Genomic DNA, 52,597 nt, shown 5'->3' with positions numbered 1-52,597 from the left:
TTGGGTTGTTGATTCAGAAGTCGCCGTTTGGGTTGTTGATTCAGAAGTCGCCGTTTGGGTTGTTGATTCAGAAGTCGCCGTTTGGGTTGGGGTTTTGCCTTCGAATAGCCCATCGGTACACCCCGCAGTAGTGGTCGTCAGCAGGAGTCCGCCTACAGTGTGAAGCATCGATCGACGAGATACAGTCATGACTCACTCTCTCGATGATGGCTAACGATGTCAGATTCAGGAACAATACAATGATATCTCATTACGATGATGGTAATATTTCCACGCTAATATATATTGTCACTTGGTACTGTCTAGTTACGCCAGTTTGAGAAGCGAGCAGGTCGTGAGTTCTTGGTCAGAATGCTCGTAGCCCTGCTCAGCAAGTGCCTTGCAGTGGATTTAGAAGAAACTTGGGAGCGTGAGCAGCCGGCGACGTTGACGAGACGCTTCGCTGTCCGGCTCCACACGGCTGGTTGTTCGCTCAGAGTGACAACTTCGATTCTGACTGAATTCGGCGTTGAACGCTCTCACAGACCAGTCTGGAACCGAGTGCATCGGATTTCTGATAGCGTTCCGGACCCGCCGACGGCTTCGCCGTCGCGGGTCGCGGTCGACGAAACCGCTGTGTGAGGGGGGGTGAATCCCTGTTAAACACCAGTGGTCGGCTAGGTGGATTCATCGTATATAGCCCCCTGCGAAATCCACACCACTGATACAGGCTTCGAACCCAGTCATCCATGAGCAATCTATCTGCCTGACTTTAAGTTCACAAGTCAGCATGCCACTCTCTATGTTGTGTGTTTGCCCTGAACGTGGGAGCTGCAATCGTTCTCCGTGCGCTCTTCATCATCAATTTGAAAACGTTCTCCGTCACACCACGGATGATCTCGCTGAAATTCGTTACTGCCACCTATCGTTGTCCCTCTGTACTACTCTGCGGTTCCAGCGGGAGCCGATCTGGATCAACATCCTCATACGCTTTGTCGGACGAGCAAATCGATAGCCCACGCGTTTCGGCAGTGGCCGCATGGAAGGCATCGAACGGTGTCATCCCGTCCTCGAAATAGGTGACCGCCTTCAAGACGATTTGTTGCTCGTGCTCAGCACCGACAGGAACGAGATCGAGGAGGTTGGCAAACAGTCGGACGTAGTCGAACTGGTGGCGCTCAAGAACGATGAGCAACTCTAGGTACGAGATCAGCGACGTGACAATCTCTCGCCCGTCGAGGACTTCTTTGGCCCGTTCTTGGAGCCGGTCGTCATCCGTTGCGAGTGCAATAAGGAAGTCACTCTCGACGAACACCGTCATTCAGTAGTGGCCCCTGTGTCTCGCTTCGCCTGTTCGAGATCCTCTTCAGCCTCCTGTTTCGCCCGTTCGAGCGCTTCTTCCCGGAGTTCGGCTCTGGATGTCCCAGAGAGTGCGTCACCGAGTTCGTCGCGGACTGCTTGAAGTGGGTCCTCGTCAATTGGTATAAGTTCGAGTCGATCCTCGTATTCGACGACGTGGAACTTCTCGCCGTACTTCTGTCTCAAGTCTGCGGACAGGTAGAGTCGGCCATGTGAATCTGCTTCAACTGACATAGTTGGCTATTCGTATGGCACAAACAAAGATGTTTTCCCAAATACTACTTATCTGTCCCATAGAATAACGAGACAGACGGCCTGGCCTCGTCGTTCTCGATATCAAAGTTGGCGGTCAGCTACTGATTTCCGTGAAAGCGACTGAATCGAGACCAGAGATTTTGCGGGGTGTGTGCATATAGATCTGTTTCTGTACCTACTGGGCAAAAGTGCAGTTCTTCATAGAGAATCAGACGGCCAGCGAAGCAATCACTACCTACCACTGACGGAGTATTCGAACCGTCCATACTATTGGGAGAGCTCTGATTGTACTCGCAATTGCGTGAATGTAGAGTTACGTGCGACTCACCACGAACTACCGCTCTGAAACGCCCGATTTCGATATTCTCACAGCATCAATCGATCGGCTGATGGATCGATATTGGGTGATATCCATAAGAGAATCATGCAACATACGAACGGAATAGAATCAGGACGGAACCGACAACGGGTAGCTAAGTCTCAAAGGTACTAGATCCTTCCTTGTGAGGCATATCATCTGGCTCAAAGCTTATCAACACAGAACACGCACGGAACCTCGTCTATATCTTCACCTTATCGCCAGAACCACTTAAAGGAGCAGCGCACCCCTCGCTGCCCAGTCGAACATTCAGTGAGTGACGAGCAACGGTCCCGCGAATGGCCACGATCTCAAACGCCCCTCCGACCGTGCAGAAGGATTTCCTTTTACACATACCGTGCAAAAGGCCCATTCTTTATGTTCTGATGGATGATGTGCACTAGCATTGCTGAGGTGACTTTCTGAACGTGGAACGACGTCCCTCACGTTCCAGGCGAAGAGACAACCTAGCTCCGGGATGGAGTCTCTGTCTGTGTTTTCCCGTAATGGTATCCAAGCGCGAAGATGAGATGGGGGGACGAGTATAGCGAAAATAAAAGAGACAAACAGATCATAGATAATGATGATCTCTCTAAATGTTCCAAATTGTATAACCCATCATGGGAACTGTCCCGAATGCTTTACATCATTAACAAGTTCATCAATCCTCACCCAAATCCGGAGTATCAGGCGTTCGTTAAGGAGGTTCGCGAGTACGCTGACGCCGACCACGACCCCGGAAAGAATATATTTTCGGGCGATTGCGTCGCTGTAGGTTCTCACACGGCAAAAACGAAGGACGAATTCGTGGGTTACACTATCAACACGGCGGTGCGGAAACCTCTCTTTCCGAATCGTTCGATTCGGTGTCGACGCTGTCGGGCTGGCCGGCATCATCACTCTTCGTGACACTATCGCCATTCGATTGTGTCGAATCGTCTGGCGTGCTCTCCGGTGTCATCTGCTCATCGGTTGGAGTGTCCTCCGTTGGTGTCTGTGTGCCTTCGGTCTCCGTTTCCGTGTCCTTCGGTTGCGTATCGGTGTCTTCCGTTGGTGTTTCAGTCTCGTCGTCCGGCGTTTCTTCGGTGTCCGACTCTTCGCCGTTCCCAGCAACCGACACCGAGAGCGTGTAATCGACGGTCTCGAAGAACGAGTAAACCCCGTTCTCCACCGGATAGACGCGAACGTAGTAGGTACCGCTCTCGTTTATGGTGGCGTTGAATCCCTCAACCGTCCATTCGGACACGTCATATTCCCATTCGGATTCTGATTGCAGTGTGTCCGGGGTATCGGGCTCGAGGAGCTCCGTATGGATCCCGAATCCACCACGACGGTCGAGCGTCGCACGCACCCGATCGCCTTTGTCGAGGTCGATCTTGTAGGTGTCCGCATCCGAACCCGTCATGACTCCATCAACAGACCCATTGTCACCGATTGAGCTGGCCATCGATGGTTGTTCGTTCGGTTCGTGATCGTCGAGGGGGCGTGTTTGTACAGACAAATTGTACGCGGTCGAAGAGACTGGCCCGGCGCCACTCACCTTCACGTAGTACGTCCCGGATTGGATGGCGGTGTCTCCACCACCCGTCCCCGGACCCGTTGCGATACGGTCGGTATGATAGGCCGGATTCAGTGCATCGTTCGGATACGCACCGATCTCGTCGCCGTCCGGATTGTACAGGGAGAACACGAGGTCCTCCTCGTTCGCCGTTATCGCAGTCAGTTCCACACCGATCGACTGGCCGGCGGACGCATCGAACGCATACCAGTCTGCGTCGGTGCCGAAAATCGTCCCCGACGTGGTGGCGTTCGCATCCATCGTGGTTGCCTCGCTCCGACTGTCACCCACCTCGTCAGCAGGGATGTTCGATTCGTTCGAGCTGACCGACACCGACAACTCGTACGATGACGAACGCGTAAACCACTCTTTGCTGTTGTTTCCGGGATACACGCGGAGGTAGTGCGTTGCATTCTCCGATGCCATATAACTGAACGCGTCGTTCAGCGCCGGGCCTCCAGAGAGATCGTACTGTTCGTTGTACCCGTTGTGCATGTACTCCGAGGCCGATGGATCGACGAGCTGGATGTTGCCCAACGCGTCGGTTTCGGATTCGATCGACGCCTCGATCGTTTCGCCCTCGGTCAGGTCGATCGCGTACGTATCGACGTCCTGGCCGCTCATCGTTCCCGAGACGGTCGTGTTGCCGTCGATGGAGACAGCGGTCGGGGGCGTGTCTCCGGGTCGGTCAGCGTCCAGGGATTTCGTTTCCACCGCGAGCTCGTACTCGGTTGACGTGGTACCGTCGCTCACCCACGGCTCGATTTTCACGAAGTACGTCCCCGAGGCGGGCGCAATGTCACCGCCCCACGCTGTGGGTCCCCGGTCAACGTCGAGTTTCTGTGGATTGCCGGTCGATTCGCTGACCTCACCGAGCTCCGACCCGTCCGGCGCGTAGAACTCCATCCGGAGCTGGTCGTACTCCTCGGTCAGCGCGGTGAGCTCGACGAACAGTCGATCACCCTTCTCCGCATCGAACGAATACCAGTCGACATCTCCCGCAATGATAGCATCAGTCGCTGTACTTCCCGGCGTGAGCTTCGTAGCAGTAGGTTTATCGTCGCCTGCGTCGTCGCCATCGGTCGCTACCACCGACGGAGAGACACCGATAGCCACGGCTGAGACGAGAAGGACAGCAAGGACCGCAACAGTTGATAGTCGTTTTCGTTTCATAATTCTCGATGTGGCAGAACGGTCGCTAAATGCTGTGTATTATCGTCCTGTGACACATCGTCTAAAAATTGTTATTTTCCTGAATAAGTTTTGTGGCCGACACAGTGGTGGGTTTGAACAAAAGTGCCGGTAACGTTCACTATCAATCTAAATAGGTGAATTGATCGGTGGAGACGGTTCGTCACCTACGTGTCCCTCGAAGGAAGGATACCGTGGCTCAAGTGAGAGTTCTCGTGACGCCTATCTACCACTCGACCTCAAGAGTGAGATCCATCGGGGTTCCACTGCCGTAACGAAATACGTTATCTTGTCCTAACTTCGGAGTGCAAACGCAAATAGATCCTCAGCAACTTTTATTCCCTTAACCATCTCTGAAATAATTGTGCCCGGCTGTACGCTTCAGAAATATCGTTGGGATCCAAGCTGTCTGCTGTGGTACGAGTCAATCTGGGATGTGTTTGTGGAGAGTTGTCGCTCGGCATACCGCCTCATCCGACGAAGGACGGGCTGTTTAGCCAGACCGAGCCGGAGATGAATGGCAATCCAGTCAGCGAGTTCTCCAGCAGTGAGGACTGGCGGAGCGATTGTCAGCTCCCGTGAGACGGTCGCTTTCAGCAGGACACCAATAAAGTTCGACGGATGACCTTACGTTTCGAGTACGTTCACGGTGCCTTCCATCCTGTCGGAATGCAAGATGCACAGATACGGGTACGTCCCAGGTTCCTCGAACGTATGAACAAATGGCTTGTTGGGGAGGACATCACCCTTCCGTGCCGTATTCCAGTCCCGTACCGCAGCCTCCAACGAGTCGAATCCCCCACTGGCAAAATACTCACCATGTTCCGGAAATTTCCTCCTTGCGGCGGAGAATACCACGTCCTCGCTGTCTACGACGCCTTCCCAGTGACAGAGTGGGCAATTCCCGTTCCATTCACCCAGCCCACACTATCACCCGTGTGAATCGTCAGCGATTCTGGGTGGAAAGCCGTCGCACCCATCTGAATGACGTGGTCGGTATTGGGCTGGACCACCTCTCGGGACGACGGAATCTCGCCTGCTTCCGTCCGGACAACGATGGTTCCAGTCATCGTCCTCCCATTCTCGTGTGGGATGCAAAAATAATGATAGTGCCCTGAGACAGTGAATCTGTGTTCGAAGCGGTCGTCCCGTCGAAGTCTCCCGGTTTCGAGTTCCTCGACGCGACCGGCGAGGGGACTGTACTTCTTACGAGCGACAGGTTCGGAGTCGAACCCACCGCTCGCAAAGTAATCCGCCTCGTCGGGAATCCGTTCTTCATAGGCAGTGACAGTATGTACTATGTCTTCGACGTTCCACCACGTGACCGTTTCCCCACGGTCGATGACGAGCCGGTCTGGATCGAAGCTCTGGGACTGGATACTGACGCGGGGCTTTGGTGGCGGGTCGCGAACAAGCGATGTCGAGCATCCTGCGGTCCCGGTGAGTCCTGTCACCGCAGCAGTCAGTAGCAGCATCCGCCGCGTCCACCACCGTGTCATCGGGCATATTCGGGCTCACCAAGCAATAGTCGTTACGAAAAAGCCGAATATCTGCTCTGTTGAAGCAAGATGACGTCCTTCGACTTGGCGTGATCAAGTGTCTGTCTCTGATTGCCCAGAGTGATGTTTCGCCCCTGGAGGTAGCGCTCTCGAAGGCTTCAATGGTGTACGCATTGGTCCGTGTTCCGTTCCAACCCGTTGGTGGATGGATCGCGGATTTCACACCCCTCTCCTTGCCGTGTCATCGCTCGTTACCTTCTTTCTCGTTGGGTTGATTATCATCGATTTCTGGGAAGCTCCAGCCAGTGAGATAACCGAGACAACTACGTAGACTGCTGATTGACTGGACCTGAATTCAGGAAGGTGGATTTCTCATGCACGACAAATGCTGAAACCAATCTCGGCAGGCTAAATCTCTCAGAGGTCTGTGCATGACCAATCTACCTAGTCAAGTTCAGTCAGTTGGATTAGTACAGCTGAAACTAATAAGCAATCCTCTTGCCGTCGTTCCGCTTACGCTCACGGATGACAACTATCGTCGCAGTCCGTCACGGCGAAACAACATGGAATCGTAAAGAGCTGATGCAGGGTTGGGCACCCGCTCCACTCACCGAATTAGGGCGAGAACAAGCCAATCAAGTTGGGGATACACTAGCAGACGAATACGATGTCGATCGCATTCTGTCGTCGGACCTCTATCGGACAAAGGAGACGACAGAACTACTGCTTGAACACGTTGATGCACCAGTCACATTCGAGTCCGCGTGGCGTGGACACGATATCGGGATGTATCAGGGTCTCCCCGCCGACGAGATGTTCGAGCGGTTCCCGGAGTACGGACTCGAAATCGGTCCGGAAGCAGCATACGAACAGCCAGAGAGCGGCGAAAGTCTCGTCGAAGTTCGCGATCGCGTCGTTGAGCGATGGAAAGACCTACTGGGCGAGTGTGATCCGGACGAAACCATTCTCATCGTCGCCCACGGCGGCCCTATCCGTTTGATTCTCGGGCACGTCAAAGAACTCGACATTGCAGAGGCAATCATGGAGCAATCACAGGCAAACTCCTCAATCAACGAATTCCATTACGATCTTGAGACGGATGAGACGGAGGTCATCCGCGAGAACGATACTGAAGCTCTTGATCATCCACCGATTATTGACTAAGGGTTGGACCATCAGGTGAGAACGGCACCCCCGTGCTCTATGGTTATCGTGGCGCACCGCTAGTGGTATCTCAGAAGTCCCTTTTCTGAGCCAGATCTACTCGGCTGTGTAGTACTCGTGGTTCTCCCCCTGTCAGTAGGGAGATGTCTGCTGACAGCCTGTCAGCAACTACCGTTCTTTATATGGCTGGCACCCGGTCAGTAAGTCGTACTCAGATGGCTCGTTATGCGACCTATATTCGCGCCTCAACCGACTCCCAAGAGACTACCCACAACGCAGCGCGATCGATAGCTGGCTCGATGACCACGATGTTGACCAGGTGGACGTCGATCACTACGCCGACCTCAGTCACTCCGGCTCTGATCCTGGTCGTGTACAATTCCGTGAGCTGATCGACGTGATCGAGACCGGCCAGTACGAGTACGTCGTGGTGTGGGAGATCTCACGGCTGGCGTGACTCGGGAGTATTTGCCAGCGCTTTTCGGGACGTGCGAAGATGCTGGGACGATCGTCGCGATTACCGATGGTTGGGTCGAGGAGGTTCGACCAGACGGAACCAGGAAGTTGATTGCTGACATTTCCGTAGCGGTTGCGGAGGAAGAACGACGGCGGCTCATCAAGCGGTTGAGGCTGGCGCGGCGCGAGCTCAGGATCAGGGCAAGTGGCTTAGTGCTGTCCGCTGGGCTTCGAGCGGGATGACGATGGATTCCTTCAGGTGCTACTCGATCCTGATCGGGACGAGGGCGAGGTGGGCTATCTCGATGTACGCCGAGCGATCGAGCGCTGAGAATAAAGTACCGGAGTCTGTGTAGTCAGCAAACAACTGAACTCACCTTCGTGGACCTTTATAAAGTCTGTGTACAGGGGGGGAGTCCACGAAGACAGGACGGATGCTTACTGAATGAGAAACGTTTATAGGCTCTATCGACACATATCTGTCCCCTGAAACCTACCACGATATTGAAACGAGGAGCTCCCAGAACAGAAGTCAGCTAGGTAGATTTCTAATGCACAAGCAATCCCGTAATCCATCTCGATAGTCAACGTTTCGAAGATGACTGTGTACGACGAATCGACGCAGCCGACTTCAGTCAATAGGCGCTTCTCGCGCTGTGTACATCTGTCGAATCGGACACTATGCTGTTGAGTATCGGTAACGAACGCTATTTTCTCAGAGAATGCCATTACGTAGGACGGCGTTCAAGCGCAAGTTTCACCCCGAATCCGACGAGAACGCTTCCGCTTACCGCACGCAGGACGGTTTTCACGAGTTCTTTCTCCGTTATCACTCGTCTCGCGCTCGCTGAGAAGATCGCCAGTAATGCTTGATACACGAATCCAAGCCCGGCGAACAGGATACCCAGCGTGAAAATCTGAACGGGAGCATTAGCTTCCGTCTGAATGAACTGCGGGAGAAACGCAAGGAAAAACAGAGCTACCTTTGGATTCAGTACGTTGATCAGCAGCGCGCTCCGGTATGACTGGGTGGGCGTGTAGCTGTCCGTCTCTGGCGAGATCTCGAATTCTTCAGAACTCCTCAGTGTTTGGACACCAGTGTAAACGAGGTAGGCAGCCCCGGCGAATTTGACGACTGTGAAGGCGAGTGCTGACTGTTGCAGAAGTGCTGAAAGACCAACAACCGCAGCGGTTGTATGGACAATACTTCCGCTCGAAGAACCCAGTGCAGCCATCACACCAGCAGTGCGTCCATCGCTGATACTCCGAGTCAGCGTGTAAATGCTGTCTGGACCCGGTGAGATAATGAGCATGACTGCGGCCGGAATGAATGCAATCAGAACGCTCAGATCAAACATACGTCGAGATCGAAACTAGTTCACTTATCATCTTCGGTTTGCGTAGTGAATCCAAAGACAGTCATTCTCACCAGCCTGGCAATCGTTCTCGGCGTGGCCCTCTGCCTCCATCTCGGGCGTTCGCCGCCCCCACTGGCTTCATCGAGGATCTGTGCAAGAGAACCATTGACATCGACCTTGCAAACCAGCCGGTTGGGACAGTTGGTAAAGACGATTGGATGGCTGAGATGATGATGAACATGATGATGGTGTTTGGCGTATGATAATTCGCTCGCGCGTGCGGGGGGAATCGACGCTGCTATCGCTGATGGGAAGCGTGTTGGGCGACCGCCCTTCGCTATACGGTAGAAGACGGGTTCCTCCAGCAGCTTCCTGCCAAGTACGTTCGCGCCTAGACCTTCATCCACAAAGTACGCAAGGGCCGCGAGAAACATGCAACCGCCGCGTTCTTCGAGATTTCCAAGGCTGCAGTCCAGAGCATCCTCACACGAGCTGAGGCGAACTATGACGTCCCGTTCGACAACAACCAGTGGCGATTCGAACGGGCGACGGTCACAGCTGGTGAGAAGACACTTACACCGCTTGCAGACCGGATCACCGAGTCGATCACACTGATCAGCAGCTACTCGCTGGAATATTCGGCTCAGTATCTGAGATCGACTAGCATACCGAGAGAAGCCGTCTCGTGGCACGAATGTACAAATTCCATCTCAACCTGCGTGAGCAAAAGCCGTTTACAGAAACCCGCTCTCCGAAGTAAGGGCGTTGACTCTGAGTGAGTACGAAAAAGACAGCACAGCTGTGATGAGAGTGAAGAATGGACCGGGTGTGACCGAGACGAAGTGATACAATGGCTGAAGACTTACCGTGCGGATCACGGTCTAGCTGTCATCGGTAATTGTCCCGAGAAAGCGCCAGTGAACGGTTTCATCGCCAGTTGGGTGTGGTTCATACTCGATGCGGTAGAGCATCTTCCGTGTGTCACCGTCATCTTGGCGTTCTTTTACTTTAGTGAGAAAATGCTTTGGTGACGATTCCACAATCTCGTACTATAGAACGCTCTCACGACTCGATTCGTTGCGAGCTTTCATTTCAACGTCTGATATCGCTTCGAGTCCTTGCTTCCACTGGTAGTAGAGCGATCGCATCGTCCGGTTGGAGTCACGCGTCATAAGGACGGTTTACATCATCCCGTTCTGACGGCGTTTCCTGTACTGGGTCGAACACGAGCCGCTCTAATCGAGATCTCCGCTCTGGGGCTCCGATCGTCGTGACGTCGTGGTTTTGGCCGCCTGAACGATGCCGTCTCTAATGTTCGACCCCTCCCTGATTACCGCTTCAGCCGCCACGTCCGGCCCAAGGACATGTTCAGCGAATTGCAACACGTCTTCGGCATCAGCTCTTTCCTGTGCTGACGCGTCAGGGGGGACGACGTGTAGCACGGTGACGGAGCATCGACAGCGAGGAGCATCGAGTTGATTGTTGCCGCGTCCGAGTCGGCGAGCGGAGCGACCGTATGGTTGGTAATGTCAGAACTCAATATCGACGTACAGCTCAGAGATGCTTATATGCCTGGTCAGGATGATTGGATGATTGAGATAGAGACAGAACGCTCTGCGTATCAAACTACCAATCCTCAATCGCGGTACTCCTCAACGTCGATGATCTGTTTCGTTTCCTCATGCGTGAGATCGCTGTCTGCGGAGACGACTGGAGCGCCCAGTTTGTGACCGACTGCAGCCACAAGCGAGTCGACGCCGTCAAGGTATGGCCCCTGCGGCCCGATATCGTCCGCGATCCGTGCTGCCGAGATCGACAGTTCGTCGTCGATCGTGTAGATCTCACCCCACGATAACGCCTCAATCGCCTGATCAACATCACCCGCTGGATGGTTTCCAACGCCCACTAATGCCTCGGTGTATGCTGGTGACGGTAGTGTCCAAACTTCGTCATCGGCCCCGTTTGCCTCGTAGAAGGTTTGTGTCGCTGGCACACCGTCGAGATAGTCGATGAGAAAGTTCGCGTCAACAACCTTCATGTATCTTCGTTCGTCACCTGTCCCATCCGCTGCTTCCGCTTGGTCTTTGCCTCTTCGCGATTCTCGCGGATCCAGTCGGCTGTCTCGTCTGAGAGGATTCCGAACCCGTCGTAGAAGTTGCCCTCAGTGCGCTCCTCGAGGACACGCTCAAGGACGTCATTATAACTCTCTCCCTCACGCCTCCGCCGGTCGAGTGCTCGCTTGACTCGGTCACTGACTCGGATTTGCTCGTTAGCGGTCGCCATCTCTATGTCAACGTAGGCGTTGACAGGCCTTAGTCGTTGGGTTTAAAAGCGGCTACCAGTGCTACCGTGTAACCAAAAACACGAAATTTAAATAATCTATTCAAAAAGTACTGCTAAATTATAGCAATAGGCACTGTCCAGTTGAGCCAGTTTAAGAAACGAGCAGGTTTTGAGTAAGTTGGTTCAAATGCTCGCAGACCTGCTCAGTGAGAGCTATGACGCGGATCGAGAAGATTCTTGGGAGAATGGGCGGACGGCGAACGCCCTGACAGGCGTCGCCATTCCCCTGGAAGATGAACAGATCTAGGACGTTGTGTCCGATCTCTACCGACAGTACAGTGACGCAGAGGTGGAAACACGGTTTCAGCGTCGTACGTACGCAGGCACGCAGACATGGGACACGAAGACGTTCCGCGTCGTCGGCGTCCGCAACGAGGACGACGACTACCATCTGTACATCACGAATCTGTCCAGAGAGGAGTTTCTGCCGACCGATCTAGCGACGATCTACCGGTGTCGGTAGGTGATAGAACTGCTGCTTCGTGAGCTGAAGACGCAGTACGAACTGGATGAGTTACCACGAGTAAGAAGCATATCGTTGAAATTCTGCTGTACGCGGCGTTGCTGTCGCTGTTAGTGAGCCGGGATCTGCTGTCCCTTGTGAACGAGTATGCTGCTGATGAGATTGTCTTTCGGCCCAGCTCATCCTCCACGAACTCAGTGAGTACCTTGGCTACTCCCCTCCTTCATTGTTGGAACGACTGACCGAAGATGCACAGAAGATCCACAAGCATCGACTGATTCTGCAAGAGACACTCGCTACCACTATACAACCGAGGGATGAGTGTTAGCTAAAGCCCAGTGCGGGTACAACTTCTCCAATGAAGCGGGAGACCTGCGCCATGGATCCTCGCAGTCACCCGCTTCAGTTCCTTTGATGTAGCGACCTATCCCGCTGCTGTCTAGTGAGTCAACAGAGCCGCTCATGCACGCAACCTGTCGTTCCCAACTTCTGACAATGTGCTCCTCTAGAGGTAACCCCCGCCAAAACGGAGCATCGGGGATAAGAGGCCAGAAGACCTATTCCGATTACCACTAACCAATTCGTATCAATGGAGATTCAAATGGGGCAAATCAGTCGACGATCGTTTCTCTCCGGAACAGTTGGCGCAGTGACTGCCGCTAGTGTCCTCTACAGTAAGAGCACACCCATACAGGCGACATCGGACGCGATTGGCGAAGAGCAGTGGACACACCCGAAGGGGAACACAGCCTACAACGCACATTTCGCAGACGGCGTCGGTCCGACGGGAGAGATCACGAACGCCTGGATAGGTCACTTCGCCGGGTTTCACGAGCGTGATTCAGTTTGCGTCGTTGACGGAACTGTGTACGGCGCTGGCGACAAACTGGCCGCATTCGATGCAGCCGACGGCACCACACAGTGGGAATTCGTAGCTGATGTTCCAGATGGCCTTCATGGAGGTGCGGTCTCTGATGTGAAGAGCCCAACGGTGATGAATGGGGTTGTGTTTGCCCCGGTTCGGATGAGCATTTTCGACGATGACGATCCCCGGCACGCAGCCATGGTCGCTGTGGACGCAGACAGTGGCGAAAAAGTGTGGCGGATCGACGCACCAGTAGGAGCCGGATTCTCCGACGTGACAGCGGTTGACGGAACCATCTATACGACTGGTCCAGATCTCGACGGTAGCTGGGATCGATTCGTGTACGCACTCAACCCCTCTGATGGATCAGTGCGCTGGCGACAACAGAGTACAGTTCCACACAACAGTGATGGACGGCCGGGGCACACACCGGTCGTCGCCGACGGTATCGTAGTTGTCAAAGAGCAAACCGGTGTCAGAGCGCTCGACGCGACGAGTGGCGACGTCGTCTGGGAGGCACTCCCCGACGTGGAAGATCCATCGGTCGCCATGGTGTCCGACGGAACGCTATTTCTGAATAACACAGCCGGACCGTCCATCATCGCGCTTGATGCGGCGACAGGAGAACAGCAGTGGAAACAATCGTATAAATATTCTCGCCTGAGCATCGGAACAACCGACGCAAAGCGGCTGTACATCCAGATCGATTCTGATACGGACGATATCATTGCGCTCGATCGGACAAATGGCAACAAGCGGTGGCGAACATCCCTTCCGCAACCCTCGAAAGACAATACGTCCGGAAAGTACGTTCTGAGAAGGGGCATGGCCCGGGTCGGAGAGCTGTTATACGTCGGCAGTGTTGGACTCAACCCAACCGATGGGTCGATCGTGTGGACACAGAAAATCAAACCGGGGGCGGCCGCTGGAACTGTGTTACGGGCCGTCGCCGGCGGCCAGATGTACTTTAGAGACGTTGGCATGGACAGTCGCCTAATTGTGATGAAAGGCTCTCAAACACAGAAGGGGGCGACGCCGACTCCCAAACCAGACGACACTGATCAACAAAAGGATAATACAGCGGAACCGTCCCAGCCCGACGATACAGACAAACTAACCGTTGAAACCGACAGCCCAACTGAGGAAACTCTCACCGAGCCATCAACAACCAAGGATTCTCCCAGTACGGCCTCCTCAACAGCGACTACCGACAGCCCAACTGAGGAAGCTCCCACCGAGCCATCAATAACCAAGGATTCTCCCAGCACGGACCCCTCGACAACGACTACCGACGGCCCGGGGTTCGGTATTCTGATGACCCTCACTGGCGTCGGCGTAGTGGCGTGGCGTTATCTCGGCAGTTCGTGACATAATCGAAGTTCCTATACTCGCTAGCAGGCCGTTCGGTTATTCGCACCCACTTTTTCAACGCGCTACTCTGTGGGAGTTACTTGACCGTGTATCGGTCTCGGTTTTCCGCGATGTTGCTGCCCATTGATCAAGCGATCCCGACAGAACGGGCCAACTCGCGCTTGCTCGCGCCCTTGTTGGGGTTCATCAAGCACTACAACGGCTTTCTCGAAGTCGTCGTTCGGTGTGAGATACCCTTGGGACCTAATATCGAAGCCGAACGATGGCCGACCATGCCATTTGCCCTATTATACTTTATATTAAAATATATCTATTATTAATATAAATTGGATCGGTCGTATGCATCCAGACACTCTTGGGAAGTCTTATCTTGGTATCGTGGAACAGTAGCATACCGATAGAAGCCATCTCGTGGCATGATAGTACAAATTCCGTCCCGATTAACATGGGACAAAGACGTTTACAGAAATCCATTCTTTGAAGTTGGGGTTGTCTCTTTATCCCATTTAGTATAGCCACATACGGTTTATTCCTTATATGCATAATTGATGGTGTTTAACCGTTGGGTATTCAGACTGCAACCGTCTGGAAACACACAATACATGTATGCAAGGTGTCTGTATCCCGCTCCCAACCGAATATGACCGACTCAGATTACCCCCAACCACAGCACACCGGCTTCTTCTGAGAGAAACCTGAGGTAGGATCGTGAGCAACTCGCGCAAGCCTATTGGGGAGACACCACCATGAAAATCGATGTCGGAACAGCGATTGAAGACGCTCAATAGAGCTGTGTCAGTTCTGATTCGGGGGAATCGATATGGTACAGCGCCGTCTCCCCTTCGGGACATTGTTGGCGGAAATCGTCCGCCGAATCAAACGCCCTCCCGGGGGCTGTTTTCATGGCTAGCCGTATCACTTCTTCATCAGCTTCGATGAGACTCAAATAGTAGCTGTCTGGCGGTTGTTTGCCGTGTACTTTTGCGTACGCCTCCCGAGCTCGCTTGGCATCGGCAGCATCCGTGATACTACCAGAAATCCATGTGTCACCAACGGGAGAATAGTTATTGAAATCTACCGTGAGCCACGTCCGCAGCAATCGCTCCGCAACTCGTTTGGCGTATGGGGTGAGCTCCGTCATAGAGTGATTCGCCTCCGGTGGAAACGCATCGCGGAGTTCACAGGTTAATCTGAAGCCCCAGTCCATGAACTCTCCCTGTACCGACGAATAGAAGATCGAGTCACTACAATCTCCGTCTACATCCGAACTGAGGGCATCAGCTGGATCCACAGTGATCCTGCTGTTCGGTCCCTCCGCATGGAAGTCGCCCATCGATTCGAACTCGTGTCGTACTAACTCAACGACGGCAGCGTCTTCGTCCGACAGATCAGCCATGATGCGTTCATCTTCGCTTGACACTATAAGGATTCCGTCGCCTATAGCAGATACCATCAGCGACAAATGGGACCAGAGATTGCGTCGATCACCGGAGCGATCGCTTCAGAAGAACTGTTCGAGATTCGTGAGATCGTTCACCGTCCACTGGGACGTGGTGGAGACAGGACTCACTGGAAACAGTGGTGGTGGCTCGTCGCGCCTTGGTCGAATTTTCACTGGAAATTCGGTGTGTCTACCAGCGAAATCATATCGAAGGTGAACCCTTGTAAACGATGTTGTCTCCCTGGCTTCAGTCGTTGTGGTCGAGCCGTCGACCACATCCAGCATGGCAGACAGCCGAATTATAAGAGAATAAAGATAGCTCTTTATGAGTGAGAGGGATATATTAATCCTGATTAACTGTGACAGACGCACGTGAGAGCTGGGGCGACTGGTACGAGAAGGTAGAGGGCGATATCGATCCGGACGTCGTGGAGCTACGAGAACAACTTGAAGAAGAGGACAAGGACAGTGTCCTGGATGTCGGCTGTGGCGCAGGGCGTCACTTGCTATACCTGACACAGAACGAGCTCGACGCACATGGGTTCGACTTCTCTGAGTCGGCGGTCGCCAAACTGAGAGGGGAACTGGACGAACTCGGCGCTGAGGCGGACGTGCAAGTGGCGGACATGGCCGAGAAGTTCCCCTACGACGGGGAGCAGTTCGACACCGTGCTGGCGATCAGATCCATCCACCACGCGGACCTGAGCACGATTAACCACTCCGTAGACGAGATATTCAGGGTCCTGCGACCGTCGGGCCTGATCTACGTCCAAGTTCCGACGTACGAGAAACTAGAGAAACTGCGGGGAGGCGGCGAGGAGTTCGAGGAGGTCGAGCCTGGGACGAACATCCCGCTCAAGGGTCCCGAGGAGGGGGTCCCCCACCATAACTTCAAGAGAGAGGAGGTACACGAAATCTTCTCCGACTTCGAGATCGAGGCCCTTGACAAGAGAGACGATCACTATAACCTGCTAGCGCGCAAGGCCCCATGATCTCGTCTCATGCATACTTCAAGGTGGAGCCTCCGACCTCACGGAGTGGTTTGAAAGATCTGGGATCGTTCGTGATCTCACAAGAGCTGCGCTCTTGCGGATCTCTCGGAGGTCCTCTCCGCTTAGTGACGAGAAAGCAAAGCTCTCTCGAGCCACGACCTTTCTGCTTCCATCGAAGACGATACCCAGCTGTGCCGATTCGGTCAGCCACTCCCGTCTCCTCACGTTTGGCTTCCTCGCCGAGCGTCTTTCGTGTATTTCTGGATGGAACGATATTGAGATCGAGCTAGGTGGCCATCAGCTTGCTTGATAGAATCTAGCGATAGAGTCGATATGGCAATACCAGCAAGCTATGATTCTATCTTCTTTCAAGGGGAGAATCCCGCCGTTTACGGCGGGGAGGATGTCACGAGACAGTTGTGCATACATTTAATACAACGGGAAAATAGCCAATAGTATGTCTACTCCGTCACGCCCACAGCACACGAGCAAGCCGCCAGATCAGCCGACCACCTTCCCGCTTGAGACGCTGACGGATAATCAACAACGAATCCTAACTCACTATCTCGACGCCAAATATCGAAGCGTGAATGCAGTGGAATCGATCTCGTTTGTTCGAACTCCCGGATCTAGAATATAGGAATGCTACTCGGTGGAATTGGGGGTCAGATATTCGTACTGGGAATGTTCTGTTACCCCTCTGACGAAGGTGGATATCGCGATTCTATTGAATGCCCCTTAGGATAGATTCTCGATTTTGTCCTTGTCGGCATCGGTGAGCAACTGAGCGTCGTATTCCTCCTCAAGCTCGGCGATATTCTGTAATAGCTGGAGCGCTGTCTCTTCATCTCCGTCTTTCAGATGGTACTTCGCCTGTTTGCGCTCCACTTTGGCGACTCCTTTCCTGCCGTCGTACCAGGACACGATTTCATAGTAGTACTGTTTCGCCTGGCTGAGGTGCGACCACCATGCGTCGGTGTCTCCCTCCTCTTTGTGGATCTCCTTCGATAGCTTCCAGTGAGCGTCTGCTAATTTATTTGCGATCGATTTCTTTCTATTCTCGTCGTCGGTGAGTTCGTACGCCTCCGCTAAGAGCTCGATAGACTCCTCCAGATCAGCCCGCTCGCTGCTGGCCAGAAGTCCGTCGATACGATCTTGATTCTCGAGTTTCTGGCTCTTCCAGACTGTATTACCGTTGAGGTCGATAGCCCGATACCGCTCGTCACCGTCGAAGAGGTACAGAACGAGTTCGCCATCAATTTCTCCGAATTCTTGTGGTGGGCCATTGAGATTCGGCGTCTCGAACTCCGTGATGAGTTCCTCAGACGCGATATCGAAGATATACACCGAGCGGTCGGGATTGTGGGTTGCTGTGGAAGCGTACCGACCGTCCTCAGTGATCGAACACTCCCAAATGTTCGCATCGAACTCGTGCTCGATGCTTGGCTGGCCGTCAGGAGCCACAACATGAAGTGTCCCAGCGAGATCTTGATTATCAGCTTCGCCGATGTCGGTAACGGCGATGTGCCCGGTGTTTGCGACAGCAACGTTTTCTGCACGAGTTACAGCGAAGGCGTGTTGAAGCTTCCCGTCCCCTTTGACTAAGACGATCGGAGCGCCACCGTTCATTCCAGTTCGTCCGTACAAGCAACTCCACTCACCATTTGGCGATGGGACTGATGAGAAGGTGACCCGCTCGCCACGAAATTCCCCATGGATGAACTCCTTGTCTAATGGGCTATCAATCACGATATCTAGTTCCGGTTCGGAGGTGTCCTTCGACCCCGAATCGGTGTTGCCGCCCGAACCGAATAACCGACTAAACAATCCCATAACGCTAGCCACTGACGAGTATGTGATAAAGCCTCTCAATGGATTTCAGCTTTGGAACCCCTGAGTCACAATAGACAGAATCACGCTGGTTTCACACGCATAAATCGCATCCAGAACAGCGTGGGGATTCCGAGCACGAGCCATTCGGTGAAGAGGACCGTATTCGAGATTGCGGCGTTGAGATAGCCGAAGAGGTCGGTAGCCCCTGCGAGGAATGAGGTGGGCGAGAAGCCACTGGAGTGGGTATTCAGGTAGTACTGGGACCGCGACTCGCGCTGGATATCGCCGGCGGAGTGGGCACGGACGAACGTTCCTAAGAGAGGGATTGTCGCTCGTCCGGTCGCATCCATCGTCACGTTTTGTGCGCTGGCTCCATCGAGACTGACTAATCGGTTTGGAACTAGGTTCCCAGCAGCATCGGAGAGGAAGATTTCTGCCGTCCCAGCACTGTAATTCATCGTCACTGTGAGTCACGAGTGCTGATAGCGGACGACGCTCACAGAGGTATCCACAGGAAGCCCCTAAACATCGTGCGTACCACGCCGCCTACAACTCGGATATATTCTCAGTTGTGTTCGAGGCCGATTACGAGAGAGGGGACTGACGATTAGCGTCGAGGAGGAGGACTGCCAGTCGAAAATCGAGAACGTCTAGCCAGCGTCGTCAGTACTTTTTTTGAGCGCCGGCGATGGGTGCCGGCGCATCATATAGTGACACAGTGTGCAGTCGCGTGCGTTGGCAGACGACGGTGAAAAACCGATGCATATGGTCATTTACACCCTGGTAGAGGCATCGACGCGAGACGACGCAGTGGCCACCGCCAAAGCAGTGTTCGATCGGCTGGTTGGAGCCGACCCGCACAGTGGCGCCGTATTCGACTACTTCGTCACGTTCGATCAAGAAGGCACGACGGTGGCAGGCAAGGCTCGTTGGGGCGACTTCCCAGTTGCAGCGCACGTAGACTCTGACGAAGGCCAGAAAATCCTGAGGCGCGGTTGGGAGGCGACGAAGAGCGAGTTCCAGCGTAATCTCAATCGAGTACAGGAGGCGCTCAACGAGCTGAGCTTAGCGATGATGAGATAATGCGTGATGAGAACCTCGCTCGGCATGCCTTCCATCAAGTCGCTGCCTACGACGGTCCCTCGATTTTCCTATACGACGAACACGGTTGTGGGATTCGCCACCGAGACCAACTGGATCGCATCGTCGACGAGAGTGACGACCTCTGGATCGTTCCGGCGGACGTCCACTTCTAAGGAGCCCTAGATATGCCTCGAATCCCAAACTGGGCCCGAGAAAGTCGAGTCCCGAGCCTCAAGTACCGGAATACCGAAACCGACGCCCGTGCAGTCCCCCATCGAGCACCCGACACGTACGTTTACAAGTGGCATGCGACGATCCTTGTCCACGGCTACCCAGTGTAGTCGCGGGGCGTTGCGATAAAGGAGGCCGATGCTCTTCGTGATGAACTCCGAAAACGCCCAAACCCCGCCTCATATGTCCTGAATGCCTGAATGACAACGTCGTCGTCCAGATGAGTACTGACGGCGCCAAGATAAAACGGTGGTTCAAGTACTGAGACTGCGGCTGCGAAAGCCACTCGGCAATCGTCTACGGCGCCGAGCGCTGAGATCATTCCCCGAGCACAGCGTCCACCAAGCACGGATTAACTAACGTCTAATCGGTCTTGGTCGGTGATGTTGGTTAACTCGTTCAAGGGCCACTGCAACTCAGGGACTGCAGCAAGTTTTTCACCCCCTGAGGGGTGCGGGGGTGCTCGAACGAGCACCTTCGAACAGACCTATAAAGTCGATGTCGATTGGCGATCAACCGCGGCCACAGCGGTCTGGCGAGCTGTCACGAAGACAGGACCGTTCTACGTCAGCATGGTCACGATAGTCTGGCTCGTTTGGCTCGCCTTACTCGCCGGAAACGACCCAACCGACTCGGTTCTCCTCGAAAGCGTCCTGGTTGCGATGGTGCTGTTCGGAATACTGTTTAGCGGTGACGTCATTGAATCCATCCTTGCAACCGGGTGGATGACCTATCGCCGCATCGACGACCAGTTCGTCGCCGTCGATCGACTGACGGACGAACCACAGTGGAGTGCGCCCGTCGAAACCCTCCGTAACGTCGCAGTCGTAGACACCGTATTTCCGGATCGGTGGTTCGGAACACGAACGTTCACCGTGACCGTTGGCCGGGACGACGATGAGGAATGAACGCTGGGGCCAGTTGACGACCCCGACCGACTTGTTGAGGCGTTTGATCTCCGTCTCCGCTCGGTTGATCTCCCACCGCTCAATCGTTGGTTCGCCGGAAGTGCGGTCGTTTCAGCCGTCCTGATCCTGGTCAGCATCTTCGGACTGCTGTTCGGGCCATCAGATTCCACAAGGGACGGCGTGTTCCTACTGTTCGGATTCCCGCTTCTCGTGCTTGTTCCGAAGGCATTCTGGTATCTTGCTCGCCATAAGCAGAGCGTTCTCGTGAATACTTCATTGACGAAGATCCGCGACTTCCTTCAGGGACTCCGACGCAGATGAAAGTAGCACGTCTCCCGATCGCAGCTAAGTCACTCTACTCACGTGATAATTGCATCATCACAGGCGAACTGTGACTGATTCTGCAGCCGTCTGGTGATTCAACAGGGCCGCAACAAACCAACACGATGTATGTCGGATAGCATCAATCCCCCTTCTAGTCTAACAAGGAATAGTTTGCATTCTTGACTCGCTAGAAGTCATCATCGGAGCCACCCTCATTAATCTCACTTAAAATATAGAAAATTATATTGCTTTTCTTGATAATTAAATAACGTAGTCAGTCAATGAATGTGTCGGTGCTCCGACTCACCGAGATTGGCTGGCTACACTCATTACGGTGAAATCATGGCCGAACGTAACTATTGCCCGGAATGTGAAATGAAGACGAAGAATAAGATAACGGATCCCCACAGAAACGGAACTCACGAATGCATGGTCTGTGGTACCACTGTCCCAAAATAGGTCAGTTGCGACTATAGTCTGAAATTTGTTGTCCCGCCTTCCAATCGAACTTGATGGTCTGGGTAGAGGTGGATGGCCTCTCACCCTCCTTCAAGACTCTCATCTCATCGTTATAGGCATTATCTGCGAGTGTGTCAAGTTCCGGCAGGTCCCATGTACGGGCAAGTTTGCTGATCTGTCGTCTGTTCTCCCGTCCGACTAAGATATGGTGCTCAAATTTCTCTGGCGTTTTGGGGTACGAATAGCAAACGAACGTCGTATACGCTACCTCTGTTGCGTCGAATTCGCCGGACTGGACAAGATCGATCTTCGTTGATTGAGACTTGTCTTCGTCGATGAAATAGTCAATCGCATCACGAGGATATCCGAACACGACTCCGAGCCGTCGGTGATACGCATCGCAGGGAGTCTTAGTGGTCGGAAGGAGGTCTAACCGCCCGGGTGACGATGAGACGATCCAGCCGGGGAGACCAGTAAACTGCTGATATGGATAATCAATTCGATCGAGAAGGTCAACAAGATACTCTTCCGGAGACGGTTCCGGGCGTGGGGTGACCTCAGGAGGAGTGAGAATGAGAGTTGCCGGTTTGTTATATGCCACTACACGCGCAAGGCGTAACGGTGTCGTCGAACAAGTACCCTCATCTATATGTTGAGCCGCAAACTCCCTCAATGCAAGGTATTGCTCATCAGAGAGATCAGGGACGGAACCATCCTCTGGAGACCCGTGAACCACCATATCCATCCTTTATGTCGAGAGAATATAGGTATTTACCCATGGCGTCTATCTATCTAATATATCTTCGTTTGCTTCCTTGATGAGACGAAATTCCGTGTTAGAACCGCCATTGTTCGGGATGAAGTCTCATTCGTTTCGAACCTGAAATGGTAGTGATGCGGGATCAATCGATTTTCCCGTAGCCCTGAATGATTAACTGACCTGCGTAGATACTCTCCTACTCAATCGTCGCAACCGACAGCTTTGGCACTTGCTGTCCGCACTCCCCCGTTCGGTTCTGGTAGGAGACGGATCTCCTCTCGACCCACAGCCCGACTGTAGACGAGAATCAAAGATCGTGTGTTTGTCTATAAATACATAACTTCGATCTCTTCCGAACCGTTCACTCATGTCAGCACGGCAGTTGCTGCTAACAGAGTACGTTACTTCTCATGACTTTGTTAATGCGATCTGAAGCACCTGCGGAGCTCGTTACGGCACTCGAACCCATTGCTCACGGGAGCGAACTAGAGTCACTTCCGACATCGGGCTACGTGCTTCATACCCTCCAGACGGCACTGTACGATGGACTCCGGGCAGCAGACGGTGAGGAGGCGATCGTGCGGAGTGTGAATCGAGGAGGTGATACAGATACGATCGGCGCTGTCACCGAAGCTATCGCCGGAGCCCGCTTCGGGGCAACTGCGCTTCCCGACCGCTGACTGGCAGCACTCGATGAGGTAACCGAACTGCGAACGCTGGCAGTACAGCTCATGAAACTGTAACCAGAGTACTGCATTATTTGGAATCAGCACAGAAAGGATGAATTGACGGTCATATCGATTTTCTCGGTCGTCATGATAGTATATTCATTGAGTTGGTGTGTATTACCGACATGGTGACTATCGGTATGATATAAACGTCGAATACATTCATCCTCGCGCGTAGAGACGACAACACCGAACCGAGAGGGAATGAGAGAGGCCTCACAAACGGTTTCATCGGGACGTTCTTCATATTGCAGATGGTGTGTCCCGAGCGCAACTGATCGGCTGGCGCACGATCAGGAAACACTGGAAATGGTGGTGTGTGATCCCCGACTCGTCACGTGGTTGTTCACTCCCAATCCGGGGTGTCTGCACCGGTCGATCGGAACACACCGACGCCGACGCTGCCAGACGGAATATGGACAGCTACGGAGCGCTGCCCCCGTCGATCAGACCACAATTCAGGCTCGTTGTGGTGGTTATCCTCATACCCATTCAAGCGCTGCATTGTGCTGTGCCATGTACTCAGAATTCAAGTACGTTGCAGGCAGTTCGACTCGTTCACCAGCTCGTTCGATAATCGTTCGTTGCAACAGATCGCTTTCGGTCTCGAATGACGGATTCACACATAGTCGATAATTACGGTCAATCGTGAACAGGCCCCGGTCGAAGGCAGCATGATGGGTTTTACTCAGTGCCAACACGTTCGCCAAATCCGCTCTATGTTCTGGATAGTCACGCCACGACAGCACATGTGCTACGTCCAACAGTCCCGGCTGATCGACCCCGGAGAGCGGGCACGTCTGGTCGTACCGGGCGAGCACTGTCGCCCGGAACTCGGGATCAACCGCACGGGCATGCACCGTCGTTTCGTACGTGCTAGTACGCAGTTCGTCATCGCTTGGCAAGTAGTCCCCCGTTCGCCACGACGGTAGATTTTTATTGTTGTTCCGGATACAAATAATAGATGGACGATACTGCTCTCCAGTCTCTCGTCGCGGATGACACCAGTGGACAGGCACTGGCATACGTCCTCGCACGTGCAGAAGCTAGTGACGGCACTGTCACCTACGATGCTGTAAGTGATGCTGTAGCCCCAGAAACGTGGGGTCGTCTTCTCAAGACCGGAGCGCTCGTGCCCATTCACGATGCCTTCGTCGTCGATGATCCACCGACTGTTCGGGCCGCTCTTGCTGAGGTGGGCATTGAGGAGACCACTAACCTAGAGCAAGACATCACGGAGACGGATAGTTCTGCGTGGAGTACAGCCGACAAGCTCGCAGGAGTTGGCGCTCTTGGTCTCATGGCTGGCTACCGGATTCCCACAATCAAATCTGCTATTGTCGGTCCGATGGATCTCGTTCTCGGCCCTGTTGCGGGGATACTTCCGTTCCCACTTCTGATCGTTGTTCTCGCAACTGTGACTGCGCTCGTTTCGACGGGTGTTCGCCGTCAGTTGCTCGACGAAGACCGGATGAATGCCCACAAAGAGCGGATGCAACAGGTTCGAGACCAACTTGCTGCCGCAAAACAACGGGACGATGGTGCTGCTGTTGACCGGCTCACCGATCGCCAGCAGGAACTCATGCGTAACCAGCTCGGGATGTTCAAACAGATGTTTCGCCCGATAGTCTGGACAATGCTCGTCACGATTCCAGTATTTCTCTGGCTCTCATGGTTCGTCGTGGACCCCTCTGGTGCGATCGTCTCAGTTGCACCAATAGTGCCGATGGTGGACCGCATCATTTGGAGCGCTCATTTAGTTGGACCAATGCAGGTGTGGATGGTATGGTACTTCGTGAGTTCCTTCACATCGAATCTACTGGTCAAACGCGCGACCAACCGCCTGTTCGACTGTCAGCGACAATCAGTTGCGCAGTAATTTCGTTATTATTAATTGTCGCCACTACGCTGTCGTTGCGGTGCTCATCGCTGTGCTGCTGTTTGTCGTTTTCTTCGTCTTTTAGTCCACCAATGATAATAGTACGCCACAGTAATCATACGATCGGCTGACTCACGACCAACGTAAAAGTAAGAAAGGGAAAAAGTGTAGGACTATGGTGAATTGTAATCGCCGATAATCCATATAGAACTGATGACTGCAACGCGAAGTAGAGGCTCCCGAATCCAAAGCCGACTGCGGCTAGCCCTGTCATCACCCTTGTTGACAACTGATAGACTATTGGCCCGGCGATCGGTGAACTGATTGGCAACGCCCCGTGGACGTGGTATTCCTCGTGAATGCTGAGACGGCAAACAGCCCACGTAAGGATCATACGGCAACTCCAACCGACAAATATACGGTATCTAATCTGCGGGCTTGGCGAACGCTATCGACTGTGGAACCGACGGATTTACTCACAATGGATTCGGGCGAGCCAGTCGCCATCGAGGGGACCCTCACAGTCGAAACTCCGGCTGACGGCGCTGATCTTCTGGCGTCTGATTCTGAACAAGTTATTGGGGGTTCCTCCGGCGTACTGGCGACACCGATGATCAGGTGACCCCGGATGATGCCATGTGGGAACACCAGCGGTGGATGACGTTCGCCTCGGGGGATCAAGTGGGGCGAACTCGCGATTGCGACTGCGAACCACACTGTTCGTCTCGATCCTTCTTGGCTTCGCACCGTTTCGGAATCAACTCCGCTCTCGGAGCTTTCCACCAATCCAATCAAATATTCAAGCTCCAGAACGTATCTCTGGAACGCGCCGCCGCTCTACTGTCGCGCACAGACGATTCAGTCTAGTGTCGGTCAATTGATCGACGGACCGTACGAATTCGATGATCGTGTCGATCCCGACTGGTATCTGTTTGAGGCAAGGTTACTCCAAGACGGGATACCACTCAGTGTGTACGGGGAATTACGCAGATCAGAGAACGAGCTTGTAGTCGGCGGAAGCGACGATCAGCCGCTGTTCATCACTGATCAGGGGTTCGAAAGTCACCGGCAGTGGCTCAAAAGACGGATTTTGAAAAAGGGATTGCTAATGTTGGCAGTGTGTGTTATCACTGTTGGAATTTTTCTGGAGGTTTACTGGCCGTTGCTCATTGCGAGCGTGGCGAATGTACTTAGAGTGTTCTATCACGGCGGCACATACATTATGCAGTGGACGAAATACCGTTGAGCCTCGTCTGCAATGATGAATACGTCTCGCAGTTGTATTCCGATCAACTGATCGATTAGTCATTCTTGAGGAAACATCGGAAGTAGTGGTTCGTGACCTTTATTTCGCCGCTCACCGTTTCACTTGTAACCCGTGTATTCACCACTGGATAGGAACACAACGGTACCGACACCGCTAAACGGGATGTGGACAGCCACTGAGAGCGACTCGATTGTTATGGAATTCTGATTCTGGTGGACTGTCCGCGTGTCAAGCGTTCATTGAGATCGTGAATTACACCATTAAATCAGAGCCAGCAGAAGCAGCCCCAACGGGTTTCCGTCGATCATCCTTATTTTCAACACATGGTTGGGCCACTCGTAGCAGGCAAAAAGGCAGCAGAATTCGGGTACAAACGATACGGTCTCCCCGGAGCTATCGTCGCTGGAGTCAGCGTGGCAATCGGCACAGCCATCGGTATTAGGAAATTCAAATCAGTAGCCACCACGAACGACGAACCAAACGAACATAGCGACTCAGGCAGCCGATAAGAACGGAGGAGTGATTTCGGAATCGGGCAGCGTCAAACAGCAAAGGATAACCAGTGACTGCAGCGCGATTGATCACGTCAATCACGATAGCGAGCACCGATGATGTTGAGTGTGTAGCCCCCCTAGTTCTTCTGCATACTTATGATCACTCAAACACTCTCAACCGTTCGCGCGCGGGCCAAGGGGTTCTGGGACTACTATCTGATCTATGCGCGAACACGAGTCGGAGTACACGCGGCAGCGACAGCCGGCCTGACAGCATTCGGCTTGTTGATGTACTTCAATCGATGGTTCGTAATCCCAGCCATCGCTGTGTATCTGTTTCCGCCAGTCTACCTCTATCTTGCCGGTGACCTGCCTGAACACCCACAGACTAATCAACAAGCTGATGATGGCGATACGGACTCTGATAGCGATGGCACCGACGCCGATGCGGACGCTGATGGTGCTGACGCTGATGCGGACTCTGACGGTGCTGACGCTGATGCGGACTCTGACGGTGCTGACGCTGATGCGGACTCTGACGGTGCTGACGCTGATGCGGACTCTGATGGATGATCGCTTGATCTAACGGGTACGTCTATCCGTGTACAGCACGTTACGGGACGCGTGTGGTGAGCAAACTTCAGTCCGTCTGGAAGCCGACGGGTCCGATCACTGGCTTGGGAATTTCTGGGCGTAACTACTCATAAGAAAATTTCTGACATGAACTTTCGATCGGGAGTAACATCAGCTGCTGCCGCGTCCTTGCCGTCCTGCATCTAATCGTTCAAATTTCAAAATACCATTATACATATTATAATATAATAATTATTAGATACAATTTAATATGTGCAGGTACAGGGCGTACATGAGTACTCTACCGACAAAAATTCATAAATTCTATATATTTCTTGGTCCACGACGAAACCTCGTTCCAAATTATACAACTTTAACTTGCTGAAGTGGTAAGCGTCTGTTGATGAATAGGTCTAATCAAGACTGGTGGCCGAATCGGCTGAATCTAAAGGTTCTCGATCAGAACGCTCGTCAAGCTGGACCGAGAGATGAGGAGTTCGACTACGCCGAGGAGTTCGAAAACCTCGACTTCGAGGCTGTCAAGGAGGACATCGAAGAGGTGATGACAGCATCGAAGGACTGGTGGCCAGCGGACTACGGTCACTACGGGCCGCTCTTTATTCGAATGGCGTGGCACAGTGCTGGCACATATCGCACTAGCGACGGCCGTGGCGGCGCGTCCGGCGGTCGGCAACGCCTTGCGCCGCTCAACAGTTGGCCTGACAACGTGAACCTCGACAAGGCGCGCCGACTGCTCTGGCCGATCAAACAGAAGTACGGCCGCAAACTCTCGTGGGGTGACCTGATCGTCTTAGCCGGAAACGTCGCCCTAGAGTCGATGGGCTTTGAAACGTTTGGCTTCGCTGGCGGCCGGGAGGACGCCTACGAGCCCGACGAGGCCGTCGACTGGGGTCCCGAAGACGAGATGGAGACGACCTCTCCCGACCGCTTCGACGAGGATGGCGCTCTCAGGAATCCGCTCGGCAACACCGTCATGGGACTCATCTATGTGAACCCGGAAGGTCCGAATGGTGAACCGGACCTCGAAGGGTCCGCGAAGAACATCCGAGAGTCGTTCGGCGGCATGGCGATGAACGACGAGGAAACGGTCGCGCTCATCGCTGGCGGACACACCTTCGGGAAAGTTCACGGTGCCGATGATCCCGAAGAGCACGTTGGTCCCGAGCCCGAGGCGGCGCCTATCGAGAAGCAGGGACTGGGCTGGGAGAGCAGCCACGGCTCCGGAAAAGGCGCTGACACAATCACCAGCGGGATTGAGGGTCCGTGGAACACCACGCCAACGCAGTGGGACATGGGCTACATCAGCAATTTGCTTGAGTACAAGTGGTGGCCCGAGAAGGGTCCTGGTGGTGCCTGGCAGTGGACCACGCAGAGCGGCGAACTTGACGACGCCGCACCAGGCACCGAAGAGCCGTCGGAGAAAGAAGACGTGATGATGCTGACGACGGACATCGCCCTGAAGCGTGATCCGGACTACCGGGAAATCCTCGAACGCTTCCAGGCGAACCCACAAGCGTTCCAGGAAGCCTTTGCGAAGGCATGGTACAAGCTGATCCACCGCGACATGGGCCCGCCGGAGCGGTTCCTCGGCCCAGAAGTCCCGGACGAAGAGATGCTGTGGCAAGATCCCGTTCCTGATGTCGACCACGATCTAATCGGGGACGAAGAGATTGCTGACCTCAAAACGGAGATTCTCGACTCGAATCTATCTATCTCTCAACTGACCAAAACTGCTTGGGCGTCGGCGTCAACGTTCCGCGACAGCGACAAGCGTGGTGGAGCGAACGGGGCACGCATCCGTCTCGAACCCCAGAAGAACTGGGAAGTCAACGAGCCGGAGGAACTGGCGACTGTACTGGAGACCTTAGAAGGGATCCAAGAAGAGTTCAACAGCTCCCAGTCCGACGGGACAAAGGTTTCGCTCGCTGATCTGATCGTTCTGGGCGGCTGTGCAGCCGTCGAGCAGGCGGCGACGGATGCCGGGTACGCAGTGGAAGTGCCGTTCGAACCGGGACGAACGGATGCACTGCCAGAACAAACCGACGTTGACTCGTTCGACGCGCTCAAACCGAAAGCGGATGGATTCCGTAACTACCGTGAGGACGAAGTCGATCAACCAGCAGAGGAGCTGTTAGTGAACAAGGCTGAACTGCTGAATCTGACGCCATCCGAGATGACGGTGTTGGTCGGTGGGATGCGAGTGTTGGACGCGAACTACCAGCAGTCCGACCTTGGTGTCCTCACCAACCAACCAGAGACGTTGACCAACGACTTCTTCGTGAACCTACTCGACATGAACACGGAGTGGGAACCGGCCGAAGAGTCCGAGAACGTGTTTGCGGGACGCGACCGTGACACTGAAGAGGTCAAGTGGAGAGGATCCCGTGTCGATCTCATCTTCGGGTCGAATGCGCGGCTTCGAGCCATCTCGGAAGCGTATGGCTCTGCCGACAGCGAGGAGAAGTTCGTACACGACTTCGTGGACGCATGGCACAAAGTGATGCGTCTCGATCGCTTCGACCTCGAGTGATCTGTTGAAGGCTCCCTCTCGATACGAGTCGACAGCCAAAGCGTATTGCCGGACGGTGGCTCGTCCGGAACCAATACTTTTTCGAACAGTTCATTAAGATTCTGAGATGGCTGCAAAGATGAATATCTTTCTAAGAGTATCTTTAATAGAAGACCAACTGAAAACTCACACACTGATCGACCGCTGACAGAGTATCTGTTGGCTGGAATTCACTCTATAACCGACTGTACCGCTTCTACTGTCTGATTTCAGACAGCAGTGATTCAGTTCCAAACTCCCCCGAATGATCCACGTTGCGTGACGACACGCACACCAACAACGATGTGGCACAAGATATAAGCAGCGTGCAGAAACAGTACTCCGTCTGCATGAACGGCGCGACACTGACGCTCAAGCAGGCCGACGACAGCACCCTTCCGTACATTGAAACGCTGTTGGAGCGGAACGATCTGCCCGCTCAAGATGTGCGGGCAACCCCCGAGTGGTTCTATGTTGCGTACACAGACGCTGCTCCTGTCGGTATCGGTGGTGTCGAACGCTACGGACCGCATGGACTGCTCCGATCGGTTGTCATCGAGCGGACAGCACGAGGAAACGGGTTCGGAACAGCACTGTGTGAGGCATTAGAGAACACAGCGGCGGCAGACGGCATAGAGACCCTGTATCTACTGACGACGACGGCGGTTGACTTCTTCACCAACCACGGGTACAGCGAACACGAGCGTGCTACCGTGCCTGCCACCATTCAGCAGACGACTGAGTTCGACAGCCTCTGTCCCACAACAGCAACCTGTTTGAAAAAACCTCTGTAACGTTGACCTCTTTTGAGTTGCTAAATGAGTTATGCTGTGTCTGGAGGTTCAGAGCAGCAAGTCCAACAGCCATCCTACAGACTGGAGCGACGCTGACAGTTTCCCGTAGCTCCCGAGCCTGTCCGCTCTGTCGTACCACAGTTGACTGGTCACACCATCCCAACTCCGTCAAAGTGATTTTAGCAAATATGCAAGTATAGAGTACTATTGAGCCACCCACTGTGTTCAAAATACGCGTACATTAACTACTTGAGATCAGAAATTGCACAATAATCGGAACAGTTACTTGAATGTCTACTCAAATAACGTTCGATGACACAAACACCAGAGCGGCTTCGGCGCTATCTGGACGATGAGCTTGGGGAGTGTCGGAGCGAGGACGTTGAGCGTCGTCTCGCTGAACTCAGCACGCTTGAAGCGACAGTCGGAGAAGCTCAGGTAACCGCTGAACTCGATGTGCTTTCAGCACTCGCCAACGAGACGCGGTATACACTTGTTCGGGTTCTCGTGGCGGCTCAAGAGGAACTGTGCGTCTGTGAGTTGCACGCCGTCGTCGACGTATCAGAAAGCGGTCTCAGTCACGCGCTGTCAGCGCTCGTCGACGCCGGACTCATCACAGGCTGGAAGGACGGGCGCTGGCGGAAATACAAAGCGACCAACAGAGCGATCACCATTGTCACTGTTCTTGAAGGGAGCGTGAGTCATGAGTAGCGCCACACACAACCACGGCCCGAGCTGTGACTGTCCGGACTGTGGCGATCCGCGCTCAATGGGTTTCCTCGATAAGTATCTCACCGTCTGGATCTTCAGCGCGATGGCGATCGGCGTCGGACTGGGATATGTCGCATCATCAGTCACGCAACCGATCCAAGATCTCCATCTCGTGGAGATCGGCCTCGTGGTGATGATGTATCCGCCGCTGGCGAAAGCGGACTACTCACAGCTTCGAGCTGTCTTTAGCAACTGGCGGGTGCTCGGATTGAGCCTCATCCAGAACTGGCTCATCGGGCCGACGCTGATGTTCGGACTGGCAGTCGTCTTCTTCAGTGGGCTGGTTCCTGGCCTGCCCGCCCGCCCCGAATACTTCCTCGGGTTGGTGTTCATCGGGATGGCCCGGTGTATCGCAATGGTGCTGGTTTGGAACGAACTGGCCGAGGGCTCGACCGAATACGTGACGGGACTAGTCGCGTTCAACAGTCTCTTTCAGATCCTCACCTACGGCGTCTACGTCTGGTTCTTCGGGCTGTTCTTGCCGCCACTGCTGGGCATGGAATCGCTCGTCGCTGGCATTGTGGCCTTTGACATCACGCCAGTGCAAGTGTTTGAGGCGATCGTCGTCTTCCTCGGGATTCCCTTCGCCGGTGGCTTCCTCACCCGGTACGTTGGAACCCGAACGAAAGGCAAACAGTGGTACGACAACCAATTCATTCCGAAAATCGATCCGCTGACGCTGGTCGCGCTGCTGTTCACCGTGATCGTGATGTTCGCCACCCAAGGCGACAATATCGTCGCCGCACCAGCAGATGTCCTGTTGATCGCGGTGCCGCTAACGATCTACTTCGTCGTGATGTTCTTCGTTAGCTTCGGGATGGGCCGCGGTATCGGGGCTGATTACTCAACGACGACCGCAATCGGCTTCACCGCAGCGAGCAATAATTTTGAGTTGGCCATCGCAGTCGCTGTCGCGGTGTTCGGTGTCGGCTCCGGCGTCGCCTTTACGACCGTTATCGGCCCGCTTATCGAGGTACCAGTGTTACTCGCGCTAGTCAACGTTGCGTTGTACTTCCAACGAACCGTCGACTGGGATGACGCCGGAACTGGACGCGGTGCCACAGCAACGTCCGAACCGACCACAGACGACGACTGATCAAACGACAAACCAATGTCCACAACATCCGATCCGGCTGTGCAGCTTCGTATTGCGTTCGTGTGCGTGCAGAATGCTGGACGTTCACAGATGGCTACGGCGTTTGCCCAACGCGAACGCGACCGCCGAGCACTCGATAACCGCGTTACCATCCTGACCGGTGGGACCCATCCGGCTGACCACGTTCACCAAGAAGTGGTCACCGTGATGGACGATGTGGGGTTCGACCTTTCAGATCGAACCCCACGAGAAATCACGACCGAGGAACTCCAGTCGTGTGATTACGTTGTGACGATGGGCTGTTCGACGCTCGATCTGAAGGCGGTCGGAGCCGAGGTGGACGTGCGCGACTGGGCGCTCGACGATCCGGCTGGTCTGGAACTGAAGCGCGTCCGCGAACTCCGTGATGAGATCAAAAGACACGTCACAGCACTGTTCGATGAACTCGGAGCAGAACCACCATAACATGTCCGACAGCACCGGAACCTCGGGTTCTTTCGGGGATATCACTCACGTCTATCCCGAGCGATCCTGGCGGTGCTCGCACTCAACGAACGTACCGACGGACCACGACGAAACCACCGCTCGGCTGGCGTTCGCAGAGACACCATGAAACATTACCTCGAATACTTCGGTATTAGGGAGTGGAAAATACTGTGTGTGAATCACGCCCACACTCTGAAGGCGGAGCTGAGAGGGTCGCCTGACCGATACCGGTGATCACTCAAGCCGCGCAGTTGTTCGCACCCGTCTCAAGCATTGTGGCGTCACGACGGCGTCCGACATCCTCTGTGCCGAGGTTGATGCTAATGATCGTCTCGTAGTTGTCTGGCTTCTCAGGAATGTTCTCAGTCATCCACGCAACGAATTCTTCCTCGTCGAGAGTGACGAGGTCAAGGCGATCCCGAACGTCACCCAGGGGTGCACCGACCAATTCGCCTGGCGATGCGTTCTCATAGGTGCCATCGTTGTTCACTGTGACGTGTCCCGGCAGTACGGTCACATCGTTCGGGAGTTCCAGTAGCGTCTCGTGCAGGGTCTCATACTGCATTCGTGCCCCCTTCTCGGCTGCCTCCTCACCGAATTCGAGCTCCGTGCGGCCAACGGAATCGAGAAACAGGCTATCGCCCGTGAGGACAACGTCGTTGATACGATAGACGACCATTTCCGTGGTGTGTCCCGGTGCTGCCTGCACTTCTACCTCCGTCTCACCGACCGAGATCGTCTCCCCGTCTGCCAGGGAGTCGAATTCGTACTGAATATCGCGTTCAGTCGCTCGTTCACCGAGATGGTAGGGCACGTCGAGTGTCGCCGCGAGCTCACGACCACCGGAGATGTGGTCGGCGTGGACGTGCGTATCGAGGACATGGGTGATCGTCAGTCCCTCGATGGCGGCGGTAGTTATGTACTGGTCGGTGTGTCGCGTGGGATCGACAACGATAGCCTCACCCGCCTGCTTCGATCCGATAAGGTAGCTCAAACAGCCTTTCGCGCGGCGCTGGAACTGAATGACGCGGAGGTCGTCGTTTGCGGTGTCGACGCGTGTCGTCTCATACAACGCGTTCCAGCCACGCATACCTCGATTGACTACCGCGACGTCGTCGAATCCGTTAGCGTCCAACTCGGAAGCAAGCCGTGTCGATGTCGCTGCTTTCCCACAGATCGTGATTATCTCGTTGCCGTTCGCTAGTTCATCGATCTCCCGTTGTTGATCGTCAGTCAGCGTCTCAGCAGGTCCAAACGGAACATTCTTCGCCTCTTTGATACGCCACGCTTCGTAACTGTCCTCGGGCCGGGTGTCGATGAGCGTGTAATCATCCCTGTCCGAATCCTGTCGCTCCGCGAGTTCTCTTGGTGTGACCTTTGCGAACATGTGTTAGTGTGTACGGTATTGGAGTAGTTAAACATTTCAACGATTGTTTGAGAACAGGTTTCCAGTTGCGTGTGGGAGCCGACGGCGTCTGCCTTAATCCACCATGGACGCTGTCACCGTTCGATGTACAGCGAATAGATGATGATCCCAAAGCCGATCGCTGTCAGGAGACTGTTGATGAGAACGCCAGTCTGGAGAGCCACATCAAGTAGTTGATGCGCAATCCCAGCGAGGAGCGCACCGATGGTGATGACACCGAACCCGAGCGCAAGAGCACGGAGTGATAGTGCTCCAGTCCGTCGGTAGGCCTTGAAGGCAATGTAGGTGATGCCGCTTCCTAAAAGCAGTATGACGGTTTTGATCGCAATAATTCCGAATGTTACTGTCTGGCTCATAGTTCTTCACCCATCTCTGACCACATATCAGCGAGTCGTTCGTCTGCTGTTCGTTCTGGCCGGTGTATCCTCACATCGAACTGGTCATCGTCTGTTATGGAAACGTTCAAACTCGCCACATCTCGTTGGTAACGTGTGATTCGGCCGCGGTCAGGATGAACACTGTGGAGTTCTCGCACGAGCGTAGCCGTACTCAGGAGATCCAACTTGCGGTAGAGGGTCGAGGTGGATATCTCACAGCGTTCGCCGAGTTCTTTGGCAGTCATAGGTTGTCCGGTCTCTTTGAGGATGGCTCGACAGTCGGGATCATCCAGCGCGTCAAGGACGTTCTGTATCGCCGGTGAGTCGTCAGTCATCACTGGATCGGTCCCCATTGTCGGCTTTTGAAGCGCGGACGGAATAGGCTCCTCGATCCCTCGATATAATGAAATGGATCTGAGCGCCCACAATATTCAGCTATAGATCCCACGAGGGACGGACATTATGCTGTTTCCCAATAGCTGAGAATCCCCCGGCGGTTGACTTCGGAGGGATGTCAACTCCCTATATGCTGAAGCCGCTGGACAACGCGAACGTTCAGACGAATCCAGTTCTCACATTCCGAGAACGACAGCCGTTCGAACGCGGCCACAACGAACCTCCCACTGTCACCACTCCATATCAACTAAGGAAAGTGAACACCAATGGTTGATCCAGTCCTCGCAAGCCGCTTGCAGTTCGCTGTCACGGTTATCGTCCACATTATCTTCCCCGTTATGAGTATGGGTCTTGCCCCGTTTCTCATCTACTTCACGTGGAAAGAAATACGATCGAGCGATGCTATTTACGAGCAGCTCCGCCGATTCTGGACGGAAATCTTTGCAGTGAGTTTCGCTGTCGGCACCGTAACAGGACTCGTGCTTGAATTCGAGTTCGGCACCAATTTCGCCGCCTTCTCGACTGTCGCCGGCGAGTTGTTCGGTGGTCCACTCGCGCTTGAGGGCATGATGGCGTTCATGCTCGAAGCGACCTTTCTCGGTATCTTCGTCTTTGGCCGGGAGCGTGTCTCTGATCGGCTGTACTTCCTATCGAGCGTTGCAGTCGGTCTCGGGACGTGGCTCTCAGCCGTCTGGATCCTGATCGCCAACTCGTGGATGCAGACTCCTCGGGGGTTCGAGATGGTCACGGAGAACGGCCAGCGCGTGGTGCATCTCACCGACGCAGTCGCGGCGTATCTCAACCCACGATTTCCGTGGATGTTCGTCCACATGCAGAACGCCGCAATCGAGTCAGTCGCGCTCTTCATGGCCGGTGTCGCCGCTTACTACGTCTTCCGCCATCACGTCTGGGGCTATCCCATCCAGCAGATCGCCTTCTGGGAGGCAACGCTCAAAATCGCTCTTATAGCTCTCCTCATCACGGCTCCGCTGCAGGCGATCCACGGCGACGCCTACGCCCGGCACGTCTCTGAGACGCAACCACAGAAATTCGCCGCAATGGAAGCAGTCTGGGAGACCGAGTCGTACGTCCCTGAATACATTGTCGCACTCCCGACAAACCTCGATCAGTTGCTTGACCCGCGGGCGAAAGATCTCTTGGGAATCGGTATTCCGGGCGGGGCATCGTGGCTCGCCAGCGGTGGGAACGCACAAGCTACAATCCGTGGGCTGAACTCCTTTTCGACGCAAGCACCGCCCGTCGCAATCGTTTTCTGGGTCTTTCGGGGTATGGTCGCGCTCGGCTTTTGGTTCATCCTGCTGGCAATCTGGGGAACGTATCGGTGGTGGCGCGGTGAACTGTTCGAAGACGACTTACTCCACAAGGCACTGATGATCTCGTCGCTTCTGGGTTTCGTCGCTGTTGAACTCGGATGGATCGTCACTGAGGTCGGACGACAACCGTGGGTTATCCAAGGCGTCATGAAAACCACAGACAGCGTCTCGCCCGGCCTAACCGGCGCTGAAACGACGTTCACGCTCATCGGTTTCGTCACCGGCTATACGCTGCTGTTGGGACTGTACAGCTACGTTGTCGCTCGGATCATCAGAAGCGGACCACCGCCACGTGACGAACTCGACGCGGTCGATCGCCCGCCTCAGGCGGACGCGGAGGTGACTACCAGTGATTAATGTCGAGCAGCTTGGGACCGAACCGCTGTTCGGATTACCCCTCGCTGACCTCTGGTTTATCCTTCTGTTTGTTATCCTTGGGATGTTTCTCTTTCTCGATGGCTTCGATTTCGGTATCGGCATTCTGTTTGCGATTCATAACGACGATGCCGAGAAATCACGACTGCTCGCGGCCATTACTCCGTTTTGGGACGCTAATGAGGTGTGGCTCGTCGTCTTTGGCGGCAGTCTATTCGCGGCGTTCCCAGCCGTGTACGCAAATCTGTTCAGTCGGCACTATCCACTGATGTTTGCGATCCTCGCCGCGTTGGGTCTTCGCGGCCTGTCACCCGAGATGTATGAACAACGTGAGGACGAGAGGTGGCAACTATGGTGGGGACGAGCGTTCGTCCTCGGCAGTCTCACAACGCCGTTCTTACTCGGAATCTTCTTAGCGAACTGGCTGCTCGGGAGAACGGCAATCATCACGCTTCCGGGAATCGTCGTCGGACTTGCGGTCGTCGCTCTCACCGTCGTTGACGGTGTCGCATTCTTGCGATTGAAACTACGCGGGGAGCTCCGGGATCAACTCCGCACAGACGGTCATCGCGCGCTCGCGGCGTATCTTCTCACAATAATGTTGATACTTGGATACGTTTACTTCACAGATCCGGCACGGCGATCAGCTCTGCGTTCGCCCATTGTGGGTAGTCTCGTTGTTCTAACGTTCGTCTTCGCCGGGATGTACGCCGGAGGAATGAGTCAGAATCGGAACCACCTCGCGTTCGGGGCAGCAGCGGGGCTCGTCTTCTCCCTTGTCGGCGTGGTCGCCGGTCTGCTGTTTCCGACTATCGACCCACGATTGGGACTCACCGTGGAGTCGGCCGCTGTCTCAATCCTCCCGCTCAACATTATGTCGATCGGTGCTGCCCTCTTGCTTCCCCTGATCTACACCTACTTCGGCGTCCTCTACTCGGCGTTCAGCGGCCCAATAAAGTCCAATAACAATCAGTAAAAATAACTTGAAAGATAGTGTTATTCCGATTCTTGTTGCATATGTTGAACCATATCCGTCTGTTCGAGGTAACTTGCGAATGCGAGGATCGTCGGAGGCCACAAACCGACGAAGATTCCTCGCCGCTGTCTTCCTTGTATGAAAAATATGTACCACGAGTACAGAACGGACATCGCTGCTGCGACCACCGCCGCACTCGATGCCCTATCTGTGGGCTGTGTATCTTGCTGAGACATCAATTATTAATTTACGCCCATAGTATTAAGCATTATTACCCACACCCAACAATTTATGCACTAATATAGTGCATTGTTGTAAAACAAACGTATTATGATATCTATGTAAAATTGTGACAAGGATAGACTGACAACTCAGACTAAATCGACGGTGATCTATGAGTGAGATTCGTAGTTGAGATGCATGACTCGAATGTGGTGTGTACCGCCGGAGATACTCTGTGATGATCATCTGCGTGGTGAGCACGCAGAACACCATCAGCTTGTTGGGACGATCTTGAACCATCCCCACGGAGAGGCGATTGCCGCTGGCCACGCCGAGGAAGGTAACATCGATACTACCCGAGTGGAGGACCGTCACGACGAACTCGCTGAAGAGATGGAGCGGCGCGGATTCGACCACGAGTCACCACTCGAATACGACGGACCGACATTCGGTCTCGGAGCGATCGATGTCGATCACAACCGTTCGGATCTACTGAATCGGTGTAATAAGTGTCGGGAGAGAGCGACAAAAGCGTAGTAATGAGATCTCTATCGAGCTTCGAGAACGGACGATTGGGGCGCATTGGTAGTCAGCGTGTGTCAGAGATGCTACGAAGATAGTGATATTTTCCGTTGCCATTCACGTATGGAGTAATACATGAGAGTTCGTGTCAATCCCAACGATTCGATCCGTCGAGCCGACGTTTCAACGAGCACCGTTGGACAAGCAGCCGTTCGATAGTCTTCACTGAGTCGGTGACTGAAACCGACGTCCTCGTTTGGCACGTCAGAGAAACCACCCACAGCAAAGTATGCGGCAGTCGCAACGAAGCAGTTGAATCCAGGAAGAATGGGTTTTGAGAGACGGGGGAACAGATGGTTGACCGTCCATTCCGCTATCTTCGCGCGCCGACACCCGACCACACGACAGCGTGAGGTTGCCCCTTCAACACTGGCCGCCGTGACGAATTCGAGCATCGTATCGAGGTAGGTCGGAGAGACAGTGGTGTCGGCATCGATGAACGCGAGCCACTCACCTGCCGCGTGTGTGGCACCAATGTGTCTACTCGGTCCGACATCGGTGCCATCACAGTGATAGACGGTCACACCATGCTTTTGAGCAACGGCACGCGTTGCGTCGGTGCTGCCGCCATCGACGACAAGAACTTCGTACGGAATGGTGGTCGTGAGCGCGTCGATACTTCGGAGCGTTGCTGGCAAGGTAGTCCGCTCGTTGTAGGTGGGAATCACGAAACTCACGGTCGGCGTGGTGGCGTCATCCTTCATCCATGTGACCAAGACACGACTGCTACGCAATCACTTTTTTTTCATTGAGATAACAAACTCATCGGCGCGTAGCGAATGGCTGGGAACAACGCGATAAAACTAACCGGTACACATTACAACGGTACTGATGTAACACTAAGAGACAATAACTAATAGACCCACTTTCAGTAGATCAGCTGTGCACGTCACACGACTCTCGTTCAAATAGATGTAGGAACGTCACGCCTGAGGACGAATCTGATCAGCGATCGGTTCAAGCGTCCTAAGACCGTGTACTTCTCCATCGATCCGCGGAAGTTGTTGGATTGCCAAGTCAGGAAATCGTTCTCGTACTGCTCTGATCGTTTGCTGTTGGGTTTGACGGCGCGTGCGGCATCGATCACAGCTCTCGTTGCTGTTCTCAAGAACTTTATTTACGACGAGCGTCTTGACTGGAATATCGAACGTACGGAGTCGGTCCACGAGGCGTTCTGTCTCCCGGACGGCCATCGTTTCGGGGACGAGTACAACCCGGAATTCGGTCCGTTCATCGTCGTGAAGGATGTCATCAACTCGTTCCATCCGATCTTGTAATGAAGTAATATCCGGAGATTCCTCATCGCCAGTACGGTTTCCTATCGCGTAGTAGGCTGGTCCGAGCATTAGCTGGCGGGCTGAATCCGCTTTGCGCCGTACTTGCTCTCGGACAGAGAGCACAGTGTCGAGTGTCGTGTCCATCACAGCAGGAAGGTCAAGCAGACGAAGTGTGTGCCCGGTTGGAGCGGTGTCGAGGACGATCGTTTCCCACGCATCAGTCTCAACGTAGTTGATAAGCAGATCGAGCGCCGCAACTTCGTCACTGCCGGGCGCGACGCCCGCAGAAAACAGTGCTTCGATCTCCGCCTCATCAAGCCGGATCCCGACATCCCTGAACTCGTCGACCAGCGCGGAGACCATCCCCTGATACACATCTCGTCGCTGTTCTGGATCGATTTCGACTGCTTGGAGATGTTCGCGGATCGAAGTCGGTTCAACAGACACGTCCATCTCGAACGAATCCGACAGCGAGTGAGCGGGATCTGTCGAAATAACGAGCGTTTCGATACCACGCTTGGCGAGTGCGAGTCCGGTGGCGGCTGCACAAGTCGTCTTACCGACACCACCCTTACCGCCATAGAAAATGTAGTTCATTACAGCCTGTCGTTCGGTTTGTAGCAACATAAGCGCGTGGCGAAATCACCATTCGTGAGTGATACGAATCGACTGTTACTGTCAATCAGTGACTCATTGTTGTCACTCCAGTAATCTGTTATAGCCGTCTATCTTCTCCACCATCACAGAACATACAACAATCATCTGTCACAATAACTAGTAAGTTGTTCATACCTAACATATATTTTTAGCCGTTCCCGGACTCATCTCCGGTATGGCACTCGAACAGATGAGGACAACGGACACTTGTCTCACTGACACATCCGTTGTCGTTGTTGGAGGCGGATTCGGTGGACTCTCGGCTGCCTGTTATCTCGCGCAGGCCGGAGCAGATGTCGAACTCGTCGAGAAGAACGCGCAGTTGGGCGGACGCGCATCCAGGTTAGAGACAAACGGCTTTCGTTTCGACATGGGTCCCTCGTGGTATCTCATGCCTGATGTGTTCGAGCGGTTTTTCGGCCATTTCGACCGCGATGTCGGGGAGTACTACGCTCTCAACCGACTCGATCCGCATTACAGGATCTTCTTCAAAGACGGAGACCGGGTCGACATCACGCCGGATCGAGAGCAGGTGATTGAAACGTTCGAATCCTACGAACCGGGAGCGGGTGATGCCCTCCGGGAGTACCTCGCGGCGAGCGAGGAACAGTACTCGATCGCAATGGAGAATTTCGTGTACGAGGACCGTCCACGTCTACGCGACTGGATCGACCGTGACGTGATGAACGCGGCCTCGATCGGGTTTCAGCTACTCGGCACGATGGATGAGTACGTTGCTGAGTACTTCGATCATCCGAAACTCCAGCAGATTATGCAATACACCCTCGTTTTCCTCGGTGGAGCGCCGAAAAACACACCCGCACTGTACAACATGATGTCTCACGTCGATTTCAATATGGGCGTCTGGTATCCGGAGGATGGTATCGGTGGTGTTGTTGATTCTATCGCTGATCTCGCTGTAGAACTCGGGGTTACGACGACGTTGGGAACGGAAATCAACGAAATAACCCGCAGACAGGAGCATTTTCACCTCGAAGCCGTTGGTGGGGATGTCTTCACGCCCGATATCGTCGTCAGCGGCGCTGACTACGCCCACACGGAGCAGGACTTACTCCCCTCCCGCGCCCGCCAGTACGACGCGGAGTACTGGGACGAGCGAACGTACGCACCGTCGGCGTTTCTCATGTACCTGGGCGTCGAGGGAGACATCGATCCGCTTGCCCATCACACCCTTATCGTGCCACCTGATTGGGATCAACACTTCGAGCAGATATTCGACCGGCCGACGTGGCCTGACGATCCAGCCTACTATCTGTGTGCACCCTCGAAGACCGACGAAGAGGTTGCTCCGGACGGGCACAGCGCCCTATTCGTACTCGTTCCTGTCGCAGCGGGGCTGGAGGATACGACCGATATTCGGGAACAGTACCGTGATTTCGTGCTTGGGGATATCGCTGAACACACTGGTGTCGATCTGCACGGCCGCATCGTCTGCGAAGAGCTGTTCTGTATCGAGGACTTCATTTCAGTGTACAACAGTTGGAACGGAACAGCGCTTGGGTTGGCACACACACTCCGTCAAACAGCGCTCTTCCGACCACCACATCGTTCGGATGCGGTCGATGGGCTGTACTTCGCAGGGGGGTACACCACCCCAGGAATCGGAATGCCAATGTGCCTCATCAGCGGCGAACACGCGGCCGATGCGGTTATCAAGGATCGGAGTGAGTAATGCGAGGTCCGAGATCCCGCTCCACGGTCGATATCGGAGGATATCTCCCCTCGGAATCGACACGTTGTGGATACCTCCTTCGGCTGTCGCGGCCCCGGTTTTGGCTGTATCTCGCCGGACCAGTTCTCGTCGGCTGCGTGTACGCCGCAAAGACCGCGAATGATCTGTTCCAACCGATCCCGCTCGCCCTGCTCGGGTATTTCTTGGTGCCTGCCAACGTGTTCCTCTACGGGATCAATGACATCTTCGACGCCGATATCGACGCACACAACGCGAAAAAAACGGAGCGTGAAGTTCGGTATGAAGGTAGCTCGTTCGTCGTCACCGTCGTACTCACGTGCGGACTTCTCGGTTGTGCATTCATACCCATTCTTCCCCCGGAAGCGAGCGTGTCGTTGATCGGCGTCCTCGTGTTAGCCGTCGAATACAGTGCTCCCCCGTTTCGATTCAAAACGACGCCGGTGTTTGATTCGCTGTCCAATGGGCTGTATATCATTCCGGGGATTACCGCATACGCAGCCATAACGGGGGACTATCCACCGACTGGGGCGGTTGCTGGTGGCTGGCTCTGGGCAATGGGGATGCACACCTTCTCAGCGATTCCGGATATCGAACCGGATCGTCAAGCTGGCATCGAAACGACTGCGACTGTTCTCGGTGAACGAGGGACATACACCTACTGTACAGTTTGTTGGCTGGCAGCGTCGCTCGTGTTTGCCGTTGTTCATCCGTTTTTCGCCGTCATACTCCTCGTATATCCGCTCCTCGCTATCAGTATCCGTCGTTCGTCAGTGAGTGTGACCAAAGCATACTGGTGGTTTCCGGTGATCAACACGTTCACCGGACTGGTGTTCACACTCGGTGGAGTGTGGCTACTCGTGTTCGGAGGAATTCATGGCTGAGGCGTCTGTGACGCTCAATCGACAGCGCGTTGAACGAGCGTTCGATTCGATGGTTCGTGAGAACCGCGCTCTCTTCGGTGTCGTCGTTCCCACCGTTGGAGCCGTTATGCTTCTTGCAAGCTTCGAATCAGTACTACCAGTACTGCTGCCGTTCGATTCATCACTCATCCTAATCGGTGTCGTGGCGATGCGATTGCCACTTATCGCTGGTCTCTTGCCACTCATCGATCGGAAGGCAGCGACGGCACTCATCCTACTCACTGTGTATGCATACGGTATCGAGTATGTCGGGATAACCACGGGTGTACCGTACGGCCAGTTCTCATACGATGTCGGTCTCGAACCACTCCTGTTCGGTGAGGTTCCACTTGGACTCCCGATCTTTTTCATACCCATCGTAGCGAATTGCTGTCTGCTGTTGCTGCTATTGCTCGATGGACGCTTCGGTCGGACGCTCATCTTGAGTTCGATCATTGCTGTCATCGGAATGGACCTCGTCCTCGATCCGGCCGCCGTTGCACTCGGTTTCTGGTCGTACAGCGGCGGTCTCTACCACGGCGTTCCGGTCTCAAACTATCTCGGGTGGACCGTGTCAGCAACCATCGCCGTTGTGATATTCAACTGGGGCTTCGAACAGTCGGCTGTCCTCAACCGGTTACACCAGTGTGAGTTTATGCTTGACAGTCTCACGGCATTCATCATTTTTTGGGGAGCAGTCAACGCCTACTTTGGGTATCTGCTCCCTGTCGGAATTACAGGACTGTTCGCACTCGGCCTGGTCACAGCCGATCGTGTCATTCTCCCGTTCGATCCATCGCTGTAATCATACACAGTGAGAACACCCATTCACGGATTGGTCCGAACAACAGCGACGTTCATGCAGTAACACGGTCACGAGACAACGTCTGTCCAATGATGTAACCACTTCTTAGAATAATTTAAATATAGATAAAAATATTATGATATATTGCTATTTTCTAATGAATTTTATCATGCTGTCGTTCTTATTTACTGCATGGCGATCGGACGAGTACAACGCACGACGGGGGAGAAGCAATGAGACGCGGGATGTTGCGTGATCAGGCGCTGACCGCACTGATATCTGAACTGTGGATGGGCGTTAACAAGCATAGATGTGCGGTGTTACAAGAAGAGTCATGATAGATACCACGCAGGTAAGACAGAGCAAGACGATTCAACAGCAAACAGGCACTACGTTTTATCTCGCAACCCGTTTACTCCCGCGGCGTATTCGCCGCGTGACGTACGTGTTGTACGCATTTTTTCGGATCGCTGACGAAATCGTCGACGATCCGGGAGACGCATCCCCTGCCCGTCAGCGAGCACAGTTAGAACACCTTCGTGCAGCGGCACTCGGCAAACGAGAAAGTGACAGTCCAGTGGTGACAGCGTTTGCTGACTTGCGGAAAGAACACGGTATTGCTGCCGCCGATGTGAACACGTTCATTGACGCGATGGCGACGGATATTACGAAATGTCGATACGATACGCACGCAGAGCTTGAAGCGTACATGGATGGATCAGCTGCCGCTGTTGGTCGGATGATGACCACTGTGATGCTCCCGGACGATCCGTCACAAGCACTTCCACACGCAACAGCACTCGGAGAAGCGTTCCAACTCACGAACTTTCTACGAGACGTGCGAGAAGACGTACTCGAATACGGGCGGATATATCTGCCTCGTTCGACACTCGAATCCCACGGTGTGACCACCGAACAGATCGAACGGCTGGAATTCACAGACGGATTCGCGGCGGCAATGCAAAGCGAACTGCAACGGACCGAAGCGCTGTATCGACGCGGTGTTGGTGGGATCGTACTTCTCCCTGAGGAAACCCAATTCGCGGTGTTGCTTGCTGCTGTCCTGTATGCCGATCATCACCGCCTCATTCGAGAGCACAGTTACGACGTGTTATCGGATCAACCAGCATTAAGTATCACCCGCCGGATTGAACTGCTCGTACGGACATGGTGGCAGTGGCGACGAACAAACGACCCGCGCGCGACGTTCGAAACCGTGAGCGCACTGATAACGAGCGATACCAACGGTGATACTAAGTGCGAAACGAGTTCCGCCGCTAATAGCGATGCACGTGAGCAGTGGACTGCTCCAGTGAAACGTTTCGTCAACGCAGTTCGATCGCGGATTTCGCTACTCTGTCTCGAAATGATCCGAAGGATGACTTAATACGTGCAGGTATTTATTAAGAAACAAATACACACAGTCCGCCGTTACAATAACTTCTGATAATCATCACGGTCACATCGATCAGGAGCTGGCGATCAGCATCAGTTGGGTAACCCACAGTAGTTCGGCATACAAACCATGATCCTCGCACTCGTTTTCATGACGGCGATTCTCAGAAATGTTATAAGAGCGCTTGGTGCTGTTATCGACTTCGACATGCCACACGGGGCTCGGATTCAGTCGATAGCGTCATCGAGCAGTAGTATTGTACTACCCATACAAAACTCATAAAAGTGTCCGGTGCATAGATAAGACGATGAGCGACAATCGGTCTATCGAGGAAATCCGCGAACGGAAGCTCGAAGAGTTGCAGACCGGACAAAAGCAGGATAGTCCATCTGAACTCATTCATATCGATGGACAGTCTGACTTGCAGGACACCGTTGAAACACACAGCGTCGTCCTCGTCGACTTTTACGCCGATTGGTGTGGGCCTTGTCAGATGATTGAGCCGATAGTCGAGGAAATCGCCGCCGAAACCGATGCAGTCGTCGCAAAGGTCGACATCGACGCCAATCAGCGCCTCGCGTCCGAATACGGCGTTAGGGGAGTTCCCACGTTACTCCTGTTTGCCGACGGCGAGTCGGTAGAGCGCGTTGTCGGCATGCAGAACAAAGGATCGCTGCTCGATCTCATCGACCAGTACACCCAGTCCTAAGCACTGGCAGAACGATACGAGTTCGAACTACGTCGCGGAACACCGGTAATACAGGCAGTTTCTCAGTTCAGTTGGTGCTGTGACGCTAGTTGGTATCAGCCGCAGTATCGAGATTCGCCATGGCTGTTTCAGCGAGTTCGCCCGTATCTGCAATGATCTCGTCCCATTCCTCCGTATCCGGAGCCATTCCGAGGAGACGAGCGATCCGCATAATACTGACGTGATAGACCTGCTGTACTCCCGGTTCACGCTCCCAGACGACGACATTACAGGGGAACAATCCGCCGATTTGCAGAGTCTCGTCGAGCGCTCGGTCTGCCACCTCCGGGTTGCACGCCCCGAGCACGTAGTACGGATCGCGGTCAGCGTCGACTTTTTCGTTGAGTAGGTCCGAGGGAGAGAATTCGACCGGGACACCAAAGCCCTCTGCGGTAAACGTCTCACGAACGTGCTTGACCGCCTCCTCGTGGTCCATCCGGAGCGTCGCGCTCTTTTCACCAATGGTTTCTGGATCGATCGCTGTCGGATCAATGGGTAGCTTCATAGATGAAGAGTGGTTCCACAACTACTCAAAGATAATGGTTCCACTTACATAATAACATATAGATGGTTGAGAAATGCACAGGGATCATCACCGCTAACAGATCCAGTGTATGAGGAATACTGAAACACGGTAGAGTAATCGAATAAACGGCTCTGATCACACGAAACGCGGTTGTGGGCTGTGAATGGCTGTTGGAGAACCAACGCTATTCACCACTGACCGACAAGCGATCCGTACAATCATAATTGTGCGGAAAAACCCCAATCTGTGGCACCGTTCGTCGATCTCGACGCGATAGACAGCAAGGAACGGGGAGAAGACAACTGAGCGAAGCCTGTTGTGTACAATATTGCACCAGGTCCACAAACCTTTTATTTGTGAACCGATTTTTCTCTACTAAGAATGCCCGATTCGATGAATGAAATGATCCGACAAGACATGGACTGTGAAGGACTGCTCGAATGCTTTCACGGATTCAAAGAACTTGACAAGGAGATCTTTCGCAACCTTATGGCAAGTGCTGAACCGCTGACTGTGGACGAAATCGCTGAACGAGTCGACCGAGAGCGTTCGACAGCTTACCGAGCGGTCCAACGACTGTTGCAAGTCGGCTTTATTCAGAAAGAACAGATCAATTACGATCAGGGCGGCTATTACCACGTGTACCAACCGACGAACCCCGACGAAATCGCTGATGACATGCAGCGGACGCTCAACGAATGGTACGCACAAATTGGTCAGCTCATCCAAGAGTTTCGGGATAAGTACGATCAACAGCCTGAACAGCCAGTGACAACTCAGTCCTAAGGGTTCGTCTGTTAAGATTGGACACCTATTATTCACAGTTCTGTCTTCTGGATAGATCAACAGTGACGGGACAGTCAGCCGACGAGCGTATAGGAAGCACCGCTACAACAAAACGAACCGCCCTCACAGGCTGTACGAACGTTCACAAACGGATTCATCGAGTGCGTTAGCACAGTTTCGGGAGGAGACCGAACAGCGCGAGACGAGAAAATGGATACGGAACGTTTGACAGTGGAAACGTGGAACGACACGCTGTATCTGCACACGAAAATTACCGACTGCTTTGCTGACGGCGGGATCGGGGTCTCGGTCGGGGTCCAGTGGTCCCACAATCGGACGCGCGTGGCCCCGCGTCATTAACACACTCACTCGGATTGATCCGGTACTCCGACCTTAGTCGGTTGGAGCCGTAACTGGATCGCCGTGCTCTATTTCGGTCCCCAACACCTCGATGAATTCCCGTAGCCACTCCGGATGATCGTTGTACAGTCGGCCGGTCACGAGGGTGCCATCGACAGTGACCTCGTCAACCCACTCCCCGCCAGCGGCTTCGATGTCGGGAGCAATCCCCGGATAGGACGTACACGTCCGTCCATCCAGCACGTCCGCAGCGACGAGAATCAGGGGGGCGTGACAGAGCACTGCCGCTGGCTTATCGGCTTCGAAGAAGTGACGAACCGTCTCAAGCACCGCGTCGTGAAGGCGGAGATACTCGGGTGCACGACCGCCCGGAAGAACAAGACCATCGTACTCCGCTGGGTCAATCTCCGCAAACGTCGCGTTCAAGGGCAGTTCGTGGCCCTCTAGCTCACTGTATGTCTGGGCACCGCGTTCGTCGTGAACGGCTGTTTTGACGCGATCACCGGCCTCTTTGTCCGGACAGACCACGTCGACATCGTGGCCGACCACTTGTAATGCTTGAAACGGAACCATCGCCTCGTAATCCTCCACATAATCCCCAACGATCATTACCAATGATTTGCCAGTCATGAATCGATCACCGTATGCGGGTTCGAAAGTGGCAGGCAAAACCGTTCGGCGTGCCAATGCAACGTGGGAGGATACGCAATTAGGTCCGGATGTGGTTGTCGACTGGTAGCAAGGAAAAATGTACGTGGAATCAGCGAGAGAGTACCATCCATGACGACTGTGGAGGCGGACGGGACCTGTGATCTGTGTGGGATGCCCCTCGATGGCTCACCACTCGAAGCGAACGGCAACACGTTCTGTTGTGTTGGCTGTCGTGAGGTTTCCGAAGTCCTGAGTGACCGACCAGATATCGAGGAGCGTGACATCCGATCGGCGGACACGAACAAGGAGGACAGTTCACGCGATGAGCCGCCACCAAACCACGAGCGCGCGTTTCTCCGGATCACGGGGATGCATTGTACGACCTGTGAGACGTTTCTCGAAACCGTTGCCGAAGCGACCGACGGGATTGCCAGCGCAGAGGCAAGCTACGTCAGTGAAACAGTTCGAGTCGACTACGATCCCGAGCGGTTGGCTGGGCAGGATCTCCCGGAGATTCTCAGCACCGCCGGATACACGGCTTACCGGCCGGAGGATACGATCGCGGAGCGAAAGTCTGACGATGAGATCCTCTGGCGGTTGATCCCTGGCGTCTTGCTCGGTATGTGGGTGATGCTTCCGTACATCGTGTACATCTATCCGATGCATTTTAGCCTCTATCCGGATCGGGTGCTCGAATTCACCAGTCAGCTGCTCGCCGACGCGGCGTATTTCTATTACGTGCTCTTTCTGTTCACGAGCATCGTTCTGTTTTACACGGGAATGCCGATTCTCAGGGGTGCGTACGTGAGCCTCAAGGTTCGACACCCGAATATGGACCTCCTCGTCGCGCTCGCGGCGTGCAGCGCGTATCTGTACAGCACGATAGCAGTGATTCTCGGACGTATCGACATCTATTACGACGTAACCACCGCGATCATCGTGGTCGTTACAGCCGGAACCTACTATGAGTCGTCGATCAAGCGAAAGGCGGTTGATCTGCTCTCGGAGCTCAGCACTGCGCGGGTTGATACGGCTCGCCGGTATCAGAACGACGGAACCACGACAGAGACCGAGATCGCTGATCTCACACCGGGCGATCGGATTCTAGTCCGAGCAGGGGAACGAATCCCGGTCGACGGCGTGGTGTGTGACAGTGAGGGTACAGTCGACGAAGCGATTATCACGGGCGAATCCTTGCCGGTCACCAAACGAACGAGCGACACCGTCGTTGGGGGCTCGGTGCTCACAAATGGCGCTCTGGTGATTACTGTCGGAGAGGATGCGAGCAGCAGTCTCGACCGAATCACGGCTCTCATCTGGAACCTCAAGAGCTCGAACCGCGGAATCCAACAGCTCGCTGACAAGATGGCTGTGGTGTTCGTTCCAGTGATCGTGAGCGTAGCGCTCGCTGCCGGTGGCGCGTACGTCGCGTCCGGTGCCACTCTGTCGAATGCAGTGCTCCTCACACTCACCGTCCTCATCGTCTCGTGCCCGTGCGCTCTCGGGCTTGCAACGCCGCTCGCCGTGGCCTCAAGCATCCGCGAAGCCATGGAGCACGGTCTCGTCGTGTTTGACGACACCGTCTTCGAACGCCTACGGGGGATCGACACCGTCGTTTTCGATAAGACGGGGACCCTCACGACGGGTGACCTGACGGTGCACAGCGCCGATGCTCCGGCGGAACTCCTTCAGGCAGTAGTGGCAGTGGAACGCCGATCGTCTCATCCTGCCGCTGCCGCTATCGCTGCTGCGTTCGGTGCCACAGATGAGACCGATCCGAACGAAGCTGAAAAACAGAGAGCTGCTGGGGAGACAGCCAACGGCGTAGCCGACACACAACGGAGCCATAGTGAGAAGTGCGTGTCCGATTTCCAGACGCACACGACCGGCGTTGAGGGGACGGTCGGGGAAACGAACGTGCTCGCCGGGCATCCAAAGCTGTTCGTCGAGCAGGACTGGGAGATCGCAGAAACCCTCACAGAGCAGGCAGCAACAGCCCGTGCTGTGGGTCGATTGCCCGTCATTGTCGGTCGGGATGGGACTGCTGAGGGACTCATCATTCTCGAAGACGAACCGCGTGAAGAATGGGAAGAGACGGTGACAGCGCTGCAGCAGCGCGACGTCGAGATCGTCATCCTCACTGGTGATGAGACAGAAGCGACCGACGCGTTCCGCGATCATCCACACGTCGACACCGTGATTGCCGGTGTTCCACCCGCGGCGAAAGCCGAGACGGTGCAGCGACTCCAGACCGATGGACAGGTCGCAATGGTCGGAGACGGAACGAACGACGGACCCGCCCTCGCCAAAGCGGATCTCGGCATCGCCCTCGGGAGTGGCACTGCGCTCGCCGTTGACGCGGCTGAGATCGCCATTGTCAACGACGATCTCTCGTCCATCGAAACCGTGTTTGATCTCGCAGTCAAGGCGAAACGCCGCGTCAAACAGAACATCGGGTGGGCGTTTCTCTACAACGCGATCGCCATCCCGATCGCGCTCTCGGGGGCGCTAAATCCGTTGTTTGCCGCCACAGCGATGGCGACGAGCAGCCTTCTCGTAGTCACCAACTCGTCCCGACAACTCCTCGACGAATCGGATTCTACAGCCGATTGAGTGACGTACACTACTGCTAGAGAATCGGCAACGCCGGGTCATGGGAGGGCGATCGCCCGTACACTGCTTCTGTCAATCCCTGCTCCTCAAGTTGCTCGGTCAGTACGCGCCGGAGACGATTGAGACTAGTGATATCGAGATCGACAGACTCACAGAGAGCCGTGAACTGTTCGTCGTCGGTGATTGATTGGAACTGGTCGTACAGATCGGCGAGCCGCTCGGGTGACTGGTCGTGAAGCCACTCCTCATCGTGGAGTCCGAGATAGTGTTCCCGATTCCGATCAACGATATGACGGATCACGACCAGCGCCACGGTGGGAATCGCGCGCTGGCTGCCAAAGGCTGTGAGATCCAGATCCACCATGATACCGATCGCGCGATCGCGTTGCCACGGGGTCAGTTCGAGTTTCGTACACAGTGCGTGTGTGATACGGAGTTTGTCGAGGCGGTGAGCCCGCTCGCTGTATCCCGTCATCGCTGGGTGGCGCTCTTCGTGAAGACGGCGCACGTTCTCAGAGAGATCGCGGGCAGGATCGTCCGCCCGCCCGATCCGGGTCGCACTCGGTGAAACCAATCCCCACCGCCGTACCGTCTCATCGCGTTGGCGAGCAGCGCGTGAGACAGCGCCATCACCGGGCTGACGACTCAGAGGAGTCGCTGCAACGGTGTCCGAGTCGGCCCTCGAAAACTGACGCCCGTTATCGGACATACCGATCGGTACTCACTGCACAGCGGTAAATCATGTGGGTCCGATCGATCGGAAGACCAGAGGCCAGAAACAAGAAACTCCGCCTATACCTTTACCTTATCGCCAGAACCACTTAAACGACGACCTCATCCGAACGGCTGAAACTTCGAAAACCATCGGCCACATCGTGGCGTACCGTCGGGACGATCACCACTACGGCCCACTGCGAACGCAGATCACGTACACGGCGATAGTCCCCCTCCACATATCAACACCCACCAATACGAGCACGACCGGTATGCAGCGAAACCGGCAGACACGCAGTCGTCGTTCGCTGTCTTCCGTGGCGACTGGATCGTGTCGGTTTTACGTCCCTCGATGACGAGGCCATCCCCGCTGACAAACAGTCGTTGGAGAGCATCCCTCTACTTGATACATGATCAGCCGTACAGACGAGACATGACCTTATTCCCGTGTATTCATCACCGATTATAAACTATTTTCTCGATCAGGAAAACAGCAATCAATAAATGGATGGGTCAGCCGTTAACAGCCTTCCTCGTCTTCGCGTGATTCAGTTATCGTATCGTCACCCGATCTTGATTCGTCAGTCGGCTGTGAGACGGTTGTTTCCCGGTTCTGGTCCGTTTCTGTCGATGGTTCCGATGTAGGTTGTGTTTCTGTTTCTGATCGTGTTTCTGTTGTTGTTTGATTTCTAATCGATGTCGTCTGACTATCAGTCGGTGTCTGCGTTGTAGTGACTGTCGTGGGTTGTGTTTCCGTCGGTGTCTGTGTTGTGGTGACTGTCGGTGTCTGTGTTGGGACAACTGTCGTGGGTTGTGTTTCCGTCGGTGTCTGTGTTGGGACAACTGTCGTGGGTTG

Annotated in this window: 49 protein-coding genes and 7 pseudogenes; 34 read left to right on the top strand and 22 right to left on the bottom strand. The window is 54.3% G+C overall.

Annotated elements, in window-relative coordinates:
• A pseudogene (locus tag EIK79_RS18350) lies at nt 1-189 on the bottom strand (DUF4397 domain-containing protein); the annotation flags it as partial.
• Nucleotides 190-351: 162 nt separating this feature from the next.
• Between EIK79_RS18350 and EIK79_RS00265 the strand changes: the two are divergent.
• Nucleotides 352-618, top strand: a pseudogene (locus tag EIK79_RS00265) (IS6 family transposase); the annotation flags it as partial.
• A 283-nt stretch (nt 619-901) separates the two neighbouring features.
• Here the strand turns inward: EIK79_RS00265 and EIK79_RS00260 are convergent.
• From EIK79_RS00260 to EIK79_RS00245, 4 genes are all read right to left on the bottom strand, one after another.
• Nucleotides 902-1,300 carry a type II toxin-antitoxin system VapC family toxin gene (locus EIK79_RS00260; protein ID WP_124953160.1) on the bottom strand — a complete coding sequence of 133 codons (399 nt, stop codon included), beginning with the start codon at nt 1,298-1,300 and terminating at the stop codon, nt 902-904.
• Complete coding sequence (locus EIK79_RS00255; RefSeq protein ID WP_124953159.1) at nt 1,297-1,572, bottom strand: AbrB/MazE/SpoVT family DNA-binding domain-containing protein; 276 nt, start codon at nt 1,570-1,572, stop codon at nt 1,297-1,299. The genes EIK79_RS00260 and EIK79_RS00255 overlap by 4 nt, the downstream gene beginning before the upstream one ends.
• Before the next feature lie 1,199 nt (nt 1,573-2,771).
• Nucleotides 2,772-4,682 (bottom strand): pre-peptidase C-terminal domain-containing protein, encoded by a 1,911-nt coding sequence (locus EIK79_RS00250; protein WP_124953158.1) that lies wholly within the window; start codon nt 4,680-4,682, stop codon nt 2,772-2,774.
• An 887-nt stretch (nt 4,683-5,569) separates the two neighbouring features.
• Nucleotides 5,570-6,199: a plastocyanin/azurin family copper-binding protein gene (locus tag EIK79_RS00245; RefSeq protein WP_124953157.1), complete on the bottom strand. Its 630-nt coding sequence runs from the start codon at nt 6,197-6,199 to the stop codon at nt 5,570-5,572.
• A gap of 525 nt (nt 6,200-6,724) precedes the next feature.
• On the opposite strand from EIK79_RS00245, the gene EIK79_RS00240 reads away from it, so the two are divergent.
• The 3 genes from EIK79_RS00240 (at nt 6,725) to EIK79_RS18565 (ending at nt 8,062) form a co-directional block, all read left to right on the top strand.
• Entirely contained in the window at nt 6,725-7,363 is a 639-nt protein-coding gene (locus EIK79_RS00240) for a histidine phosphatase family protein (protein WP_124953156.1), read from the top strand.
• A 319-nt stretch (nt 7,364-7,682) separates the two neighbouring features.
• The gene (locus EIK79_RS18570; RefSeq protein ID WP_233737800.1) at nt 7,683-7,820 is read left to right on the top strand and encodes a recombinase family protein; all 138 of its coding nucleotides are present in this window, start codon (nt 7,683-7,685) and stop codon (nt 7,818-7,820) included.
• Complete coding sequence (locus EIK79_RS18565) at nt 7,796-8,062, top strand: hypothetical protein (protein WP_233737798.1); 267 nt, start codon at nt 7,796-7,798, stop codon at nt 8,060-8,062. The genes EIK79_RS18570 and EIK79_RS18565 overlap by 25 nt, the downstream gene beginning before the upstream one ends.
• Nucleotides 8,063-8,547: 485 nt before the next feature.
• Here the strand turns inward: EIK79_RS18565 and EIK79_RS00230 are convergent, their stop codons facing one another.
• Nucleotides 8,548-9,177 (bottom strand): LysE family translocator, encoded by a 630-nt coding sequence (locus EIK79_RS00230; RefSeq protein WP_124953155.1) that lies wholly within the window; start codon nt 9,175-9,177, stop codon nt 8,548-8,550.
• A gap of 113 nt (nt 9,178-9,290) precedes the next feature.
• Between EIK79_RS00230 and EIK79_RS18560 the strand changes: the two are divergent.
• Nucleotides 9,291-9,770: pseudogene (locus EIK79_RS18560) on the top strand (recombinase family protein); the annotation flags it as partial.
• 642 nt (nt 9,771-10,412) lie between these two features.
• Here the strand turns inward: EIK79_RS18560 and EIK79_RS00220 are convergent.
• The 3 genes from EIK79_RS00220 to EIK79_RS00210 all read right to left on the bottom strand — a co-directional run bounded on the left by EIK79_RS00220 (nt 10,413) and on the right by EIK79_RS00210 (nt 11,460).
• Nucleotides 10,413-10,619, bottom strand: a complete 207-nt coding sequence (locus EIK79_RS00220; RefSeq protein WP_124953154.1) for a hypothetical protein — start codon at nt 10,617-10,619, stop codon at nt 10,413-10,415.
• Nucleotides 10,620-10,813: 194 nt separating this feature from the next.
• Nucleotides 10,814-11,215, bottom strand: a complete 402-nt coding sequence (locus tag EIK79_RS00215) for a PIN domain-containing protein (protein ID WP_124953153.1) — start codon at nt 11,213-11,215, stop codon at nt 10,814-10,816.
• Nucleotides 11,212-11,460 (bottom strand): antitoxin VapB family protein, encoded by a 249-nt coding sequence (locus EIK79_RS00210; RefSeq protein WP_124953152.1) that lies wholly within the window; start codon nt 11,458-11,460, stop codon nt 11,212-11,214. The genes EIK79_RS00215 and EIK79_RS00210 overlap by 4 nt, the downstream gene beginning before the upstream one ends.
• A gap of 187 nt (nt 11,461-11,647) precedes the next feature.
• On the opposite strand from EIK79_RS00210, the pseudogene EIK79_RS19135 reads away from it, so the two are divergent.
• The 3 genes and pseudogenes from EIK79_RS19135 to EIK79_RS00200 form a co-directional block, all read left to right on the top strand.
• A pseudogene (locus tag EIK79_RS19135) lies at nt 11,648-11,749 on the top strand (IS6 family transposase); the annotation flags it as partial.
• Nucleotides 11,732-12,311: pseudogene (locus tag EIK79_RS00205) on the top strand (transposase); the annotation flags it as partial. The pseudogenes EIK79_RS19135 and EIK79_RS00205, both read left to right, overlap by 18 nt.
• A gap of 273 nt (nt 12,312-12,584) precedes the next feature.
• Complete coding sequence (locus tag EIK79_RS00200; protein WP_185715451.1) at nt 12,585-14,216, top strand: outer membrane protein assembly factor BamB family protein; 1,632 nt, start codon at nt 12,585-12,587, stop codon at nt 14,214-14,216.
• Nucleotides 14,217-15,000: 784 nt separating this feature from the next.
• Here EIK79_RS00200 and EIK79_RS00190 read toward each other — a convergent pair.
• Nucleotides 15,001-15,615, bottom strand: a complete 615-nt coding sequence (locus EIK79_RS00190; RefSeq protein ID WP_124953150.1) for a hypothetical protein — start codon at nt 15,613-15,615, stop codon at nt 15,001-15,003.
• Between the two features lie 404 nt (nt 15,616-16,019).
• On the opposite strand from EIK79_RS00190, the gene EIK79_RS00185 reads away from it, so the two are divergent.
• Nucleotides 16,020-16,652: a class I SAM-dependent methyltransferase gene (locus tag EIK79_RS00185; RefSeq protein ID WP_124953149.1), complete on the top strand. Its 633-nt coding sequence runs from the start codon at nt 16,020-16,022 to the stop codon at nt 16,650-16,652.
• 738 nt (nt 16,653-17,390) lie between these two features.
• Here EIK79_RS00185 and EIK79_RS00180 read toward each other — a convergent pair.
• Nucleotides 17,391-18,485 (bottom strand): hypothetical protein, encoded by a 1,095-nt coding sequence (locus tag EIK79_RS00180; protein ID WP_124953148.1) that lies wholly within the window; start codon nt 18,483-18,485, stop codon nt 17,391-17,393.
• Between the two features lie 80 nt (nt 18,486-18,565).
• Nucleotides 18,566-18,943 (bottom strand): hypothetical protein, encoded by a 378-nt coding sequence (locus EIK79_RS00175; RefSeq protein ID WP_124953147.1) that lies wholly within the window; start codon nt 18,941-18,943, stop codon nt 18,566-18,568.
• Between the two features lie 301 nt (nt 18,944-19,244).
• Here EIK79_RS00175 and EIK79_RS00170 point away from each other — a divergent pair.
• The 3 genes and pseudogenes from EIK79_RS00170 to EIK79_RS00160 all read left to right on the top strand — a co-directional run bounded on the left by EIK79_RS00170 (nt 19,245) and on the right by EIK79_RS00160 (nt 20,707).
• Nucleotides 19,245-19,741: pseudogene (locus EIK79_RS00170) on the top strand (hypothetical protein).
• A 12-nt stretch (nt 19,742-19,753) separates the two neighbouring features.
• A pseudogene (locus EIK79_RS18555) lies at nt 19,754-20,064 on the top strand (DUF7568 family protein).
• Between the two features lie 307 nt (nt 20,065-20,371).
• Complete coding sequence (locus EIK79_RS00160; RefSeq protein ID WP_124953146.1) at nt 20,372-20,707, top strand: hypothetical protein; 336 nt, start codon at nt 20,372-20,374, stop codon at nt 20,705-20,707.
• A 784-nt stretch (nt 20,708-21,491) separates the two neighbouring features.
• On the opposite strand, the gene EIK79_RS00155 is transcribed toward EIK79_RS00160, so the two are convergent.
• The gene (locus EIK79_RS00155) at nt 21,492-22,229 is read right to left on the bottom strand and encodes a hypothetical protein (protein ID WP_124953145.1); all 738 of its coding nucleotides are present in this window, start codon (nt 22,227-22,229) and stop codon (nt 21,492-21,494) included.
• A 443-nt stretch (nt 22,230-22,672) separates the two neighbouring features.
• Here EIK79_RS00155 and EIK79_RS00150 point away from each other — a divergent pair, with 443 nt between their 5' ends.
• On the top strand, nt 22,673-22,930 hold the full coding sequence (locus EIK79_RS00150; protein WP_303645401.1) for an ADP-ribosylglycohydrolase family protein: 258 nt from the start codon (nt 22,673-22,675) through the stop codon (nt 22,928-22,930).
• A gap of 530 nt (nt 22,931-23,460) precedes the next feature.
• On the opposite strand, the gene EIK79_RS00145 is transcribed toward EIK79_RS00150, so the two are convergent.
• A complete protein-coding gene (locus tag EIK79_RS00145) occupies nt 23,461-23,883 on the bottom strand; it encodes an HNH endonuclease (RefSeq protein ID WP_233737797.1) in 423 nt (140 codons plus the stop codon).
• A gap of 59 nt (nt 23,884-23,942) precedes the next feature.
• Here EIK79_RS00145 and EIK79_RS00140 point away from each other — a divergent pair, with 59 nt between their 5' ends.
• From EIK79_RS00140 to EIK79_RS00100, 10 genes are all read left to right on the top strand, one after another.
• Complete coding sequence (locus tag EIK79_RS00140) at nt 23,943-24,857, top strand: DUF106 domain-containing protein (protein ID WP_124953143.1); 915 nt, start codon at nt 23,943-23,945, stop codon at nt 24,855-24,857.
• Between the two features lie 481 nt (nt 24,858-25,338).
• On the top strand, nt 25,339-25,479 hold the full coding sequence (locus EIK79_RS17800) for a hypothetical protein (RefSeq protein ID WP_185715450.1): 141 nt from the start codon (nt 25,339-25,341) through the stop codon (nt 25,477-25,479).
• Between the two features lie 255 nt (nt 25,480-25,734).
• On the top strand, nt 25,735-26,103 hold the full coding sequence (locus EIK79_RS00135) for a hypothetical protein (protein WP_124953142.1): 369 nt from the start codon (nt 25,735-25,737) through the stop codon (nt 26,101-26,103).
• Nucleotides 26,104-26,447: 344 nt separating this feature from the next.
• Entirely contained in the window at nt 26,448-26,633 is a 186-nt protein-coding gene (locus EIK79_RS00130) for a hypothetical protein (RefSeq protein WP_124953141.1), read from the top strand.
• A 141-nt stretch (nt 26,634-26,774) separates the two neighbouring features.
• The gene (locus tag EIK79_RS00125; RefSeq protein ID WP_124953140.1) at nt 26,775-27,191 is read left to right on the top strand and encodes a hypothetical protein; all 417 of its coding nucleotides are present in this window, start codon (nt 26,775-26,777) and stop codon (nt 27,189-27,191) included.
• A gap of 403 nt (nt 27,192-27,594) precedes the next feature.
• The gene (gene katG, locus EIK79_RS00120; RefSeq protein WP_124953139.1) at nt 27,595-29,742 is read left to right on the top strand and encodes a catalase/peroxidase HPI; all 2,148 of its coding nucleotides are present in this window, start codon (nt 27,595-27,597) and stop codon (nt 29,740-29,742) included.
• A gap of 344 nt (nt 29,743-30,086) precedes the next feature.
• Nucleotides 30,087-30,554, top strand: a complete 468-nt coding sequence (gene arsN2 / locus EIK79_RS00115) for an arsenic resistance N-acetyltransferase ArsN2 (protein ID WP_221621631.1) — start codon at nt 30,087-30,089, stop codon at nt 30,552-30,554.
• A gap of 312 nt (nt 30,555-30,866) precedes the next feature.
• Nucleotides 30,867-31,265: an ArsR/SmtB family transcription factor gene (locus EIK79_RS00110; RefSeq protein ID WP_124953138.1), complete on the top strand. Its 399-nt coding sequence runs from the start codon at nt 30,867-30,869 to the stop codon at nt 31,263-31,265.
• Nucleotides 31,258-32,421, top strand: coding sequence for an ACR3 family arsenite efflux transporter (arsB, locus tag EIK79_RS00105; RefSeq protein ID WP_124953137.1), 1,164 nt, complete (start codon nt 31,258-31,260; stop codon nt 32,419-32,421). Before EIK79_RS00110 ends, arsB begins: the two co-directional genes overlap by 8 nt.
• Nucleotides 32,422-32,436: 15 nt before the next feature.
• Nucleotides 32,437-32,886, top strand: coding sequence for an arsenate-mycothiol transferase ArsC (locus EIK79_RS00100; RefSeq protein WP_185715449.1), 450 nt, complete (start codon nt 32,437-32,439; stop codon nt 32,884-32,886).
• A gap of 259 nt (nt 32,887-33,145) precedes the next feature.
• On the opposite strand, the gene EIK79_RS00095 is transcribed toward EIK79_RS00100, so the two are convergent.
• The 3 genes from EIK79_RS00095 to EIK79_RS00085 form a co-directional block, all read right to left on the bottom strand.
• Nucleotides 33,146-34,294: an MBL fold metallo-hydrolase gene (locus tag EIK79_RS00095; protein WP_124953136.1), complete on the bottom strand. Its 1,149-nt coding sequence runs from the start codon at nt 34,292-34,294 to the stop codon at nt 33,146-33,148.
• Nucleotides 34,295-34,407: 113 nt separating this feature from the next.
• Nucleotides 34,408-34,689 carry a DUF7521 family protein gene (locus EIK79_RS00090; RefSeq protein WP_124953135.1) on the bottom strand — a complete coding sequence of 94 codons (282 nt, stop codon included), beginning with the start codon at nt 34,687-34,689 and terminating at the stop codon, nt 34,408-34,410.
• On the bottom strand, nt 34,686-35,063 hold the full coding sequence (locus EIK79_RS00085; protein ID WP_124953134.1) for a winged helix-turn-helix domain-containing protein: 378 nt from the start codon (nt 35,061-35,063) through the stop codon (nt 34,686-34,688). Before EIK79_RS00085 ends, EIK79_RS00090 begins: the two co-directional genes overlap by 4 nt.
• 309 nt (nt 35,064-35,372) lie before the next feature.
• Here EIK79_RS00085 and EIK79_RS00080 point away from each other — a divergent pair, with 309 nt between their 5' ends.
• From EIK79_RS00080 to EIK79_RS00065, 3 genes are all read left to right on the top strand, one after another.
• Complete coding sequence (locus EIK79_RS00080; RefSeq protein WP_124953133.1) at nt 35,373-36,797, top strand: cytochrome ubiquinol oxidase subunit I; 1,425 nt, start codon at nt 35,373-35,375, stop codon at nt 36,795-36,797.
• A complete protein-coding gene (cydB, locus tag EIK79_RS00075) occupies nt 36,790-37,791 on the top strand; it encodes a cytochrome d ubiquinol oxidase subunit II (protein WP_124953132.1) in 1,002 nt (333 codons plus the stop codon). The genes EIK79_RS00080 and cydB overlap by 8 nt, the downstream gene beginning before the upstream one ends.
• 420 nt (nt 37,792-38,211) lie before the next feature.
• Complete coding sequence (locus EIK79_RS00065) at nt 38,212-38,550, top strand: pyrimidine dimer DNA glycosylase/endonuclease V (RefSeq protein WP_233737795.1); 339 nt, start codon at nt 38,212-38,214, stop codon at nt 38,548-38,550.
• A gap of 71 nt (nt 38,551-38,621) precedes the next feature.
• Here EIK79_RS00065 and EIK79_RS00060 read toward each other — a convergent pair whose 3' ends face one another.
• Both EIK79_RS00060 and EIK79_RS00055 read right to left on the bottom strand, forming a co-directional pair.
• On the bottom strand, nt 38,622-39,299 hold the full coding sequence (locus EIK79_RS00060; RefSeq protein ID WP_124953130.1) for a glycosyltransferase: 678 nt from the start codon (nt 39,297-39,299) through the stop codon (nt 38,622-38,624).
• A 219-nt stretch (nt 39,300-39,518) separates the two neighbouring features.
• Nucleotides 39,519-40,469, bottom strand: coding sequence for an ArsA family ATPase (locus EIK79_RS00055; RefSeq protein ID WP_233737790.1), 951 nt, complete (start codon nt 40,467-40,469; stop codon nt 39,519-39,521).
• A gap of 235 nt (nt 40,470-40,704) precedes the next feature.
• On the opposite strand from EIK79_RS00055, the gene EIK79_RS00050 reads away from it, so the two are divergent.
• From EIK79_RS00050 to trxA, 5 genes are all read left to right on the top strand, one after another.
• Nucleotides 40,705-42,222: a phytoene desaturase family protein gene (locus tag EIK79_RS00050; RefSeq protein WP_233737788.1), complete on the top strand. Its 1,518-nt coding sequence runs from the start codon at nt 40,705-40,707 to the stop codon at nt 42,220-42,222.
• A complete protein-coding gene (locus EIK79_RS00045; RefSeq protein WP_124953128.1) occupies nt 42,222-43,124 on the top strand; it encodes a prenyltransferase in 903 nt (300 codons plus the stop codon). Before EIK79_RS00050 ends, EIK79_RS00045 begins: the two co-directional genes overlap by 1 nt.
• On the top strand, nt 43,117-43,947 hold the full coding sequence (gene cruF, locus EIK79_RS00040; protein ID WP_124953127.1) for a bisanhydrobacterioruberin hydratase: 831 nt from the start codon (nt 43,117-43,119) through the stop codon (nt 43,945-43,947). Before EIK79_RS00045 ends, cruF begins: the two co-directional genes overlap by 8 nt.
• A 334-nt stretch (nt 43,948-44,281) precedes the next feature.
• The gene (locus tag EIK79_RS00035) at nt 44,282-45,334 is read left to right on the top strand and encodes a phytoene/squalene synthase family protein (protein WP_124953126.1); all 1,053 of its coding nucleotides are present in this window, start codon (nt 44,282-44,284) and stop codon (nt 45,332-45,334) included.
• A gap of 316 nt (nt 45,335-45,650) precedes the next feature.
• A complete protein-coding gene (gene trxA / locus EIK79_RS00030; protein WP_124953125.1) occupies nt 45,651-46,052 on the top strand; it encodes a thioredoxin in 402 nt (133 codons plus the stop codon).
• 85 nt (nt 46,053-46,137) lie between these two features.
• On the opposite strand, the gene EIK79_RS00025 is transcribed toward trxA, so the two are convergent.
• The gene (locus EIK79_RS00025) at nt 46,138-46,596 is read right to left on the bottom strand and encodes a DUF302 domain-containing protein (protein ID WP_124953124.1); all 459 of its coding nucleotides are present in this window, start codon (nt 46,594-46,596) and stop codon (nt 46,138-46,140) included.
• A gap of 402 nt (nt 46,597-46,998) precedes the next feature.
• Between EIK79_RS00025 and EIK79_RS00020 the strand changes: the two genes are divergently transcribed.
• Both EIK79_RS00020 and EIK79_RS17795 read left to right on the top strand, forming a co-directional pair.
• Nucleotides 46,999-47,403, top strand: a complete 405-nt coding sequence (locus EIK79_RS00020) for a helix-turn-helix domain-containing protein (RefSeq protein WP_124953123.1) — start codon at nt 46,999-47,001, stop codon at nt 47,401-47,403.
• 210 nt (nt 47,404-47,613) lie between these two features.
• Complete coding sequence (locus tag EIK79_RS17795; RefSeq protein ID WP_185715448.1) at nt 47,614-47,763, top strand: hypothetical protein; 150 nt, start codon at nt 47,614-47,616, stop codon at nt 47,761-47,763.
• A gap of 33 nt (nt 47,764-47,796) precedes the next feature.
• On the opposite strand, the gene EIK79_RS00015 is transcribed toward EIK79_RS17795, so the two are convergent.
• Nucleotides 47,797-48,393, bottom strand: coding sequence for a DJ-1/PfpI family protein (locus EIK79_RS00015; protein ID WP_124953122.1), 597 nt, complete (start codon nt 48,391-48,393; stop codon nt 47,797-47,799).
• Between the two features lie 150 nt (nt 48,394-48,543).
• Between EIK79_RS00015 and EIK79_RS00010 the strand changes: the two genes are divergently transcribed.
• Nucleotides 48,544-51,027 (top strand): heavy metal translocating P-type ATPase, encoded by a 2,484-nt coding sequence (locus EIK79_RS00010; RefSeq protein WP_124953121.1) that lies wholly within the window; start codon nt 48,544-48,546, stop codon nt 51,025-51,027.
• Nucleotides 51,028-51,043: 16 nt separating this feature from the next.
• Here EIK79_RS00010 and EIK79_RS00005 read toward each other — a convergent pair whose 3' ends face one another.
• Nucleotides 51,044-51,736, bottom strand: coding sequence for a DNA-directed RNA polymerase subunit epsilon (locus EIK79_RS00005; RefSeq protein WP_124953120.1), 693 nt, complete (start codon nt 51,734-51,736; stop codon nt 51,044-51,046).
• Nucleotides 51,737-52,597 lie beyond the last annotated feature (861 nt).

The sequence above is a fragment of the Halocatena pleomorpha genome (genome assembly GCF_003862495.1).
Taxonomy (GTDB): Archaea; Halobacteriota; Halobacteria; order Halobacteriales; family Haloarculaceae; genus Halocatena; species Halocatena pleomorpha.
The sequence above is the reverse complement of the archived record's forward strand: the minus strand, read 5'-3'. Positions and strand labels throughout refer to the sequence as shown.

Excerpts from the sequence above, each read along its gene's own strand:
- EIK79_RS00260 (WP_124953160.1), bottom strand. The coding sequence starts at position 1,300 with ATGACGGTGTTCGTCGAGAGTGACTTCCTTATTGCACTCGCAACGGAT.
- EIK79_RS00255 (WP_124953159.1), bottom strand. The coding sequence starts at position 1,572 with ATGTCAGTTGAAGCAGATTCACATGGCCGACTCTACCTGTCCGCAGAC.
- EIK79_RS00250 (WP_124953158.1), bottom strand. The coding sequence starts at position 4,682 with ATGAAACGAAAACGACTATCAACTGTTGCGGTCCTTGCTGTCCTTCTC.
- EIK79_RS00245 (WP_124953157.1), bottom strand. The coding sequence starts at position 6,199 with ATGACACGGTGGTGGACGCGGCGGATGCTGCTACTGACTGCTGCGGTG.
- EIK79_RS00240 (WP_124953156.1), top strand. The coding sequence starts at position 6,725 with ATGACAACTATCGTCGCAGTCCGTCACGGCGAAACAACATGGAATCGT.
- EIK79_RS00230 (WP_124953155.1), bottom strand. The coding sequence starts at position 9,177 with ATGTTTGATCTGAGCGTTCTGATTGCATTCATTCCGGCCGCAGTCATG.
- EIK79_RS00215 (WP_124953153.1), bottom strand. The coding sequence starts at position 11,215 with ATGAAGGTTGTTGACGCGAACTTTCTCATCGACTATCTCGACGGTGTG.
- EIK79_RS00210 (WP_124953152.1), bottom strand. The coding sequence starts at position 11,460 with ATGGCGACCGCTAACGAGCAAATCCGAGTCAGTGACCGAGTCAAGCGA.
- EIK79_RS00200 (WP_185715451.1), top strand. The coding sequence starts at position 12,585 with ATGGGGCAAATCAGTCGACGATCGTTTCTCTCCGGAACAGTTGGCGCA.
- EIK79_RS00190 (WP_124953150.1), bottom strand. The coding sequence starts at position 15,615 with ATGGCTGATCTGTCGGACGAAGACGCTGCCGTCGTTGAGTTAGTACGA.
- EIK79_RS00180 (WP_124953148.1), bottom strand. The coding sequence starts at position 18,485 with ATGGGATTGTTTAGTCGGTTATTCGGTTCGGGCGGCAACACCGATTCG.
- EIK79_RS00175 (WP_124953147.1), bottom strand. The coding sequence starts at position 18,943 with ATGAATTACAGTGCTGGGACGGCAGAAATCTTCCTCTCCGATGCTGCT.
- EIK79_RS00160 (WP_124953146.1), top strand. The coding sequence starts at position 20,372 with ATGGTCACGATAGTCTGGCTCGTTTGGCTCGCCTTACTCGCCGGAAAC.
- EIK79_RS00155 (WP_124953145.1), bottom strand. The coding sequence starts at position 22,229 with ATGGTGGTTCACGGGTCTCCAGAGGATGGTTCCGTCCCTGATCTCTCT.
- EIK79_RS00150 (WP_303645401.1), top strand. The coding sequence starts at position 22,673 with ATGCGATCTGAAGCACCTGCGGAGCTCGTTACGGCACTCGAACCCATT.
- EIK79_RS00140 (WP_124953143.1), top strand. The coding sequence starts at position 23,943 with ATGGACGATACTGCTCTCCAGTCTCTCGTCGCGGATGACACCAGTGGA.
- EIK79_RS17800 (WP_185715450.1), top strand. The coding sequence starts at position 25,339 with ATGGATTCGGGCGAGCCAGTCGCCATCGAGGGGACCCTCACAGTCGAA.
- EIK79_RS00130 (WP_124953141.1), top strand. The coding sequence starts at position 26,448 with ATGGTTGGGCCACTCGTAGCAGGCAAAAAGGCAGCAGAATTCGGGTAC.
- EIK79_RS00125 (WP_124953140.1), top strand. The coding sequence starts at position 26,775 with ATGATCACTCAAACACTCTCAACCGTTCGCGCGCGGGCCAAGGGGTTC.
- katG (WP_124953139.1), top strand. The coding sequence starts at position 27,595 with ATGAATAGGTCTAATCAAGACTGGTGGCCGAATCGGCTGAATCTAAAG.
- EIK79_RS00110 (WP_124953138.1), top strand. The coding sequence starts at position 30,867 with ATGACACAAACACCAGAGCGGCTTCGGCGCTATCTGGACGATGAGCTT.
- arsB (WP_124953137.1), top strand. The coding sequence starts at position 31,258 with ATGAGTAGCGCCACACACAACCACGGCCCGAGCTGTGACTGTCCGGAC.
- EIK79_RS00100 (WP_185715449.1), top strand. The coding sequence starts at position 32,437 with ATGTCCACAACATCCGATCCGGCTGTGCAGCTTCGTATTGCGTTCGTG.
- EIK79_RS00095 (WP_124953136.1), bottom strand. The coding sequence starts at position 34,294 with ATGTTCGCAAAGGTCACACCAAGAGAACTCGCGGAGCGACAGGATTCG.
- EIK79_RS00090 (WP_124953135.1), bottom strand. The coding sequence starts at position 34,689 with ATGAGCCAGACAGTAACATTCGGAATTATTGCGATCAAAACCGTCATA.
- EIK79_RS00085 (WP_124953134.1), bottom strand. The coding sequence starts at position 35,063 with ATGGGGACCGATCCAGTGATGACTGACGACTCACCGGCGATACAGAAC.
- EIK79_RS00080 (WP_124953133.1), top strand. The coding sequence starts at position 35,373 with ATGGTTGATCCAGTCCTCGCAAGCCGCTTGCAGTTCGCTGTCACGGTT.
- EIK79_RS00065 (WP_233737795.1), top strand. The coding sequence starts at position 38,212 with ATGACTCGAATGTGGTGTGTACCGCCGGAGATACTCTGTGATGATCAT.
- EIK79_RS00060 (WP_124953130.1), bottom strand. The coding sequence starts at position 39,299 with ATGAAGGATGACGCCACCACGCCGACCGTGAGTTTCGTGATTCCCACC.
- EIK79_RS00055 (WP_233737790.1), bottom strand. The coding sequence starts at position 40,469 with ATGAACTACATTTTCTATGGCGGTAAGGGTGGTGTCGGTAAGACGACT.
- EIK79_RS00050 (WP_233737788.1), top strand. The coding sequence starts at position 40,705 with ATGGCACTCGAACAGATGAGGACAACGGACACTTGTCTCACTGACACA.
- EIK79_RS00045 (WP_124953128.1), top strand. The coding sequence starts at position 42,222 with ATGCGAGGTCCGAGATCCCGCTCCACGGTCGATATCGGAGGATATCTC.
- cruF (WP_124953127.1), top strand. The coding sequence starts at position 43,117 with ATGGCTGAGGCGTCTGTGACGCTCAATCGACAGCGCGTTGAACGAGCG.
- EIK79_RS00035 (WP_124953126.1), top strand. The coding sequence starts at position 44,282 with ATGATAGATACCACGCAGGTAAGACAGAGCAAGACGATTCAACAGCAA.
- trxA (WP_124953125.1), top strand. The coding sequence starts at position 45,651 with ATGAGCGACAATCGGTCTATCGAGGAAATCCGCGAACGGAAGCTCGAA.
- EIK79_RS00025 (WP_124953124.1), bottom strand. The coding sequence starts at position 46,596 with ATGAAGCTACCCATTGATCCGACAGCGATCGATCCAGAAACCATTGGT.
- EIK79_RS00020 (WP_124953123.1), top strand. The coding sequence starts at position 46,999 with ATGCCCGATTCGATGAATGAAATGATCCGACAAGACATGGACTGTGAA.
- EIK79_RS17795 (WP_185715448.1), top strand. The coding sequence starts at position 47,614 with ATGGATACGGAACGTTTGACAGTGGAAACGTGGAACGACACGCTGTAT.
- EIK79_RS00015 (WP_124953122.1), bottom strand. The coding sequence starts at position 48,393 with ATGACTGGCAAATCATTGGTAATGATCGTTGGGGATTATGTGGAGGAT.
- EIK79_RS00010 (WP_124953121.1), top strand. The coding sequence starts at position 48,544 with ATGACGACTGTGGAGGCGGACGGGACCTGTGATCTGTGTGGGATGCCC.
- EIK79_RS00005 (WP_124953120.1), bottom strand. The coding sequence starts at position 51,736 with ATGTCCGATAACGGGCGTCAGTTTTCGAGGGCCGACTCGGACACCGTT.